The organism is Streptomyces sp. CB02261, assembly GCF_001905665.1.
Classification (GTDB): domain Bacteria; phylum Actinomycetota; class Actinomycetes; order Streptomycetales; family Streptomycetaceae; genus Streptomyces.
The window spans coordinates 115344-171855 of sequence record NZ_LIVX01000011.1; the positions used below are offsets into that span (position 1 = coordinate 115344).

General features: G+C 71.7%; 53 protein-coding genes and 5 tRNA genes (2 of these 58 only partly in view). 15 read left to right on the forward strand and 43 right to left on the reverse strand.

Annotation, left to right across the window (positions count from 1 at the left end; genetic code table 11):
* From trmD to AMK29_RS30240, 5 genes are all read right to left on the reverse strand, one after another.
* Positions 1-775, reverse strand: the 5' portion of a protein-coding gene (gene trmD, locus AMK29_RS30220) for a tRNA (guanosine(37)-N1)-methyltransferase TrmD (protein WP_073819027.1). Its footprint begins 47 nt before the window's first position; only the first 775 of its 822 coding nucleotides appear in the window; its start codon is at positions 773-775; the stop codon falls past the left edge of the window.
* Positions 772-1329 (reverse strand): ribosome maturation factor RimM, encoded by a 558-nt coding sequence (gene rimM, locus AMK29_RS30225; protein WP_073819029.1) that lies wholly within the window; start codon positions 1327-1329, stop codon positions 772-774. The genes trmD and rimM overlap by 4 nt, the downstream gene beginning before the upstream one ends.
* Before the next feature lie 118 nt (positions 1330-1447).
* On the reverse strand, positions 1448-1687 hold the full coding sequence (locus AMK29_RS30230; protein ID WP_005311361.1) for an RNA-binding protein: 240 nt from the start codon (positions 1685-1687) through the stop codon (positions 1448-1450).
* Between the two features lie 2 nt (positions 1688-1689).
* Positions 1690-2133 carry a 30S ribosomal protein S16 gene (gene rpsP, locus AMK29_RS30235; RefSeq protein WP_024755885.1) on the reverse strand — a complete coding sequence of 148 codons (444 nt, stop codon included), beginning with the start codon at positions 2131-2133 and terminating at the stop codon, positions 1690-1692.
* A 155-nt stretch (positions 2134-2288) separates the two neighbouring features.
* The gene (locus AMK29_RS30240; protein ID WP_030690647.1) at positions 2289-2882 is read right to left on the reverse strand and encodes a hypothetical protein; all 594 of its coding nucleotides are present in this window, start codon (positions 2880-2882) and stop codon (positions 2289-2291) included.
* A gap of 370 nt (positions 2883-3252) precedes the next feature.
* Between AMK29_RS30240 and AMK29_RS30245 the strand changes: the two genes are divergently transcribed.
* Positions 3253-3978: a class I SAM-dependent methyltransferase gene (locus AMK29_RS30245; RefSeq protein WP_073819031.1), complete on the forward strand. Its 726-nt coding sequence runs from the start codon at positions 3253-3255 to the stop codon at positions 3976-3978.
* A gap of 45 nt (positions 3979-4023) precedes the next feature.
* Here AMK29_RS30245 and ftsH read toward each other — a convergent pair whose 3' ends face one another.
* The 6 genes from ftsH to nsdA all read right to left on the reverse strand — a co-directional run bounded on the left by ftsH (position 4024) and on the right by nsdA (position 13744).
* Positions 4024-5943 carry an ATP-dependent zinc metalloprotease FtsH gene (gene ftsH / locus AMK29_RS30250; RefSeq protein ID WP_073819033.1) on the reverse strand — a complete coding sequence of 640 codons (1920 nt, stop codon included), beginning with the start codon at positions 5941-5943 and terminating at the stop codon, positions 4024-4026.
* Between the two features lie 138 nt (positions 5944-6081).
* Positions 6082-7635, reverse strand: coding sequence for a signal recognition particle protein (gene ffh, locus AMK29_RS30255; protein ID WP_073819035.1), 1554 nt, complete (start codon positions 7633-7635; stop codon positions 6082-6084).
* A 120-nt stretch (positions 7636-7755) separates the two neighbouring features.
* Positions 7756-10239, reverse strand: coding sequence for a [protein-PII] uridylyltransferase (locus tag AMK29_RS30260; protein ID WP_073819037.1), 2484 nt, complete (start codon positions 10237-10239; stop codon positions 7756-7758).
* Positions 10240-10259: 20 nt separating this feature from the next.
* Positions 10260-10598, reverse strand: a complete 339-nt coding sequence (locus AMK29_RS30265; protein WP_015036464.1) for a P-II family nitrogen regulator — start codon at positions 10596-10598, stop codon at positions 10260-10262.
* The gene (locus tag AMK29_RS30270) at positions 10595-11938 is read right to left on the reverse strand and encodes an ammonium transporter (RefSeq protein ID WP_073819039.1); all 1344 of its coding nucleotides are present in this window, start codon (positions 11936-11938) and stop codon (positions 10595-10597) included. Before AMK29_RS30270 ends, AMK29_RS30265 begins: the two co-directional genes overlap by 4 nt.
* Before the next feature lie 330 nt (positions 11939-12268).
* Entirely contained in the window at positions 12269-13744 is a 1476-nt protein-coding gene (gene nsdA, locus AMK29_RS30275) for a transcriptional repressor NsdA (RefSeq protein ID WP_073819041.1), read from the reverse strand.
* Positions 13745-14170: 426 nt separating this feature from the next.
* Here nsdA and AMK29_RS30280 point away from each other — a divergent pair, with 426 nt between their 5' ends.
* Complete coding sequence (locus AMK29_RS30280) at positions 14171-14824, forward strand: bifunctional DNA primase/polymerase (RefSeq protein WP_073819043.1); 654 nt, start codon at positions 14171-14173, stop codon at positions 14822-14824.
* 76 nt (positions 14825-14900) lie between these two features.
* Here the strand turns inward: AMK29_RS30280 and ftsY are convergent, their stop codons facing one another.
* The gene (gene ftsY / locus AMK29_RS30285) at positions 14901-16124 is read right to left on the reverse strand and encodes a signal recognition particle-docking protein FtsY (protein WP_073819046.1); all 1224 of its coding nucleotides are present in this window, start codon (positions 16122-16124) and stop codon (positions 14901-14903) included.
* Positions 16125-16208: 84 nt separating this feature from the next.
* Here ftsY and AMK29_RS30290 point away from each other — a divergent pair, with 84 nt between their 5' ends.
* Both AMK29_RS30290 and AMK29_RS30295 read left to right on the forward strand, forming a co-directional pair.
* Positions 16209-17666 (forward strand): cytosine permease, encoded by a 1458-nt coding sequence (locus AMK29_RS30290; RefSeq protein WP_073819047.1) that lies wholly within the window; start codon positions 16209-16211, stop codon positions 17664-17666.
* 58 nt (positions 17667-17724) lie between these two features.
* Positions 17725-18726, forward strand: a complete 1002-nt coding sequence (locus tag AMK29_RS30295) for an LLM class flavin-dependent oxidoreductase (RefSeq protein ID WP_073819050.1) — start codon at positions 17725-17727, stop codon at positions 18724-18726.
* Positions 18727-18744: 18 nt separating this feature from the next.
* Here the strand turns inward: AMK29_RS30295 and AMK29_RS30300 are convergent, their stop codons facing one another.
* From AMK29_RS30300 to AMK29_RS30315, 4 genes are all read right to left on the reverse strand, one after another.
* Positions 18745-20178 (reverse strand): sugar porter family MFS transporter, encoded by a 1434-nt coding sequence (locus AMK29_RS30300; RefSeq protein WP_073819052.1) that lies wholly within the window; start codon positions 20176-20178, stop codon positions 18745-18747.
* 179 nt (positions 20179-20357) lie between these two features.
* A complete protein-coding gene (gene smc / locus AMK29_RS30305) occupies positions 20358-23918 on the reverse strand; it encodes a chromosome segregation protein SMC (RefSeq protein WP_073819054.1) in 3561 nt (1186 codons plus the stop codon).
* Between the two features lie 209 nt (positions 23919-24127).
* Positions 24128-24346 (reverse strand): hypothetical protein, encoded by a 219-nt coding sequence (locus tag AMK29_RS30310; RefSeq protein WP_030206333.1) that lies wholly within the window; start codon positions 24344-24346, stop codon positions 24128-24130.
* Between the two features lie 391 nt (positions 24347-24737).
* A complete protein-coding gene (locus AMK29_RS30315) occupies positions 24738-25019 on the reverse strand; it encodes an acylphosphatase (RefSeq protein WP_073819056.1) in 282 nt (93 codons plus the stop codon).
* A 180-nt stretch (positions 25020-25199) separates the two neighbouring features.
* On the opposite strand from AMK29_RS30315, the gene AMK29_RS30320 reads away from it, so the two are divergent.
* Complete coding sequence (locus AMK29_RS30320; RefSeq protein ID WP_073819058.1) at positions 25200-26186, forward strand: CAP domain-containing protein; 987 nt, start codon at positions 25200-25202, stop codon at positions 26184-26186.
* A 98-nt stretch (positions 26187-26284) separates the two neighbouring features.
* Entirely contained in the window at positions 26285-26671 is a 387-nt protein-coding gene (locus AMK29_RS30325; protein ID WP_073819060.1) for a winged helix-turn-helix transcriptional regulator, read from the forward strand.
* A gap of 9 nt (positions 26672-26680) precedes the next feature.
* Here AMK29_RS30325 and mutM read toward each other — a convergent pair whose 3' ends face one another.
* From mutM to AMK29_RS30370, 9 genes are all read right to left on the reverse strand, one after another.
* Entirely contained in the window at positions 26681-27547 is an 867-nt protein-coding gene (mutM, locus tag AMK29_RS30330; protein ID WP_073819062.1) for a bifunctional DNA-formamidopyrimidine glycosylase/DNA-(apurinic or apyrimidinic site) lyase, read from the reverse strand.
* 115 nt (positions 27548-27662) lie between these two features.
* Positions 27663-28475, reverse strand: a complete 813-nt coding sequence (rnc, locus tag AMK29_RS30335; RefSeq protein WP_073819064.1) for a ribonuclease III — start codon at positions 28473-28475, stop codon at positions 27663-27665.
* Between the two features lie 20 nt (positions 28476-28495).
* Positions 28496-28669: a 50S ribosomal protein L32 gene (gene rpmF, locus AMK29_RS30340; protein ID WP_015036448.1), complete on the reverse strand. Its 174-nt coding sequence runs from the start codon at positions 28667-28669 to the stop codon at positions 28496-28498.
* 2 nt (positions 28670-28671) lie between these two features.
* On the reverse strand, positions 28672-29325 hold the full coding sequence (locus tag AMK29_RS30345; RefSeq protein ID WP_107422720.1) for a YceD family protein: 654 nt from the start codon (positions 29323-29325) through the stop codon (positions 28672-28674).
* A gap of 135 nt (positions 29326-29460) precedes the next feature.
* Complete coding sequence (locus AMK29_RS30350; protein ID WP_073819066.1) at positions 29461-30507, reverse strand: ATP synthase F0 subunit B; 1047 nt, start codon at positions 30505-30507, stop codon at positions 29461-29463.
* A gap of 110 nt (positions 30508-30617) precedes the next feature.
* Positions 30618-31097: a pantetheine-phosphate adenylyltransferase gene (coaD, locus tag AMK29_RS30355; protein ID WP_181399519.1), complete on the reverse strand. Its 480-nt coding sequence runs from the start codon at positions 31095-31097 to the stop codon at positions 30618-30620.
* Between the two features lie 26 nt (positions 31098-31123).
* The gene (rsmD, locus tag AMK29_RS30360) at positions 31124-31705 is read right to left on the reverse strand and encodes a 16S rRNA (guanine(966)-N(2))-methyltransferase RsmD (RefSeq protein WP_073819068.1); all 582 of its coding nucleotides are present in this window, start codon (positions 31703-31705) and stop codon (positions 31124-31126) included.
* Positions 31706-31773: 68 nt separating this feature from the next.
* Positions 31774-33966 carry an ATP-dependent DNA helicase RecG gene (recG, locus tag AMK29_RS30365; RefSeq protein ID WP_073819070.1) on the reverse strand — a complete coding sequence of 731 codons (2193 nt, stop codon included), beginning with the start codon at positions 33964-33966 and terminating at the stop codon, positions 31774-31776.
* Positions 33967-33994: 28 nt separating this feature from the next.
* Positions 33995-35611 (reverse strand): DAK2 domain-containing protein, encoded by a 1617-nt coding sequence (locus AMK29_RS30370; protein ID WP_073819071.1) that lies wholly within the window; start codon positions 35609-35611, stop codon positions 33995-33997.
* Positions 35612-35886: 275 nt separating this feature from the next.
* Between AMK29_RS30370 and rpmB the strand changes: the two genes are divergently transcribed.
* Positions 35887-36072, forward strand: coding sequence for a 50S ribosomal protein L28 (gene rpmB / locus AMK29_RS30375; RefSeq protein WP_003957616.1), 186 nt, complete (start codon positions 35887-35889; stop codon positions 36070-36072).
* A 141-nt stretch (positions 36073-36213) separates the two neighbouring features.
* Here the strand turns inward: rpmB and thiD are convergent, their stop codons facing one another.
* Positions 36214-37014: a bifunctional hydroxymethylpyrimidine kinase/phosphomethylpyrimidine kinase gene (gene thiD / locus AMK29_RS30380; protein WP_073819073.1), complete on the reverse strand. Its 801-nt coding sequence runs from the start codon at positions 37012-37014 to the stop codon at positions 36214-36216.
* On the reverse strand, positions 37011-37973 hold the full coding sequence (locus tag AMK29_RS30385) for a thiamine-phosphate kinase (protein WP_073819075.1): 963 nt from the start codon (positions 37971-37973) through the stop codon (positions 37011-37013). Before AMK29_RS30385 ends, thiD begins: the two co-directional genes overlap by 4 nt.
* Positions 37974-38206: 233 nt before the next feature.
* On the opposite strand from AMK29_RS30385, the gene AMK29_RS30390 reads away from it, so the two are divergent.
* Entirely contained in the window at positions 38207-38440 is a 234-nt protein-coding gene (locus AMK29_RS30390; RefSeq protein ID WP_073819077.1) for an Lrp/AsnC family transcriptional regulator, read from the forward strand.
* Positions 38441-38463: 23 nt separating this feature from the next.
* Positions 38464-38943: a DUF3515 domain-containing protein gene (locus AMK29_RS30395; protein ID WP_073819080.1), complete on the forward strand. Its 480-nt coding sequence runs from the start codon at positions 38464-38466 to the stop codon at positions 38941-38943.
* Positions 38944-38978: 35 nt separating this feature from the next.
* On the opposite strand, the gene AMK29_RS30400 is transcribed toward AMK29_RS30395, so the two are convergent.
* The 3 genes from AMK29_RS30400 to AMK29_RS30410 form a co-directional block, all read right to left on the reverse strand.
* Complete coding sequence (locus tag AMK29_RS30400) at positions 38979-40118, reverse strand: D-alanine--D-alanine ligase family protein (protein ID WP_073819082.1); 1140 nt, start codon at positions 40116-40118, stop codon at positions 38979-38981.
* A gap of 86 nt (positions 40119-40204) precedes the next feature.
* Complete coding sequence (locus tag AMK29_RS30405; protein WP_073819083.1) at positions 40205-41206, reverse strand: NAD(P)H-dependent glycerol-3-phosphate dehydrogenase; 1002 nt, start codon at positions 41204-41206, stop codon at positions 40205-40207.
* Positions 41203-41955, reverse strand: a complete 753-nt coding sequence (locus AMK29_RS30410; RefSeq protein WP_073819085.1) for a lysophospholipid acyltransferase family protein — start codon at positions 41953-41955, stop codon at positions 41203-41205. Before AMK29_RS30410 ends, AMK29_RS30405 begins: the two co-directional genes overlap by 4 nt.
* A gap of 127 nt (positions 41956-42082) precedes the next feature.
* Here AMK29_RS30410 and cofC point away from each other — a divergent pair, with 127 nt between their 5' ends.
* Both cofC and AMK29_RS36855 read left to right on the forward strand, forming a co-directional pair.
* Positions 42083-42766: a 2-phospho-L-lactate guanylyltransferase gene (gene cofC / locus AMK29_RS30415; protein WP_198942362.1), complete on the forward strand. Its 684-nt coding sequence runs from the start codon at positions 42083-42085 to the stop codon at positions 42764-42766.
* Positions 42767-42776: 10 nt separating this feature from the next.
* Entirely contained in the window at positions 42777-42986 is a 210-nt protein-coding gene (locus AMK29_RS36855) for a hypothetical protein (protein ID WP_198942363.1), read from the forward strand.
* A 72-nt stretch (positions 42987-43058) separates the two neighbouring features.
* Here AMK29_RS36855 and AMK29_RS30420 read toward each other — a convergent pair whose 3' ends face one another.
* The 4 genes from AMK29_RS30420 to leuC form a co-directional block, all read right to left on the reverse strand.
* Positions 43059-43766, reverse strand: a complete 708-nt coding sequence (locus AMK29_RS30420) for an HU family DNA-binding protein (protein ID WP_073819087.1) — start codon at positions 43764-43766, stop codon at positions 43059-43061.
* 143 nt (positions 43767-43909) lie between these two features.
* Entirely contained in the window at positions 43910-44137 is a 228-nt protein-coding gene (locus tag AMK29_RS30425) for a hypothetical protein (protein WP_030206244.1), read from the reverse strand.
* Positions 44138-44241: 104 nt separating this feature from the next.
* A complete protein-coding gene (leuD, locus tag AMK29_RS30430; protein WP_073819088.1) occupies positions 44242-44835 on the reverse strand; it encodes a 3-isopropylmalate dehydratase small subunit in 594 nt (197 codons plus the stop codon).
* A 6-nt stretch (positions 44836-44841) separates the two neighbouring features.
* Positions 44842-46266: a 3-isopropylmalate dehydratase large subunit gene (gene leuC / locus AMK29_RS30435; RefSeq protein ID WP_073819090.1), complete on the reverse strand. Its 1425-nt coding sequence runs from the start codon at positions 46264-46266 to the stop codon at positions 44842-44844.
* Between the two features lie 140 nt (positions 46267-46406).
* Here leuC and ndgR point away from each other — a divergent pair, with 140 nt between their 5' ends.
* Entirely contained in the window at positions 46407-47123 is a 717-nt protein-coding gene (gene ndgR, locus AMK29_RS30440; protein WP_015036427.1) for an IclR family transcriptional regulator NdgR, read from the forward strand.
* 125 nt (positions 47124-47248) lie between these two features.
* Here ndgR and AMK29_RS30445 read toward each other — a convergent pair.
* From AMK29_RS30445 to AMK29_RS30485, 9 genes are all read right to left on the reverse strand, one after another.
* Positions 47249-47321: transfer RNA gene (locus AMK29_RS30445), tRNA-Glu, on the reverse strand.
* A 39-nt stretch (positions 47322-47360) separates the two neighbouring features.
* A tRNA-Gln gene (locus AMK29_RS30450) sits at positions 47361-47432 on the reverse strand.
* Between the two features lie 14 nt (positions 47433-47446).
* Positions 47447-47519, reverse strand: a tRNA-Glu gene (locus AMK29_RS30455).
* A gap of 84 nt (positions 47520-47603) precedes the next feature.
* Positions 47604-47676: transfer RNA gene (locus tag AMK29_RS30460), tRNA-Glu, on the reverse strand.
* A gap of 41 nt (positions 47677-47717) precedes the next feature.
* A tRNA-Gln gene (locus AMK29_RS30465) sits at positions 47718-47789 on the reverse strand.
* 91 nt (positions 47790-47880) lie between these two features.
* A complete protein-coding gene (locus tag AMK29_RS30470) occupies positions 47881-48603 on the reverse strand; it encodes an HAD family hydrolase (protein WP_073819091.1) in 723 nt (240 codons plus the stop codon).
* Between the two features lie 26 nt (positions 48604-48629).
* A complete protein-coding gene (gene gltX / locus AMK29_RS30475; protein ID WP_073819093.1) occupies positions 48630-50105 on the reverse strand; it encodes a glutamate--tRNA ligase in 1476 nt (491 codons plus the stop codon).
* Positions 50098-50892, reverse strand: coding sequence for a fumarylacetoacetate hydrolase family protein (locus AMK29_RS30480; RefSeq protein WP_073819095.1), 795 nt, complete (start codon positions 50890-50892; stop codon positions 50098-50100). Before AMK29_RS30480 ends, gltX begins: the two co-directional genes overlap by 8 nt.
* Positions 50893-50973: 81 nt before the next feature.
* On the reverse strand, positions 50974-51177 hold the full coding sequence (locus tag AMK29_RS30485) for a hypothetical protein (RefSeq protein ID WP_073819096.1): 204 nt from the start codon (positions 51175-51177) through the stop codon (positions 50974-50976).
* 569 nt (positions 51178-51746) lie between these two features.
* On the opposite strand from AMK29_RS30485, the gene AMK29_RS30490 reads away from it, so the two are divergent.
* The 3 genes from AMK29_RS30490 to AMK29_RS30500 all read left to right on the forward strand — a co-directional run.
* Positions 51747-55616, forward strand: a complete 3870-nt coding sequence (locus AMK29_RS30490) for a sensor histidine kinase (RefSeq protein ID WP_073819098.1) — start codon at positions 51747-51749, stop codon at positions 55614-55616.
* A 9-nt stretch (positions 55617-55625) separates the two neighbouring features.
* Positions 55626-56039: a roadblock/LC7 domain-containing protein gene (locus AMK29_RS30495; RefSeq protein WP_030496942.1), complete on the forward strand. Its 414-nt coding sequence runs from the start codon at positions 55626-55628 to the stop codon at positions 56037-56039.
* A 159-nt stretch (positions 56040-56198) separates the two neighbouring features.
* A protein-coding gene (locus AMK29_RS30500) for a DUF742 domain-containing protein (RefSeq protein WP_024756254.1) crosses the window boundary here: on the forward strand, positions 56199-56512 show its 5' portion. 91 nt of this gene lie beyond the right edge of the window; the window shows 314 of its 405 coding nt (coding positions 1-314); its start codon is at positions 56199-56201; its stop codon lies beyond the right edge, outside the window.

Consider the following 56512-nt stretch of genomic DNA (forward strand, 5'->3'; position numbering starts at 1 on the left):
CGGGTGCCCAGCCCATCATCGAGAGGATCTCGCGGTCCTTCTTGTCGAAGGCGGCGGGGTCGCAGCGCTCGATGAGATCCGGCCGGTGGGCGGCGGTGCGCCGGAACGCCTCGTCGCGCCGCCAGCGGGCGATCTTGCCGTGGTGCCCGCTGAGCAGGACGTCGGGGATGCCCCGGCCGCGCCACTCCGGGGGCTTGGTGTAGACGGGGCCCTCCAGGAGGTTGGCCATGGCCCCGGGGGCGAAGGAGTCGTCCCGGTGGGACTCGGCGTTGCCGAGGACGCCGGGCAGGAGCCGGGCGACCGCCTCGGTGACGACGAGGACGGCGGCCTCGCCGCCGGCCAGGACGTAGTCGCCGATGGAGACCTCGTAGACCGGCATCCGGGTCGCGTACTCGTCCATGACCCGGCGGTCGATGCCCTCGTAGCGGGCGGGGGTGAAGATCAGCCAGGGCCGCTCGGAGAGCTCGACGGCGAGTTCCTGGGTGAAGGGCCGGCCGCTGGGGGTGGGGACGACGAGGACCGGGCCGTGGGCACCGCCCTCGTAACCGTCGGCGAGCGTCTGGTCGAGCGCGTCACCCCACGGGTCGGTCTTCATGACCATGCCGGGGCCGCCGCCGTAGGGGGTGTCGTCGACGGTGTTGTGCCGGTCGTAGGTCCACTCGCGCAGGTCGTGGACGTGGACGTCCAGCTGCCCCCGCGCGCGCGCCTTGCCGACCAGGGAGACGTTCAGCGGTTCGAGGTACTCGGGGAAGATCGTGACGACGTCGAGCCTCATGCGTCGTCACCCGCCTCGGCGTCCCGGGAGGAGACGATCTCGGCGCGGTCGTCGATCAGGCCGGGCGGCGGGTCGATGACGGCCCGCTGCTCCTCCAGGTCGATCTCGGTGACGATCTCCGAGACGAACGGGATCATCAGCTCGGTGCCGTCGGGACGCTCGACGATGAAGAGGTCCTGCGAGGGCAGGTGGGAGATCTCGGTGATCCGCCCGATCTCGGTGCCGTCGGCGAGGACGACGTCGAGGTCCATCAGCTGATGGTCGTAGTACTCGTCCTCCTCCTCGGGCATCTCGGTGGGGTCGACCTCGGCGATGAGGAGGGTGTTGCGCAGGGCCTCGGCGCCGGTGCGGTCACGGACGCCCTCGAAGCGCAGCAACAGCCGGCCGCTGTGCACCCGGCCGGTCTCGATGGTCAGCGGCCCGATCGCGGCCGGGTCGGTGAGCAGCACGGCACCGGGACCGAGCCTCAGCTCCGGCTCGTCCGTCCGCACCTCGACGGTGACCTCGCCCTTGATGCCGTGGGCGCGGCCGATCCGCGCGACTACCAACTGCACTGCTCCACACTCTCCTGTCACACAGCTCGTACGCCAGAGACGACGACGGGCCGGGGCGGGCTCGTAAGCCCTCCCCGGCCCGTGCCGGCACATCATTCAACCGATGTGGCCGACGTTCTCAGCGGACCTGGTCCACGTCGACGAGGTCGACTCGGATCCCACGGCCGCCGATGGCGCCCACGACGGTACGCAGCGCACGCGCGGTGCGGCCGTTGCGGCCGATCACCTTGCCGAGGTCGTCGGGGTGCACCCGGACCTCCAGCACGCGGCCACGGCGCAGGTTGCGCGAGGCGACCTGCACATCGTCGGGGTTGTCGACGATGCCCTTCACGAGGTGCTCGAGAGCCTCCTCGAGCATGCTCAGGCCTCGGTCGACTCGGTCGACGCGGCCTCGGCCTCGTCAGCCTTCTTGTCGGCCTTCTTGGCCTTGGGGGTGATGGCCTCACCCTTGTCGTCGCCGCCCTCGAGGGCCTTCGCGAACTCGTCGAACGAGGCGCGCTTGGCTTCCTTCGTCGCCGGGACGAGCAGGGCCTTCTCGGGGGCCGGGAGGCCCTTGGCCTTCTGCCAGTCGCCGGTGAGCTTCAGGATGGCGAGAACCGGCTCGGTCGGCTGCGCGCCGACGGACAGCCAGTACTGCGCACGCTCGGAGTCGACCTCGATACGCGACGGGTTGTACGTCGGGTGGTAGAGGCCGATCTCCTCGATCGCGCGACCGTCCCGACGGGTGCGGGAGTCGGCGACGACGATGCGGTAGTGGGGCTGACGGATCTTGCCGAGGCGCTTGAGCTTGATCTTGACTGCCACTGAAGTGGTGTCTCCTGGTCTTGACGTGGTTGGGCACTTTGAGATGCCACGTGGGGTTGCGGTACTCGGATGCCCGATGGACGCGTCAGCCGGAGGAGAGAGGGGTCCTGTGCGACTGTCGAGTACAGCTAGCCATTGTGCCACACGCCGCCGTGTCAGTTGGCGGCGCCCACTGTCTCCGGGATGCGGAAGGGCTTGCCGCAGCCGCCGCAGACGATCGGGGCCTGGGCGAGCACCGAGGGCACCACGCGCACGTTCCGCCCGCAGTCGCAGACGGCCTTGACGCGCACGCCGCCGCCCGAGGATCCGTGCCGGGCGGCGGGTCCGCGGAAGGAGCGTTTGGTGTCCGCCGCCGTGGCCACCGTGTGGGCCTTGAGGGCGCGCTGGAGCCGCTCGATGGTGGGCCGGTAGCGCCGCCTCGCCTCGGGGTTGAGCGTGACCAGGGAGAAGCCGCTGCTGGCGTGCGGCTCTTCGGGGTGGTCGAGGCCCATCTCCTCGGCGATCGCGAGGAATCTGCGGTTGTGATAGCGGCCGGCGCGGGAGGTGTCACGGACACCTCGGGCGGCGGCGATGCCGTGGACTGCCTCGTGGAGCAGCCGTTCGAAGGAGAGTTCGGCGCCGCAGGCGGACGAGGACTCTCCGATCAGGGACTCGGGCGCGGCAAGATCGGGCAGCTCGGGGTGGTGCCGCTGAATGTCGGCCCACGCCTGTGCCAGCTCTGCGGCGAGAACAGGTGGTGTCGTGCTCACGTCGGGTACAACGAGCCGGATCCCCTCCGGGTTCCATTACGGGGCATCCCAAATATTTTGCACGTACCCGTCAGTTGCCGTTGATGCGTCCTGACGAGGGCCAGTGCGCCGATCTGCGGAGAAGCCGCGCAGGGGGCGTCAAGCTGGTGCGTAGTAGCGCATACGCTCCGGCGCGTGGCCGTGGTCGCCCCCCGAGGGGCCGGAGCGGCCCGGGGAGGATCGCCAGGACACTACCGGGTGCCCGCGCACGGCGGCGCACCACCCCTCCCCCGGGTGAATCGGTGCGGCGCGAGCACTGGACGCGGCCCGGGATGCGCAGTTCCCTGATTACCGGGGGCTGTCGTCCGAGCACGGATTGGGGCACTTTTCCATGACACCTACGCTCGTCCCGCACCACCCCGCGCGTGACTGGGCCGAGATCCAGGAACGGATGCTGGTCCCGCTCTACGAGGCGGTCTACGAGCGCCTCGGCGTGGGCGCGGGTTCGCGGGTGCTGGGCCTCGGCTGCGGCTCCGGTCTGGCGCTCCTGATGGCCGCCGCGCGGGGCGCCCGGGTGGCCGGCGCGGACCGCGACCACGCGCGCGCGGAGCTCGCGAGGGAGCGGCTGCCGGAGGACGTCACGGTCACGGAGGAGCCCCCGGCGGGCGGTCCGTACGACGTCGTCACGGCCTTCCACGCCACCGACGGACTCCTCCCCGAACTGACGGCGCTCACCCGTTCGGCGCAACGGGGCGCGACCGTCGTGCTCGCCGGGTGGGGGCCGCCGGAGCGGTGCGCGACGGAGCCGGTCCTGCGGGTCGCGGCCCGCCTCGCGGACAGCCGGCCGGCGTTCCGGGCGGACCTCGACGCCCTCGTGGCCGCGGCCGGGCTGCGACCGGCCGGCTCGGGGCGGGTGGCCTGCCCCTTCGGGTACGCGAGCGAGGGCAGCGCGGTGCGCGGGCTGCTGTCGACCGGCGCGTTCGACCAGGCGGTCCTGGCGACGGATCCCTCGCAGGTGGCCAAGGAGATCGAGGAGGCCCTCGCCCCGTACGTGCGGGCGGACGGGACGGTGTGGATGCCGAACGTCTTCCGGTACGTGCTCGCGCGGGTGCCGTAGCGGCCGCCGGGGGCCGGGATCGGTCTCCCGGCCCCCCGCTCGGGGTCAGTCCTCCCGCACCCCGCGCGGGATGCCCGCGGCGCGGTAGGCCTCGGCCTCCTCCAGGGTCTCGTTCTCCAGGAGGGCGGCGGCCAGCGCGTCCAGCCGGCCGCGGTGCGCGCGGAGCTGGCGCAGGGCGCTCTCGTAGCACTCCTCGACGATCCGGCGCATCTCCGCGTCGACGGTGTCGAGGGTCGCGGGGGCCGCCGCGAGGCCGTACGCCTGCTGGGCGTCGCTCGGGATGGCGGTGAGACGGCCGACGAGCTCGCTCATGCCCCAGCGTCCCGCCATGCCGCGGGCGATGTTGGTGACCTGCTCCAGGTCGCTCTCGGCGCCGGTGGTGACGACGCCGAACACGACCTGTTCGGCGGCCATGCCGCCGAGTGCGCCGATGATCCGGCCGCGGAGGTAGTCCTCGGTGTAGGCGTACTTGTCGGAGTCGGGGGTGGAGAGGGTGACACCGAGGGCCCGGCCGCGCGGCACGATGGTGATCTTGCGGACCGGGTCGGCGCCGGGCTGGAGCATGCCGAGGAGGGCGTGTCCGCTCTCGTGGTACGCGGTCCGGCGCCGTTCGTCGGCGGGCATCACGAGCGGCCGTTCCGCGCCGAGCTGGACCTTCTCCAGGGCGTCGGACAGGTCGGAGCGGGTGACGGCCCGCTGGTCGCGCTTGACGGCGAGGAGGGCGGCCTCGTTGGCGAGGTTGGCGAGTTCGGCGCCGGTCATGCCGGGGGTCGTCCGGGCGACGTGCTCCAGGTCGACGTCCTCGGCGAGCGGGATCTCCCGGGTGTGGATCCTGAGGATGGCCTCGCGGCCGCCCCGGTCGGGCGGGTTGACGTGCACGATCCGGTCGAAGCGGCCCGGCCGGGTGAGGGCGGGGTCGAGGACGTCGGGGCGGTTGGTGGCGGCGAGGACGATGACCCCCTCGGAGCCGGTGAAGCCGTCCATCTCGGTGAGGATCTGGTTGAGGGTCTGTTCCCGTTCGTCGTGGCCGCCCATGCCGGAGCCGCCGCCCCGGGCCCGGCCGATGGTGTCGATCTCGTCGATGAAGACGATCGCGGGGGCGACCTTGCGGGCCTCGGCGAACAGTTCCCGTACCCGGGAGGCGCCGACGCCCACGATCATCTCGATGAAGCCGGACGCGGAGGCGGAGAAGAACGGCACCCCGGCCTCGCCCGCGACGGCGCGGGCGAGCAGGGTCTTGCCGGTGCCGGGCGGACCGGCGAGGAGGACGCCTCGGGGCATCTTGGCGCCCATCGCCCGGTAGGCCCCCGGGTTCTTGAGGAAGTCGACGACGTCGTTCAGCTCGCCCTCGACCTCGTCGATGCCGGCCACGTCGTCGAAGGTGGTGCGCTTCCCGCCCTCCAGCTCCACGGGCTTGGGCGGGGTCTTCCGGCCGAGCATCCCGCCGGCACCGCCCATGCCGCCGCTCATGCGGCGGGCGATGAACACCCACAGGCCGACGAGCAGCAGCATCGGGGCGAGGGAGATGAGGAGGTTGGCGAGGAAGCTGCGTTCCCGCACGACCGGCTCGGCGGTGACGGTGACGTTCTGCCTGGTCAGCTGCGCCCAGAGGTCGTCGTCGGCGAAGGCCGGCCGCTGGGTGGTGAACTTGGTGTAGTCGCCCTCGCCGTCGGGGACGGGCCGCTCGTCCTTCAGCTGCCCCTGGATCGCGTCGCCCTTGGCGTAGATCTTGGTGACGTTGCCGGCGGCGACCTGTTTGCTGAACTCGGTGTACGAGACGGTCGGCCCGTCGCCCTCGTTGAAGAACGACAGGACGAGGTTGGTGATCAGGTACACGATGAGCGCGGTGAGGATCAGCCCGCCCCAGCCGCCCGGCATCCTCCGCTTCGGCGCCGGGGGCGGCGGGGCCCCTTCCGAGCGCCAGGGCTGGTCGGTCCGGTCGCGCGGCGGTACGGGGTTGGCCACGTGGCTCTCCTCGGGGCGGCTGTCGCCCCAGTATCGAAGAGCGGGAGGAGCCCGGCACCGCGGGCGGCCCGGAGGGGTGAAGAGGGGCCCGGGACGGTTTCGTACCGTCCCGGGCCCCTGGTCACGCCGTGAGCGGCGTCAGCTCATGAACTTCTTGAACTCGTCCGGGAGCTCGAAGTCCTTGGGGGTCTGCCCCGCGGCCGGGAGGCCGAAGGCGCCGCCCGCCTGGGCCTGCTCGCGGCGCTCGGCCGCGGCCTGCTCCTCGGCCTTCCGCTTCATCGGGTTGCCGCTCTTGCGCTTGCCCTTGGCCTGCTTGATCTGCTTCTTCTGCCGGCCGGGGCCGCCACCCATGCCCGGCATGCCCGGCATACCGGGGAGACCGCCGCCCTGGGCCATCCGGGACATCATCTTGCGGGCCTCGAAGAAGCGCTCGACCAGGCCCTTGACCGCGCTGACCTCGACGCCCGAGCCCTTGGCGATACGGGCGCGGCGGGAGCCGTTGATGATGGTCGGGTCCTGGCGCTCGCCGGGGGTCATCGACTTGATGATGGCGGCCGTACGGTCGACGTCCCGCTCGTCGATGTTGGCGATCTGCTCCTTCATCTGGCCCATGCCCGGGAGCATCCCGAGGAGCTTCGAGATGGAGCCCATCTTGCGGACCTGCTCCATCTGCGCCAGGAAGTCGTCGAGCGTGAACTCCTGGCCCTTCTTCGACGCGAGCTTGGAGGCCATCTTGGCGGCCTCTTCCTCGTCGAAGGTCTGCTGGGCCTTCTCGATGAGGGAGAGCATGTCGCCCATGCCGAGGATGCGGGACGCCATGCGGTCCGGGTGGAACGCGTCGAACTCGTCCAGCTTCTCGCCGTTGGAGGCGAACATGATCTGCTTGCCGGTGACGTGCGCGATCGAGAGCGCGGCACCACCGCGGGCGTCGCCGTCGAGCTTGGAGAGCACGACGCCGTCGAAGCCGACGCCGTCACGGAAGGCCTCGGCGGTGTTGACCGCGTCCTGACCGATCATGGCGTCGACGACGAAGAGGACCTCGTCGGGGCTGACGGCGTCGCGGATGTCCGCGGCCTGCTGCATCAGCTCCTGGTCGATGCCGAGGCGGCCGGCGGTGTCGACGATCACGACGTCGTACATCTTGGTCCGCGCGTGCTCGATCGAGTCCTTCGCGACCTGGACCGGGTCTCCGACGCCGTTGCCCGGCTGCGGGCCGTAGAAGGCCACGCCCGCGCGCTCGGCGACGACACCGAGCTGGGTGACCGCGTTGGGGCGCTGGAGGTCGCAGGCGACGAGCAGCGGGGAGTGACCCTGGCCCTTGAGCCAGAGGCCGAGCTTTCCGGCGAGGGTGGTCTTACCGGCACCCTGGAGACCGGCGAGCATGATCACGGTGGGCGCGGTCTTGGCGAACCGCAGGCGCCGGGTCTCGCCACCGAGGATGGAGACGAGCTCCTCGTTGACGATCTTGATGACCTGCTGGGCCGGGTTCAGGGCCTGGGAGACCTCGGCGCCGGTGGCGCGCTCCTTGACCTGCTTGATGAAGGACCGGACGACCGGCAGGGCGACATCCGCTTCGAGCAGCGCGATACGGATCTCGCGGGCGGTGGCGTCGATGTCCGCCTCGGACAGACGGCCCTTGCCGCGGAGGTTCTTGAAGGTCGCTGCAAGGCGGTCGGAGAGGGTATCGAACACGGCGGTCGCGGATCCTCAGGTGTCGGGGGCGGTCGGATTGCCCTCCAGGGTATCGGGCCGCTCGAAGTGTGTGCCCCCGCCCGCCGGATCCGGCGCGCGGGGGCGGGTCGGGGCGGGGTGTCAGCGAAGGGCCGACTCCAGGGTCCGGGCCAGGTCGATCGCCTCTTCGTCGGGGAGGAGGGAGCCGTCGGGGCGGGTCACGTACAGGGTGTCGACGGCGTTGGCGCCGAGCGTGGAGACATGGGCGCTCCGGACCCGTACCGCCGCACCCTCCAGGGCGCGGCCGATGCGGTGGAGGAGACCGGGCGCGTCCTGGGCCCGGACCTCGATGACGGTGGCGAGGCGGGAATCGGCGGCGGCGACGGTGACGCGGGGCGGCGGGGCGGTGAGGCCGCGCCGGCGCGGGTAGGCGGCCTCGCGTTCGGCGAGGCGGGCGGGGATGTCGAGCGAGCCGTCGAGGGCGCGGACGAGGTCGGCGCGGAGCCGGTGGGCCTGCGGGAGCGAGCCGTACTCGGCGGCGACGCGCCAGTCGAGGACGAGGACGGAGCCGGCGCCGAGCTCGGTGGGCAGTTCGATGGCCCGCAGGTCGGCGGCGCGGACGGTCAGCCGGTGGAGGGCGAGGACGCCGGCGACGGCGGGCAGGACGCCGGGCTGGTCGGGCAGGGCGATGACGAGTTCGACGCCGACGGGCTCGGGCTCCTCCGGATCGGCGTGCTCCGCCGCGGGCTCCTCCCCCGCCCGGCTGGTGTGCAGGGCGAGGACGGGTTCGCCGGTGCGCAGGGCCTCGACGGCGAGGCGCTCCTGTTCGGCGCTGGGGGCCGCGGCCTCGGGGTCGGGCGGGGTCTGGCCCGCGAGGACGCCCGCGACCCGCTTGACCAGGTCGGAGACGAGGGAGGCGCGCCACGACGACCAGGCGGCGGGCCCGGTGGCGAGCGCGTCGGCCTCGGTGAGGGCGTGCAGCAGCTCCAGCGTGCCGACGGTGCCGACGGCGGCGGCCACGGAGCGGACGGTGGCGGGGTCGTCGAGGTCGCGCCGGGTGGCGGTCTCGACGAGGAGCAGGTGGTGGCGGACGGCGGTGGCGACGATGCCCACGTCGGCGCGGTCGAAGCCGATGCGGGTGGCGAGGTCGCGGGCGATCGTCTCCCCGGCGACGGAGTGGTCGCCCGGCCAGCCCTTGCCGATGTCGTGGAGGAGTGCGGCGACGAGGAGCAGGTCGGGGCGGCCGACGCGGCGGGTGAGCGAGGAGGCCCGGACGGCGGTCTCGACGAGGTGGCGGTCGACGGTCCAGGTGTGGACGGGGTTGCGCTGGGGCCGGCAGCGGACGCGTTCCCAGTCGGGGAGCAGCCGGGTGATCAGCCCTTCGGCCTCCAGGGCCTCCCAGACGGGCACGGTCGCCTCGCCGGCGCCGAGCAGGGTGACGAGCTCCTCGCGGGCCTCGGCGGGCCAGGGCACGGGCAGGGGCTTGGCGGTGGCGGCGAGGTGGCGTAGGGCGTGCAGGGAGATCGGCAGGGCGGACTGGGCGGCCGCCGCGGCGGCGCGCAGCGGCAGCACGGGGTCGCGTTCGGGCCGTGCGGTGCGGGCGAGGACGACCTCGCCGTCCATCTCGACGACGCCTTCGGCGAGCGGGGTGCGCTCGACGGGGGGTTTGCCGGCGCCGGCGCGGCCGCTCCCCGCGCGGCCGGTGAGCAGGGCCCGCAGCCGGGGGCGGGTGGAGCGGGCCTTCAGGACGCGGTTGACCTCGCGCCAGGTGACGTCGGTGGCGTACGAGATCGTCCGGGCGGCCTCGTACACCTCGCGGAGCAGGGTGTCGGCGTCGAGGAGGCCGAGTTCGGCGGCGACGGCGTCCTGTTCCTGGAGGGCGAGCCGGTCGGTGGCGCGGCCGGTGGTGAGGTGGAGGGCGTCGCGCACGTCGAGGAGGCGGCGGCGGGCGGCGTCGAGGCCCTCGCGGGGCGCGTCGGCGAGCCAGGAGGCGGCGACGGCGCGGAGGACCTGGGCGTCGCGGAGTCCGCCCCTGGCCTCCTTGAGGTCGGGTTCGAGGAGGAACTGCAGCTCGCCCATGCGTTCGGCGCGATCACGGCAGAGCGCGTCGAGTTCCGGGAGGCGCTGGGGGGCCTGGTTGCGCCAGTCCGCGAGGATCGTGGTGCGCAGGGCGGCGACGAGGCCGTGGTCTCCGGCGAGGGGCCGGGCGTCGAGGAGGCCGAGGTGGACCTTGAGGTCCTCGGCCGCGGTGGCGCGGGCCTCGGCGGGGGTGCGGACGGAGTGGTCGAGGGCGAGCCCGAGGTCCCAGACCGGATACCAGATCCGGTCGGCGAGAGCGGCGATCGCGGCCTTGTCGGCGCTGCCGTCGTGGAGCAGGAGGAGGTCGAGGTCGCTGCGGGGGGAGAGCTCGGCGCGGCCGTAGCCTCCGACGGCGACGAGGGCGACCCCCCGGGGCGGGCCGGCGGCCGTGAAGAGCCCGGACAGCCAGTCGTCGGTGAGCCGGGCGAGGGCGGCACGGCGCGGCGGCCCGGACCGCTCCTTCTCATGGAGGAGGAGCAGCCGGGCCGCCGCGTAACCGCCGGGTCCCGAATCTTCGGTCTTCTCGCTGACTTCGAGGCTCGTCACCCGGCGGCTCCTTCGTGTGCTTACAGTGCGTCCGGACCGCGCTCGCCGGTGCGGACCCTGACGGCGGTCTCGACCGGCACGCTCCACACCTTGCCGTCACCGATCTTGCCGGTTCGGGCGGCCTTCACGACGACGTCGATGAGCTGTTCGGCGTCCTCGTCCTCGACCAGGACCTCGATGCGGATCTTGGGGACCAGGTCGACGGTGTACTCGGCGCCCCGGTAGACCTCGGTGTGGCCGCGCTGGCGGCCGTAGCCGCTCGCCTCGGTGACGGTGAGGCCGTGGACGCCGAACGCCTGCAGGGCCTCCTTGATCTCGTCGAGCCGGTGCGGCTTCACGACCGCGGTGATGAGCTTCATGCGTCCACCTTCTTGTTCTCCGTGACAACCGGGGCGGGGGCGGTGGAGCGCGAGGACGCGCCGCCGCCGGCTCCGCTGAAGTCGTACGCGGTCTCGGCGTGCTCGACCTGGTCGATGCCGGAGACCTCGTCGTCCTCGCTGACCCGCATCCCCATCGTCTTGTCGATGATCAGGGCGAGGATCGCGGAGGCGATCAGAGAGTAGGCGAGGACCGCGAAGACACCGACGGCCTGCTTGCCGAGCTGGTCGAGGCCGCCGCCGTAGAAGAGGCCCTTGGCGTCGGACTGGACGCCGCCGGTGGCGAAGAAGCCGACGAGGAGCGAGCCGATGACACCGCCGACGAGGTGGACGCCGATGACGTCGAGGGAGTCGTCGTAGCCGAACTTGTACTTCAGGCCGACGGCCATGGCGCAGACGATGCCGGCGATGGCGCCGACGGCGATCGCGCCGAGCGGGCTGACGGAACCGCCGGCCGGGGTGATGGCGACGAGACCGGCGACCGCGCCGGAGGCGGCGCCGAGGGTGGTGAAGGAGCCGTGGCGGACCTTCTCGTACCCGAGCCAGGCGAGCATGGCGGCGGCGGTGGCGGCCTGGGTGTTGACGAACATCACGGCGCCGACGCCGTCGTCGTTGCCGAGCCAGGAGCCGGCGTTGAAGCCGAACCAGCCGAACCAGAGGAGACCGGCGCCCAGCATGACCAGCGGGAGGCTGTGCGGGCGCATCGGGTCCTTCTTGAAGCCGACCCGCTTGCCGATGACGAGGATCACGCCGAGCGCGGCGGCACCGGCGTTGATGTGGACCGCCGTACCACCGGCGAAGTCGATGACACCCATCTCAAAGAGCCAGCCGCCCGCGCCCCAGACCCAGTGGGCCACGGGGAAGTAGACGACGGTGACCCAGAGGGTGATGAAGAGGGCCCAGGCGGTGAACTTGACGCGGTCCGCGAGGGCGCCGCTGATCAGGGCCGGGGTGAGGATGGCGAACATCAGCTGGAAGACGGCGAAGACGTACACCGGGATGGTGTAGCCGTCCCACAGTTCGGTGACGCCGATGCCGCTGAGGCCGACGTACTCGGAGGACCAGCCGACGATCGAGCCGATGTCGGTGCCGAAGGCGAGGCTGAAGCCGAAGAGCACCCACAGGATCGTGACGATCCCCAGGCTGATGAAGCTCATCATCAGCATGTTGAGGGTGGACTTGACGCGGACCATGCCTCCGTAGAAGAAGGCGAGTGCCGGGGTCATCAGCATGACCAGGGCGGAGCAGATGAGCATGAACCCGGTGTTGGCGGCGGACAGCTCGGGGGCGTCTGCTGCCAGGGTCGTGATGGCTGGTGCCATCGGCGTCTCCTCGTCGTCGGTACGGCCGTGCGGGGCGGGGCCGGAGAGAGCGGCCGGCCGTGAGGTTGGCCGGTTATGGGCCAGAGATTCGCGCAGCGCGGTTTCCGCCGATGCCGCTCGATGTTTCGGAGCGGTGACGAAGGGGTGGGGCGTGTTACGTGACCGTGAACGGCCGGATCACGACGAGGTGACGCCCGTACGCTGCGGGCGACGCGAGAACCGGCCGCGTCGGCGTCCGTGTGACCGTGCGGCGGGGGAGCCGAGTCGGGCAGTACGGGACGTCCGGCGCGGCCGGGGTCGAGGGGGCTCGCGAGGGGGCCGGGACGGCGGTCAGACCGCTTCGGCGGCCTCCGGCAGCAGCTGGGTGAGCCGGTCGGTGAGCTGGACGACCTCGGCGACGTCGCTGTAGTTGCGGGCGGCGTGGTCGACGGTCTTGCGGAGCCGGGTGTTCACCCGCTCGGAGCGGATGCTGCGGGCGACGTGGAGGGCCTTCTCCGCCAGGACGACGGACTGCTCGGGCTCACGCTTGAGGAGGTGCACGGTGGCCATGCCGATGAGGTTGAGCGCGTACGACCGCTGGTGGTCGGGGTCCTTCCCGAAGAGCTCGACGGCCCGCTCCATGACGGGCTCGGCGAGCGAGGCGTACGTCGGGGAGCGCCCGGCGACGTAGGCGAGGTCGCGGTAGGAGTGGGAGTTCTCGCCGTTGAGCTCGGCCTCGGAGAAGAAGCCGATCCAGTCGGGCTCGGGCTCGCCGTCGAGGCCCACGTCCGCGAAGGTGTCCTCGGCCATCCGGACGGCCCGCTTGCACTTGGAGGGCTGGCCCATGTTGGCGTACGCGCGGGCCTCCATCGCATACAGCATGGCCTGGGTGCGCGCGGTGGCGCAGTCTCGACTGCCGTACTGGGCCAGGTGGATGAGTTCGAGGGCGTCGTCGGGCCGGCCGAGGTGGATCATCTGACGGCTCATCGAGGACAGGATGTACGAGCCGAGGGGCTTGTCGCCGGCTTCCTTGGCGGCGTGCAGGGCGAGCACGAAGTACTTCTGGGCGGTGGGCTGGAGGCCCACGTCGTAGCTCATCCAGCCGGCGAGTTCGGCGAGTTCGGCGGCGCAGGTGAAGAGGCGCTTGGCGGTGGCGGCGGGCTGGTGCTCCTGGAGGAGGTCGGTGACCTCGTGGAGTTGGCCGACGACGGCCTTGCGGCGCAGTCCGCCGCCGCACTGGGCGTCCCACTTGCGGAACATGGCGGTGGTGGACTCCAGGAGGTCGAGTTCGACCTCGGAGAGCCGGTTGGGGCGGTGGGGGTCGGCGGGGCCGCCGGGTCGCTCGACGTCACCCCCGGGCGTGGGGACGAGCCAGCGCTGCATCGGTTCGATGAGGGCGGGTCCCGCGGCGAGGGACAGGGAGGAGCCGAGGAAGCCCCGGCGGGCGAGCATGAGGTCGCTGCGGGAGAACTCGCTGAGCAGGGCGACGGTCTGCGGACCGGCCCAGGGCAGGTCGACCCCGGAGACGGAGGGCGACTGGTGCGCGGTGCGCAGGCCCAGGTCCTCGACGGCGACGACGGAGCCGAAGCGCTCGGAGAACAGCTCGGAGAGGATGCGCGGGATGGGCTCGCGCGGCTGCTCGCCGTCGAGCCAGCGGCGCACCCGCGAGGTGTCGGTGGAGATGTGGTGCGCGCCCATCTGGCGCGCCCTGCGGTTCACCTGCCGCGCGAGTTCGCCCTTGGACCAGCCGCTGCGCACGAACCACGAGCCCAGCTGCTCGTTCGGGCGCTTGCCGGCAGTCGTACCGTCTGCGCCGTTGCCGCCCACTGGAACGCCCCCATCCACCTGATCACCTGTCCTGCGAACCCCTATCAGGATGCCGTGTCTTGCGGCACCCGTCCGGCGTTCGCGCTCCTTCGAACTGGAAACCGGGTTGCCTCCGGCATACCCGCGTGCGCATGCGGTCCCGTGTTTCGAGTACCGAAAGTAATCCTACGATCACCGCTCCACGAGGGCGATTCAAGAAACGCCACCATTCGCCACCCCTTCGAATGAACTCGCCGCCGGTGGAACGCGATTCACTTGACATGCGACGAACCGGAGTCGGCGGACGGATGCGCGGAGAGGCGCGCGCACCGGCCCGCACCACCCCTCGCACGACCGCGCGCCAACCCGCGCCGACGGTCCGTGACGAAAGGTGACGACGGTGCTCCGGGTCGTAACCACCGGCGCGCTCGACCCGTTGGAGGGGACATGGGTTTCACGATCGGCGGCATTCGTGAGATGCGGTCCGGCGCACGTCGCCGCGTACGCGCCACGGAGTGCACAGCGGTGGCCGAGTACACGGGGCTGTGGGGCTGGGACGTGGTCCCCGGCGCGCGGGCCGTCTCCGGCCAGTGCTCCTGCGGAGATCCGGCGTGCCCGGCCCCGGGCGCGCATCCCCTCTCCTTCGCGGCGCCCGTTCCGGCGGGTGCCGGGCTCGACGACGCGACCAAGGCGTGGTCGGAGTTCCCGGGCGCGGCCATGCTGCTGCCGGTGGGCAAGGCCTTCGACGTGATCGAGGTCGCGGAGGCGGCGGGCCGACGGGCGCTGGTGCGGCTGGAGCGCATGGGACTGCCGCTGGGCCCGGTGTGCGCGACGCCGACCGGACGGGCGCACTTCTTCGTGGCGCCGGGCGCCGCGGCGGCGCTGCCGCAGCTGCTCTACCGGATGGGCTGGGACGACGCCGACCTGGACCTGCGCGGTCTGGGTCCCGGCAGCCACATCACCGCTCCCCCGTCGGACCTGGGCGGGCTCGGCCCGGTGCGCTGGCTGCGGCCCCCGACGCTGGACACGGCGGGCGCGCCGCCGCAGGCGCGGCTGCTGCTCGGCACCCTGGCGTACATCTGCCACCGCACGCACCTCTAGGGCGTCTCCCCGCGCACGCGTGAGGGCCCCCGCCTCTCCTCGGCGGGGGCCCTCACGCGTGCGCGTGGACCGCGGGTCAGTCGCCGATCAGGGCGTCGACGAAGGCGCCCGGCTCGAAGGGGGCCAGGTCGTCCGGGCCCTCGCCCAGGCCGACCAGCTTGACCGGGACGCCCAGCTCGCGCTGGACCGCGACGACGATGCCGCCCTTGGCGGTGCCGTCGAGCTTGGTGAGCACGATGCCGGTGATGTCGACGACCTCGGCGAAGACGCGGGCCTGGATCAGACCGTTCTGGCCGGTGGTGGCGTCGAGGACGAGGAGGATCTCGTCGAGCGGGCCGTGCTTCTCGACGACGCGCTTGACCTTGCCGAGCTCGTCCATGAGGCCGGTCTTGGTGTGGAGCCGGCCTGCGGTGTCGATGAGGACGACGTCGGCGCCCTCCGCGATGCCCTCCTTGACGGCGTCGAAGGCGATCGACGCCGGGTCGCCGCCCTCCGGGCCGCGGATGGTCCGGGCGCCGACGCGCTCGCCCCAGGTCTGGAGCTGGTCGGCGGCGGCGGCGCGGAAGGTGTCCGCGGCACCGAGGACGACGGACTTGCCGTCGGCGACGAGGACGCGGGCCAGCTTGCCGGTGGTGGTGGTCTTGCCGGTGCCGTTCACACCGACGACCATGACGACGCCCGGGACGTCCGCCGGGCTCTCGGTCCTCACCGTCCGGTCGAGGTCGGGGCCGAGGAGGGCGATGAGCTCCTCGCGGAGCAGGGCGCGCAGCTCCTCCGGGGTGCGGGTGCCGAGCACCCTGACCCGCTCGCGCAGCCGCTCGACGAGTTCCTGGGTGGGGGCGACGCCGACGTCGGCGGTGAGGAGGGTGTCCTCGATCTCCTCCCAGGTGTCCTCGTCGAGGTGCTCGCGGGACAGGAGCGTGAGCAGCCCCTTGCCGAGCGAGTTCTGGGAGCGGGCGAGCCGGGCCCTGAGCCGTACGAGACGGCCCGCGGTGGGCTCCGGGATCTCGATCTCGGGGGCCGGCGGCTCGGCGACGACGGGGTCCTCGACGGCGACCGGCGTCCCGACGGCCTCCTCGGCGGGGAGCGGGACCTCCTCGACCGTGCGGCGTGGTTCCTCCCGCGGCGTCTCCGCCTCCTCGCCGACGTGCGGTTCGGCGGGCGGAGCGGTGATGGTCGGCGTGGTGGACGGCGGCTCGGCCGGCGGCAGCTGCTTCTTCTTGCGGCCGCTGATCACGAGCCCGCTCGTCACGGCGACCGCGACGACCAGAGCGATGACTACAGCAAGGATGAGTTCCATAACCCCCTCAGTATCGGCCACGAAGGGGCCGGGGACGGAGCACGTACGCTGGGTGGGTCCCCCCCATCTGTACGGAGTACCCCCATGCCCCACGACGCCTCCGAAGCCGCAGGCGCGACGCACGACGGCGCCATGGAGACCCGCGGTCTCGAGCCCGTCCCCGACGCCGAGCGGACCGGCCGGGTCCGCGAGCTCTTCCCGACCTGGGTCGCCGCGAACATCAGTGTGCTGTTGCTCACGATGGGCGCCGGCCTGATCGTCTTCAACGGCCTCAACTTCTGGCAGGTCCTGGCCGTGGCGGTCGCCGCGCCGGTCCTGTCGTACGGGATCGTCGGCCTGATCTCGATCGCGGGGAAGCGGGGCGGGGCGCCGGGCATGGCGCTGTCGCGGGCCGTGTTCGGCCAGCGCGGAAACCTCTTCCCGGGGGCGCTGATCTGGGTGGCCCGCTGGGGCTGGGAGACGATCAACGCGGTGACCGGCGCCTACGCGGTCCTCACCGTGCTCGACCTGCTCTTCGGCGTGAAGTCGAACACGCTCCTCATCGTGGTGACGCTGCTGCTCTTCGTCACCTGCACCTTTCTGGTCTCCGGCCTCGGGATCACCGCGCTGCGCGTGTGCAGCACGTGGTCCACGTACCTCTTCGGTGCCTTCTCCGTGCTCGTCCTGGTCTACCTGGTGGCGAACACGGACTGGTCGGCCGTCTTCGACAAGCCGGCCGGTTCGACGGCGATGATGGTCGCGGGCATCGGCACGATCGCGGCCGGCGGCATCAGCTGGGTCCCGTCCGGCCCCGACTTCACCCGCTATCTGCCCCGTACGGCCTCCTCGAAGGCCATGGTCGGCTCGACGGTCGGCGGTGCGGGGATCGTCGTCCTGCCGATGGTGCTGATGGGTGCGGTGATGGCGGTGTCCACCCCGGACCTGGCCTCGGCCCAGGACCCGGTCTCCTTCATCGGTGAGCTGCTGCCGATGTGGATCTCCGTGCCGTACCTGGTGATCGCCCTGCTCGGGATGCTGCTGATCAACTCGATGTCGATGTACTCGGCCGGGTTCACGGCGCAGACCCTGGGCATCAGGGTGTCGCGGGCGGCGGCGGTCAGCGTGAACGCGGTGATCAGCCTGGTCTTCGGCTTCCTGCTGATGGTGGTGGCGACCAGCTTCATCGGCTCGTTCATCTCGTTCCTGACGCTGCTCGCGGTGGCGTTCTCGGCCTGGATCGGGGTCTTCGGCGTGGACATGCTGCGGCGTCGCTCGTACGACGCGGCGGCCCTCATGGACACCTCCAGGACCAGCGCCTACTGGTACCGGGGCGGTTTCGCCTGGCAGGCGATGACGGCGTGGGCGGTGGCCCTGCTCGTGGGTCTGCTGTTCACGAAGGTCGACTGGTTCGCCGGACCGCTCGCCTCCTCCTGGATCGGCGAGAACGGTCTGGGCTGGGCCGCGACGATCGTGGTGGCCGGTGTGCTGTACGCCGTACTGCCCCGCACGCCCGCCCGGGTTCCGGCGCGGGACGCCGAGGTACGCGAGACCGTTTCCATCTGACGTCGCGTCAGCTACCGTCCCCCTTCGCCGGCATCCCACCCGCGGAGGGGGACTTCCCATGCCCTTCACAGTCGTACGGTTCAACCTCGTCGATCCCCGCGCGACCCCGGAGTCCCTCTCGGAGCGGTACCGGGCCGCCCTCGCCATGGCCGCGTACGCCGACGCCCACGGGATCGACACCGTCCAGACCGAGGAGCACCACGGGGTCGAGAACAACTGGCTGCCCTCCCCCTTCACCTTCGCCGGCGCGGTCTTCGGCGCCACGGAGACGATCGCGGTCACCGTCTCGGCGATCATCGGCCCCCTGCACGACCCGCTGCGGCTCGCCGAGGACATCGCGGTCCTGGACCTGCTGAGCGGAGGCCGTCTGGTGACGGTGGCGGGGATCGGCTACCGGCCGGAGGAGTACGAGGAGCGCGGAGTCGACTGGGGGCGGCGGGGCAGGCTCCAGGACCTGCTTCTGGAGACCCTGCTGACGGCCTGGACCGGCGAGCCCTTCACGTATCAGGGCCGTACGGTACGGGTCACCCCGCGGCCCTTCACCCGGCCGCACCCGCTGCTCCTCGTGGGCGGTTCGTCGCGGGCGGCGGCGCGGCGGGCGGCCCGGCTCGGGCTGCCCTTCTTCCCGAGCGCGCACCTGCCGGAGCTGGAGGCGTACTACCGGGAGCGGTGCGCCGAGTACGGCACGGAGGGGTGGACGATGATGCCGGCCGAAGAGACCCCGCTGCTGCATCTGTCGGAGGACCCGGACCGGACCTGGGCGGAGCACGGGGAGCACTTCCTGCACGAGGCGCGGACGTACGCCTCCTGGCAGTCGAAGGACATCCGCTCGGCGGTGCGGTCGGCGGCGACGACGGAGGCGGAGCTGCGCGCGGAGGGGGTGTACCGGGTCGTCACGCCGGACGAGTGCCTGGCGCTCGGCCTGGAGACCCTGGTGCTGCACCCGCTGTGCGGCGGGATGCCGGTGGAGGAGGGCCGGCGGAGTCTGCGGCTGTTCTGCGACGGCGTACTGCCCCGGCTCGGGGCACAGGGCCTCGGGCCGGGGCAGTTCCGTGGGTGAGGAGAGGGGCAGCGGGGGTTAGCCCATCTCCTCCAACGCCTTGCCCTTGGTCTCCTTGACGTACCTGAGCACGAAGGGGATCGAGAGCACGGCGAAGACCGTGTAGATGATGTAGGTGCCGGACAGGTTCCAGTCCGCGAGGGACGGGAAGCTGGCGGTGATGGCCCAGTTGGCGATCCACTGGGCGGAGGCGGCGACGCCGAGGGCGGCGGCGCGGATCCTGTTGGGGAACATCTCGCCGAGGAAGACCCAGACCACCACGCCCCACGAGAGGGCGAAGAAGAGCACGAAGACATGGGCGGCGACGAGTGCCACGACGCCCTGGGTCTCGGGGAGCTTGCCGTCGACGAGGTCGGCGGAGAAGGCCCAGGCCTCGAAGGCGAGGGCGATCGCCATGCCGATGGAGCCGACGAGGGCGAGCGGCTTGCGGCCGACCCGGTCGACCAGGACCATCGCGATCACCGTGCCGATGATGTTGATGATCGACGTGGTGAACGAGTAGAAGAACGAGCTCGACGGGTCGATGCCGACGGACTGCCAGAGCGTCGCCGAGTAGTAGAAGGCGACGTTGATGCCGACGAGCTGCTGGAAGACGGAGAGCCCGATGCCGACCCAGACGATGGGCAGCAGCTTGAAGCGGGCCCCGGTGGCGAGGAGGTCCTTGAAGGTGGACTTGTGCTCGCTGCGCATGGCGCGGTCGATCTCGGCGACGCGGCGGTCGAGGTCGACGCCGTGGCCCTCGACCTCGGCGAGCACCTCCTTGGCCCGGTCGGTCTTCCCGACGGAGATGAGGAAGCGCGGGGACTCCGGGATGGCGAAGGAGAGCATGCCGTAGAGGACGGCGGGGACGACCATCACGCCGAGCATCCACTGCCAGGCCTCGAGGCCGCCGATCTCACCGCGCTGGTCGCCGTCGGCGAGCTGGAGGATGCCGTAGTTGACCAGCTGGGAGATGGCGATGCCGATGACGATCGCGGCCTGCTGGAAGGAGCCGAGGCGGCCGCGGTACGCGGCGGGGGCGACCTCGGCGATGTAGGCGGGGCCGATCACGGAGGCCATGCCGATGGCGAAGCCGCCGATGATCCGCCAGAGGGCCAGGTCCCAGAGGGCGAACGGGAGGGCGGAGCCCACGGCGCTGACGGCGAACAGCACGGCGGAGATCTGCATGCAGCGGATGCGGCCGATGCGGTCGGCGATCCGGCCGGCGGTGGCGGCGCCGATGGCACAGCCGATCAGGGCGACGGCGATGACCTGGGCGAGGGTGCCGGAGCCGATGTCGTAACGGTCCCGGATCGCCTCGACGGCGCCGTTGATGACGGAGCTGTCGTAGCCGAAGAGGAAGCCGCCCATGGCGGCGGAGGCGGTGATGAAGATGACGTGGCCGAGGTGGTCCGGGTGGGCTGTTCGGCCATCGGAAGGCGGCGGCGTGGGCGCCTGCGCGGTGTTGGTCACATGGACTCCTCGGTGGGGGAAAGCCCTTCCAGTGGCGCACAACATCACGCCGCCCACCACGTGAAGGTAAAAGCAACGTTGCAGAGACTATGCCTTCAAGTTTCGAAGTCAATACCCGATGTCGTGTGACTTAAGAAGCAAGACACGCCCTCATGGCTTCAACACTTGAACGAACAGGCTCAGCGCAGCCGCTGGCTGATGACCTTGGATACCCCGTCGCCCTGCATGGAAACGCCATAGAGCGCGTCCGCGACCTCCATCGTCCGCTTCTGGTGCGTGATCACGATCAGCTGCGAGGACTCCTGGAGTTCCCGCATGATCCGGATCAACCGCTGGAGGTTGGTGTCGTCGAGCGCCGCCTCGACCTCGTCCATCACGTAGAACGGGCTCGGCCTCGCCTTGAAGATCGACACGAGCAGCGCCACGGCCGTGAGGGACCGTTCCCCGCCCGAGAGCAGCGAGAGCCGCTTGACCTTCTTGCCGGGCGGGCGGGCCTCCACCTCGACACCCGTGGTGAGCATGTTGTCGGGATCGGTGAGGATCAGCCGGCCCTCACCACCCGGGAAGAGCCGCGAGAAGACGCCCTCGAACTCCCGGGCCGTGTCCCGGTACGCCTCGGTGAAGACCTGCTCGACCCGCAGGTCGACCTCCTTCACGACCTGAAGCAGGTCGGTCCTGGTCTTCTTCAGGTCCTCCAGCTGCTCCGAGAGGAAGTTGTGGCGCTCCTCCAGGGCCGCGAACTCCTCGAGGGCCAGCGGATTGACCTTGCCGAGCTGGTGGTACGCGCGTTCGGCGGCCTTGAGCCGCTTCTCCTGCTCCGAACGGATGAAGGGACGCGGCGGAGCGTCGCCCGCGCCCTCCTCCGCCACCTCCTCCGATGCCTCGCCGGGCGGCGCGGGCACGGGCTGGTCCGGGCCGTACTCGGCGACCAGGGCGACCGCCTCCACGCCGAACTCGTCCAGGGCCTTCGCCTCCAGCTGCTCGATCCGCAGCCGCTTCTCGGCACCCAGCACCTCGCCCCGGTGGACGGAGTCGGTCAGCTTGTCCAGCTCCGCCTTGAGGTCCCGGCCCCGGGTCCGGGCCGCCGTCAGGCCCTCCTCGCGGTCGGCGCGGGCGGCCTGGGCCGCCACCCGCTCCCGCTCGGCGCGGACCAGGGAGACCTCGACATGGGCCAGGAGGCTCCGGGCGCCGGCGGCGACCGCGCCCGCGACCCGCTCCTCGTGGCGCAGCCGGGCCCGCCGCTGCTCGGCACGCGCGCGTGCCTCCCGTTCGGCGCGGGCGGCCCGGTCGAGCGAGTCGGCCCGTCCGGCGAGCGCCTTGACCCGCTCCTCGTGGGTACGGACCTGGAGCCGCGCCTCCATCTCGGTCTGGCGCGCGTTGGAGCCGTCGATCGCGAGCCGGTCGCGGGTGGCGGTGTCGGGGTCCTCGTCGCCGCCGTCCCCGAGGTCGGCGGCCTCCTGGGCCACGAGGAGCCGTTCGGCGAGCTCCTCCGCGTCGGCGGTGGCCTTCTCCAGGGCCTCCTGGGCGCGGGCGGCCGCGGCGGCGGTCCGCTCGGCCTCCCCCGCCGCCCCCCTGGCCTGACCGGCGAGCCGCCCGAGCGCCTCGGCGACGGCCGACTTCTCGCGCTCGGCGCTACGGCGGCGGGCGTCGAGTTCCTCGACGAGCGCGGCGGCGGTACGGCGACGCTCCTCGGCCTCCCGCCGGGCCGTCTCCGACTCCGCGCACCGCACGGCCAGTTCGTCGAGCTCGGCGGCGGCCTCGGCCACCGAGGCCTGCACTTCGAGGAGGCTCGGGGCGCCCGCGGAGCCTCCTCGCGCGAAGTGCGCCCCGAGCAGGTCGCCCTCGGCGGTGACGGCGGTCAGGGCGGGCCGGGTCCTGACCAGCTCGGCGGCCTCGTCGAGGTCCGCGACGACCACGATGCCGGCGAGCACACGGCGTACGGCCGCGACGAGTTCGGCGGGTCCGCGCACGAGGTCGGCGGCGTACGGATGTCCCTCGCCCACCGCGACGCGGGGTTCCGGTTCCGGGGCACCGGTCAGGAGCAGGGAGGCGCGGCCCGCGTCCTGCTTGCGCAGCAGTCGGAGGGCTTCGGCGGCGGCGGCGGGGCCGGTGGCGGCGACCGCGTCGGCGGCGGCCCCGAGGGCGGCGGCGACGGGGACCTCGTACCCGGGGGTGATGGTGAGGAGTTCGGCCGCCGGGCCGAGGAGTCCGCTGAGTCCCGAGGAGAGCAGCGCGCCCGTGCCGTCCTTGCGGCGCAGCCCGAGGGCGAGGGTGTCGTGCCGGGCGAGGGTCGCGGCGCGGAGGCGTTCGGCGGTGCCGGCGGCCTCGCGGGCCGCGCTCAGGGCGGCCTCGGCCTCGGCGAGTTCGCGCCGGGCGGCCTCGTGGCGCTCCGCCTGCTCGGTGTCGGCCGCGTCGAGTCCCTCGACCTCCTCCTGGAGGCGCTCGTACTCCTCCTGGGCGGTGGCCGCCCGCTCCCCCGCCTCGTCGCGGGCGGCGGCGAGGCGGTCGATCTCGGCCTGGGCGGAGGCGGCGCGCGAGCGGGCCGCGTTGACCTGGCCGTGGAGGCGGGCGAGGCCCTCGCGCCGGTCGGCGAGGGCGCGGGCGAGGTCCTTGAGGCGGCGCTCCTCGGCCGCCAGCGCCTGTTCGAGCTCGGCGCGGTGGGCGACGGTGTCCTCGAGGGCGCGCTCGGCCGCCTCCAGGGCGGCTTCCAGCTCCGCCTCCTGCTCGCGGACGCGGGCCGCCTCCCGCTCCAGGTCCTCCGGGTCGCGGCCGCGGCGCTCGTCGGCGGGTGCGGCGGCGGCGCTCTTCACGCGCGCGTCGGCGAGGGAGACGGTGCCGCGGACGCGCTCGGCGAGCTGGGAGAGGGCGTACCAGTTCTGCTGGGCGCGTTCCAGGCGCGGTACGAGGGCGCGGGCCTCCGCCTCCAGTGCGGCCTCGCGGGCGAGCGCGGCGCGCAGCTCGGTCTCGGTGGCCTCCTTGCGGGCGAGGAGGGCGGCTTCGTCGGCGACCTCGGCCGTGAGGGCCTGCTGGAGGCGGACGAGGTCGTCGGCGAGGAGGCGCAGCCGGGCGTCACGCAGGTCGGCCTGGATGACGACGGCGCGGCGGGCGACGGCGGCCTGCCGGCCGAGGGGCTTGAGCTGGCGGCGGAGTTCGTCGGTGAGGTCCTGCACGCGCGCGAGGTTGGCCTGCATCGCGTCGAGCTTCCGCAGCGCCTTCTCCTTGCGCTTGCGGTGCTTGAGGACGCCGGCGGCCTCCTCGATGAAGGCGCGGCGGCCCATCGGGTCGGCGTGCAGGACGGAGTCGAGCTGGCCCTGGCCGACGATGACGTGCATCTCGCGTCCGATGCCGGAGTCGGAGAGCAGGTCCTGGAAGTCGAGCAGCCGGCAGGTGTCGCCGTTGATCTGGTACTCGCTGCTGCCGCCGCGGAACATGATCCGGGTGAGGGTGACCTCGGCGTAGTCGATGGGCAGGGCGCCGTCGGAGTTGTCGATGGTGAGGGAGACCTCGGCGCGGCCGAGCGGCGGGCGCCCGGTCGTGCCGGCGAAGATGACGTCCTCCATCTTGCCGCCGCGCAGCGACTTGGCGCCCTGTTCGCCCATGACCCAGGAGAGGGCGTCCACGACGTTGGACTTGCCCGATCCGTTGGGGCCCACGACGCAGGTGATTCCCGGCTCGAACCGCAGGGTGGTGGCCGAGGCGAACGACTTGAAGCCTCGGAGGGTCAGGGCCTTGAGATGCACCCCGGGGACTCTACCGGGGCCCGTGCGTTTCACCCGCGAAGGTGCAGGGCAGATCCTCGGTGGAGAGGGGTGGGACGCGGGGGAAACGACGGGTGAAAGAAAGAAGGGACGCCGAAGCGTCCCTTGCAGATCCAGCTGTGCCGAGCTGGATGGTCCAGTCGGCTGTGCCGGCGTGAGTGTTTCCCACCTGGCCCCGCGGGGCTGGGTTGTCAGGTGAGCGCAGGCTCCGCCTGGGGTACGTCGAGGTCGATGCTGTTCAGCAGCGACTCTCCCTGGTGATGAGCGGCGGCCGCGGCGAGCGAGTCGTTCTCGGACTGGATCCGTACCAGCTCGGATTCGAGGTCCTGGACGCGCTGCTGAAGCCGTCGCATCTCGGCGAGGAGTCGCGGGTCGGAGCCGCCGACGTAACCGAGAAGCGCCTTTGCCATGATGGATGGTCCTCCACAATGAGTGACCGACCGAAGCGGTTGGGTCGTGAGGGATTTCGCACCCGCGGTGCTCGGCAGTACTGCTAGTGGTGCCGGTTCCACTGCCGAACAGCTAAGGTGCGCGGGGCTTCCAGAGTCTCACCAAAAAGTTTGACGGTCAACACGATCACGCCCCGTTCGAAGGGGCGACCGAGGAGTCCAGGGCCGCCCAGGGGGCGGCAGGGCCTCGCAGACTCGGTGCCTCAGGGCGTCGCGATCATCCTTACCGGGCAGCCTTCCACGACGGACGCTCCTTGGCAACCACCAGGGGCTTTCCCCGCCACACGCCTGTTACCGCCCGTCCGCCGGACGCCCCTCTCGGTCACCGTCCGGGGTCACGGAGCGGAGTTCCTCAGCGGATGGCGAAGCCGTCGTAACCGCCGCGCGGGGTGGCCCAGATCTCAGTGACGCCGTCCACACGCCCGGGTGTGTCGGCGGAGTGGAGCCAGGCGAGCAGACGGTGGCAATTCTCACGTGCCCCTTCGGCCACGATCTGCACACGGCCGTCGTCGAGGTTCAGGGCGAAGCCCACCAGGCCGCCGATCTCCAAAGCGTTTGCCCTGGTGAACCAGCGGAAGCCCACTCCCTGTACCCGGCCGCGTACCCAGGCGGTCATCCGCACATCGTCGTTCATGCCTGCACGCTAGCGGGCGGATTGCCAGATGAGCACGTCGCCCCCGTCCCGCATGGGCTACAGTCCCGACCGAACACGCCTCACCCGTTCGGGCGCGCGCTGTTCGACTGCCGGTCCGCAACGGTACCGACAGCAAAGATCAGCAAATGCCAGCAGAACCAGCAGAGGAAGGCAGAGCAGATGGGACGCCACCGTCGCGCCGGAGCCGCACCCGCCGCAGAAGAGTACGCGGCCGGTTCGGACCGCCTGCACCGGGGTGCCCGCCGCAAGCGGCGCGGCACGCCCGTGCGCACCGGTCTGCTCGGAGCCTCCGCCGCCGTCGCGCTCGGCGCGGTCGCCGTCGCCACCGGCCTGGTTCCGGGCGGGGACACGTTCACGGTCGGCAGCGCCGGCACGACCGAGCGGCCGAGCCAGTCCCGGCAGGCCCCGGAGCTGACCACGCAGGGCGGGGCCACCCAGACCCCGGCCGGTGAATCGGCGTCCGCGGGAAGCGGCACCGGGACCCGTACGGGATCGAGCGCGGGCGAGGGCAGCGGCAGGAAGACGCCCACGCCCTCGGCGACCCCGTCCACGAAGCCGACCCCCAAGGCGACGCCGAAGCCGACACCGACCAAGGCGAGGACGACCCCGCCGAAGCCGAAGCCCACCAGGACCACACCGCCGGCGAAAACCACGCCGCCGGCGCCGAGGGTCACGACCGCGCCCACCACGAAGGCCCCCGCGCCGAAGCCGGACCCGACCACCGAGACCCCGGTCGAGAAGACCTCGGCCCCCTCCACCGCCGACCGCGCCGTGGCCGCCGAGGCCGAGGTGCTCCGCCTGGTCAACGCCGAGCGCACCAAGGTGGGCTGCTCCGCGGTGAACGCGAGCGCGCAGCTGGCGGCACTGGCCGGCGCGTTCAGCTCCGACATGGCGGCCCGCGGCTTCTTCGACCACACGGACCCGGACGGGAACACCCCGTGGGCGCGCGCCGAGAAGGCGGGCGTCACCGGCCTGGGCGGCGAGAACATCGCCCGCGGCCAGGCGGACGCGGCAGCCGTGATGGAGTCCTGGATGAACAGCGACGGTCACCGCGCCAACATCCTGAACTGCGACTTCACGACCCTCGGCGTCGGCGTCCACTTCGGTGACGGCGGCCCCTGGTGGACCCAGAACTTCGGCTACTGAGCTCCCGCCGCCCGAGCGGTCGCTGACTTTCCGACAGCGCGATCCGGCCGACAGCGCGTTCCTGGAAGGGGGCGCTGTGCGGGAGTACCGTGGAGGGCATGACGGACGACCTCGCCTATGACGTGTTCGCGCGGGCCTGTCCCTCGCGCGGGACGCTGGAGCATGTGACGGGCCGCTGGGGCAGCCTGACGCTGGGGGCGCTGTACGACGGGACGTTCCGGTTCAACGAGCTGCGGCGCCGGATCGACGGCGTGAGCGAGAAGATGCTGTCGCAGACCCTGCACGCCCTGGAGCGGGACGGGCTGGTCCACCGTGAAGCCCAGCCGGTCAACCCGCCGCGGGTCGACTACCGGCTCACCCCGCTCGGCCGCGAGGTCGCGGAGCGCCTGATCGGCCTGATCGCACTGGTCGAGGGGCGGATGCCCCAGGTCGAGGCGGCCCGGGAGCGGTACGACGCGGAGCGCGCGACCCCGGCCACCGCCTGAACCGCGCCTTCAGGCCGACGGTGTCACACGCGGCGGGCGCTGGCAGCGCGGGCAGAAGTAGCTGGAGCGGTTCATCCACGCCCGCCGCCGCATCGGCGTACCGCAGCGCCGGCAGGGCTCGTCCTCCCGCCCGTAGGCGTCGAGGGAGCGGTCGAAGTAGCCGGACTCGCCGTTGACGTTCACGTACAGGCTGTCGAAGCTGGTGCCTCCGACCGCGAGCGCCTCGTTCATCACGTCCCTGACATGACCGAGGAGCTCCGCCGAGCGCGGCCGCGTCAGGGTGCCGGCCGGCCGGTCGTAGTGCAGCCGGGACCGCCAGAGCGCCTCGTCGGCGTAGATGTTGCCGACGCCGCTGATCAGCGACTGGTCGAGGAGAGCCCGCTTGACGGTCGTCCGCCGCAGGCGCAGGGCGCTGTGGAACGAGACGTCGTCGAACTCCGGGTCCAGCGGATCGCGGGCGATGTGCGCGATGACGTCCGGGAGTCCGTCGGGGGTCTGCTCGTGGAGCGAGAGCCCGCCGAAGGTGCGCTGGTCGACGAAGCGGAGCTCGGTGCCGGCGGCGTCGTCGAAGCGGATCCGGATCCGCAGGTGCTTCTCGTCGAGGGCCTTCTCCGGCTGGACGAGCAGCTGGCCGCTCATGCCGAGGTGGCCGAGGACGGAGGTCCCGGTGCCGGCAAGCGGCAGCCAGAGGTACTTGCCGCGCCGCCGCGCCGCCTCGATCCGCTGCCCCTGCAGCCGGGCCGCGAAGTCGGCGCCGCCCGCCGGATGACGCCGCACGGCCCTCGGGTGGAGCACCTCGACCTCGGTCACGGTCCGCCCGGCGACCCAGCGCTCCAGACCGCGCCGTACGACCTCGACCTCGGGCAGCTCGGGCACGGCGACTCCTCCGGACGTCTTCGACAGCGCCTCAACCCTACCGGCCGTCCCGCACCGGAAAAGACGAGGACCCCGCCCTGGGGCGGGGTCCTCGGGAAGCGGTGGGCGCGGGCCGTCAGGCCGACGCCCGGTGGGCGGTCGGAGAGGGGTCGGCGACCTCTCCCGTTCCCGCTTCGGCCGCGGCCTTCGCCGCCGCCGCGCGTTCGTCCGCGGCCGCGCGGATCGCGCGCCACGCGGACTCCGCCGCCTGCTGTTCCGCTTCCTTCTTGCTGCGGCCGGTGCCGGTGCCGTACGAGACACCACCGACGCGGGCGGCAGCAGTGAAGATCTTCTCGTGGTCGGGGCCCTCTTCGGAGACGAGGTACTCCGGCACGCCCAGACCCTCGGCCGCGGTGAGTTCCTGGAGACTGGTCTTCCAGTCCAGGCCCGCACCGAGGTTCGAGGACTTCTCGATCAGCGGGTCGAAGAGCCGGTGCACCAGCTCGGACGCCGCGTCGAGGCCCTGGTCGAGATAGACCGCGCCGATCACCGCTTCAAGGGTGTCGGCGAGGATGGACGCCTTGTCCCGGCCGCCCGTGCCCTCTTCGCCCCGGCCGAGCCGGATGAAGAGGCCGAGTTCGAGTTCGCGTCCCACGTCCGCCAGCGCACGCGAGTTCACCACCGCGGCCCGCAGTTTGGCCAGCTGGCCTTCCGGCAGGTCGGGGTGGGTCCGGTACAGCGTGTCCGTGACCACCAGGCCGAGCACGGAGTCCCCGAGGAACTCCAGCCGCTCGTTGGTGGGCAGACCGCCGTTCTCGTACGCGTACGAACGGTGGGTCAGCGCACGCACCAGAAGGGCGGACTCGAGCTTGTAGCCGAGCCGCCCTTCCAGAAGCGTGTGGGACGAGGCATGGTCCGTCTTGTCGTCCGTCTTGCGGGACTCAGACATTGCGCCTCTCACCAGCCCAATCAGACCGAGAGGACCTGGCGCTTGTTGTAGGTGCCGCAGCTCGGGCACGCGATGTGCTGCAGCTTCGGCTCCTGGCAACGCTCACACGAAACCAGGGTGGGGACCGCAGCCTTCCACTGCGACCGGCGGTGGCGCGTGTTGCTGCGCGACATCTTCCGCTTCGGAACAGCCACGGCTACTTCTCCTGCTTCTCGGCGGCGCTTCGGACGTCCCCGTCAGAGGCTTTGCCGCTCATGTTGTCCTTCTCATCGGTTCCCAGCGAACCGGCGAGTCCCTGCAGTGCCGCCCAACGGATGTCGGCGACGTCGTGGTGGTGGTCCGGGTTCTCGTTCAGGTTGGTTCCGCACTGGGAACACAGGCCTGCACAGTCCTCCCGGCACACCGGCTGCATCGGCAGTGCGAGCACCACCGCATCACGCAGCACGGGTTCGAGGTCGAACATGCCGTCCTCGAGGGGGATCATGTCCTCGTCTTCCTCGGCCTCGTCGTCCGCGGCCGCCCTGGAGCGGCCCCGGTCGTCGGAGTCGGGGTACGAGAACATCTCCTGGAAGTCCACGTCGAGCTCCAGCTCGACGGGCTCCAGACACCTTACGCACTCCCCCTCGGCCGATGCACGGGCGGTGCCTGTGACGAGCACCCCTTCCATGACCGACTCAAGACGGAGATCGATGTCCACCGGAGAGCCCTGGGGCACTCCGATCACTCCTTCGACGCCCAGGTCCCTGGGGGCCTCGACCGAACGCGAGATCCGCTGGAGGGCACCAGGACGCCGCCCCAGCTCGTGTGTGTCGAACACGAGGGGGTTGCGGTGGTCGAGGCGCGTGCTCAGGGCTCTTCCTGCTTTCGGGTCGTCATCGTGAGGAGGCTGCCGGAACGTGGGCAGCAAGGATCGCGGAGATACGCGCGACCGAAGAGCCAGGATACTGGACGCTTCGCCCAGGGCCCAATCCGGGCCCCGGTGCCCCTAGTGCCCCTGTTCGTACCGGCGCAGCTGCTCCAGGTCGATCATGCTCGTGTCGAAGAAGCTGGTCTCGTCGAGCGCGGCGGTCTGCTGCTGCGGCTGGACGGGCTGCTGGTACGCGTAGGGGTCCTGCTGCTGGTAGCCGTACGGGTCGGCCTGGGGCTGCTGCTGGTACGCGGCGTAGGGGTCGGGCTGCTGCTGCTGCGCCTGCTGGTAGGCGGCGTACGGGTCGGCCTGCTGCGGGACCTGCTGGTACGCCGCGTACGGGTCGGCCTGGGGCTGCTGGGGCTGCTGCTGAGCCGGGATCTGGACCGGCTCGGGGTCGGACAGCTCCGCTAGCCCGGCCAGGTAGTCGGCGTCGCTGGTGTGCACGGCGCCGCCGAGGCCGTCCTGGGCGGCCATGTGCTCGCCCAGGGCGTCGGAGGCGATCCGCCCGTGCAGCTTCTGCCGGCCCCGCCCCACGGCCTCCAGGGTCTTGCTCAGCACGGCCTCGAAGGCGCCGAGCTTGGCGTCGACGTACGCGTCGGCCCGGTGGATCAGGGTCTGGGGGTCGGAGCTGTGCTCCGGGGCGTCCGGGTCGGCGTACCCGTCCTGGTCGAGGCCGGGTCCGCGGCCGAGGAGCTTCTCGCGGCCCCGGTCGACGGAGCCGATGGTCTTGTTGAGGACGACCTCGAAGTTGGCGAGCTTGGAGTCGACGTAGTCGTCGGCCTCCGCGCGGACCTCCTCCGCCTCACGGCGGGCCTCGGAGAGGATCCGGTCGGCCTCCTCCTGCGACTCCCGGGCGACCTGGGTGTGGGAGACGATCGAGCCGCGCTCGGCGTGGGCGGCCTCGATGATCCGCTCGGCCTCCTGGCGGGCCTGCTCGACCAGCTGCTCGCGGCCGCCGATCAGCTCCTGGGCCTGGGCGAGGGAGCCCGGCAGGGCCTCCCGCACCTCTTCGAGCAGGGCGAGCAGCTCGGCCCGGTTGACCACGCAGGACGCCGACATGGGCATGGAGCGGGCGCCCCGCACCGTCGCGACGATCTCGTCGAGCTTCTTCTGTACGTCCACCGGGTGCTCGCCACTCTCTACAGCTGGATGGAGACGGACGGGACGACTGTAAGGGCAGTCGGCGCCCGTCCGACACCAGGTGACGGAGCGTCAGCGGAGGTGGCCGCGCGTCACTTCCGCGCCAGGCGCTCGGTCAGCCGGGGAAGGACCGTCGGCGGGACCAGGTGGGAGACGTCGCCGCCCCAGGCCGCGACCTCCTTGACCAGCGAGGAGGAGAGGAAGCTGTAGGTGGGGTTGGTGGGGACGAAGAGGGTCTCCACGCCCGTGAGGCCGTTGTTCATCTGGGCCATCTGCAGCTCGTAGTCGAAGTCGCTGACCGCGCGCAGGCCCTTGACGATGGCGGGGATGTCGCGCTGCTTGCAGAAGTCGACGAGCAGTCCGTGGAAGGACTCCACCTCGACGTTGCCGAAGTCGGCGGTCACCTCGCGGATCAGCTCGATCCGCTCGTCGACGGTGAACAGGCCCTTCTTCGACTGGTTGATCATCACCGCGACATGTACGACGTCGTACAGCTTGGAGGCGCGGGCGATGATGTCGAGGTGTCCGTTGGTGATGGGGTCGAATGACCCCGGACAGACGGCGCGGCGCAACTTGGGTCCCTCGCTCTCCGGTCCGGTCATCGTGCGTCTTCGCACGTAGAGGCGGCGCGACCGTACCAAAACGTTCCCTCGCCGTAACGACGGGCCCGCAGTGGTTCAAAACCGGCCGGCCAGCCGAATTCCCCGCCTCTGGTGCTGCGCTCCACGGTGACGAGGACGTCGTCCGCGAGCCACCCCCCGGAGCGGAGTGTGAGGAGTATCTCGCGAAGATCGTCGTCGCCGACGGCGTACGGCGGATCGAGGAAGACCAGGTCGTACGGGTCGGACGGCGCCGGTCCCGTCACGATCTGCTCCGCTTTGCCGGTACGGAGTTCGGCGCCGGGCAGCCCGATCGACCGGACGTTGTCCCGGATCGTCTTCGCGGCGCGCGGGTCCGCCTCGACGAGGAGGGCGTGGGCGGCGCCACGGGAGAGCGCTTCGAGGCCGACGGCGCCGGAGCCCGCGTACAGGTCGGCGACGCGCGCCCCGGCCAGGCCGTGGAACGCCTCCCAGGTGGAGAAGAGGCCCTCACGCGCGCGGTCGGAGGTGGGGCGGGTGCCGTTGCCGGGCGGCACGGCCAGGCGGCGCCCGCCCGCGGTGCCGGCGATCACGCGGGTCATCGGTGTCCTCGTCCTGCGTCGTCCAGTGCGTCCGTCTCAGGATATGACCGCCGTCCACACCGTGTCGGTCAGCCCTTCTCCAGGTACTCCTCCCGGTCCTTGTCGAGCAGGGCGTCGAGCGCGGTGCGCAGCCCCGGGTGGGCGGTGAGGTCCGGGTCGGCGAGGACGAGGGCGGTGGCCTCCTCGCGGGCGGCGGCGATGACCTCCTCGTCGTCGATGACGGTGAGCACCCGCAGGGAGGAGCGGACGCCGGACTGGGCCTGGCCGAGGACGTCGCCCTCGCGTCGCTGTTCGAGGTCGATGCGGGAGAGCTCGAAGCCGTCGAGGGTGGCGGCGACGGCGCCGAGGCGCTGCCGGGCGGGTGTCGCCTCGGGCATCTCGCTGACGAGGAGGCAGAGGCCGGGGGCGGAGCCGCGGCCGACGCGGCCGCGGAGCTGGTGGAGCTGGGAGACGCCGAAGCGGTCCGCGTCCATGATCACCATGGCGGTGGCGTTGGGGACGTTGACGCCGACCTCGATGACGGTGGTGGCGACGAGGACGTCGAGCTCGCCCGCGGCGAAGCGGCGCATCACGTCGTCCTTGTCGTCGGGGTGCATCCTGCCGTGCAGGACGGCGATCCGGAGGCCGGCGAGGGGCCCGGTGCCGAGCTTCTCGGCGACGTCGAGGACGGCGAGCGGCGGGCGCTTCTCGGCCTCGTCCTCGGCGGACGCCTTGGACTTCTTCTTCTGGTCCTCCTCGTCCCCGATGCGCGGGCAGACCACGTACGCCTGGTGGCCCTTGCCGACCTCCTCGCGGACCCGCTCCCAGGCGCGCGTGAGGAAGTGCGGCTTGTCGGCGGCGGGGACGACATGGCTGGCGATCGGGGAGCGTCCGGCGGGCAGCTGGTCGAGGACGGAGGTCTCCAGGTCGCCGAAGACCGTCATGGCGACCGTGCGCGGGATGGGCGTGGCGGTCATCACCAGGAGGTGCGGAGGCTGCTTGCCCTTGCCCCTGAGCGCGTCGCGCTGCTCGACGCCGAAGCGGTGCTGCTCGTCGACGACGACCAGGCCCAGGTCGTGGAACTGGACCTTGTCCTCGATCAGCGCGTGCGTGCCGATGACGAGGCCCGCCTCCCCGGTGACCAGGTCGAGGAGGGCCTGCCGGCGGGCGGCGGCGCCCATGGAGCCGGTGAGCAGGACGACCTTGGTGGCCCGCTCGGCGCCGCCGAGCATCCCTCCCTCGGCGAGCTCGCCCATCATCTCGGTGACCGAGCGGTGGTGCTGCTGGGCGAGGACCTCGGTGGGGGCGAGCATGGCGGCCTGGCCCCCGGAGTCGACGACGGCGAGCATGGCGCGCAGGGCGACCATGGTCTTGCCGCTGCCCACCTCGCCCTGGAGCAGGCGGTGCATCGGGTGCTCGGTGGCGAGGTCGTCGAAGATCTCCTTGGAGACCTTCTTCTGGCCGTCGGTGAGGGTGAAGGGGAGCTTGGCGTCGAAGGCGACGAGGATGCCGTCGGGGGCCGGACGCCGGGCGACGGCGGGCAGTTGGGTGTCGGCGTGCCGGCGGCGGGCGAGGGCGACCTGGAGGACGAAGGCCTCGTCCCACTTGAGTCGCTCGCGGGCGGTGGCGATGTCGGCCTTGGTACGGGGCCGGTGGATCAGCCGCAGGGCCTCGGGGAGTTCGGCCAGGCCGCGGCCTTCGCGGAGGGCGTCCGGGAGCGGGTCGACGGCGTCGACGGCACTCGGCAGGACGGCGTCGACGGCCTTGGCGAGCTTCCAGGACTCCAGCTTGGTGGTGGCCGGGTAGATCGGGATGAGGGCACCGGCCCAGGTGTCCACCGCCTCCTCGCTGTCGCCGCGGAGGAGTTCGTACGACGGGTGGGCGAGCTGGAGGCGCCGGTTGAAGAGCGAGACCTTGCCGGCGAACATCGCGCGGGTGCCGGGCAGCAGGTCCTTGTGCGGCTTGTGCACGCCCTTGCCGAAGAAGACCAGCTGGAGGCGGCCGCTGCCGTCGGTGATGGTCACCTCGAGGCGCTGGCCGCGCCCCTTGGAGCCGTTGAAGGTGAGCACACGGGCGTCGGCGACCTGCGCGACCACCGTGACGTGCTCGTCGAGCGGCAGGTCGGACAGCGTGGTCAGCTCCCCGCGCTCGGCGTACCGGCGGGGGTAGTGATGGAGCAGGTCACCGACCGTGTGCAGGTCGAGTGCCTCGGCCATGACCTTGGCGGTGGCGGGGCCGAGGGACTTCTTGAGTGGTTCGTCGAGCGCGGGCACGCGTTCCATTGCACACCACGGGACCGACAGTCGGGTGTCACTCCACCCCGATGAGCAGCGGCGGGGCCCCCGCGCCCGCGTGGTACGTGGTGGTGTCGACGGCCAGGTAGCCGCTCCTGACGTGCCGTTCCAGGTCGGGGGCGAGTCCGGGCGGGGCGTCGTCGGCGACGACGAGGGTGACGAGTTCGCCGCCGGCCGACAGCATCCGGTCGAGGACCGTGCGGGCCGTCTCGGTGAGGTCCTCGCCGATGACGGCGACGTCGCCCTCGATGAGGCCGAGGACGTCGCCGGCCTGGCAGACGCCGACGGAGGTGAAGGACTGGCGCTCGGCCACGGCGAGTTCGGCGTAGCGGGTGGCTCCGGCGGCGGCCGTCATGGCGACGACGTCCTCGTCGAAGCGCCGGTCGGGTTCGTGGACGGCGAGGGCGGCGATGCCCTGGACGGCGGCCCGGGTCGGGATGAGGGCGACGCGGATGCCCTCGGCCCTGGCGCGTTCGGCGGCGGCGACGGCGGTCTGCCTCAGGTCGCCGTCGTTGGGCAGGAGGACGACCTCGCGCGCGTGGGCCCGCCGGATCGCGTCGAGGAGTTCGTCGCCCGCGGGCGGTTCGCCCGGCCTGCTCCGGACCGTGGTGGCGCCGGCCTCGGCGCAGAGCCCGGCGAGGCCCTCGCCGGGGACGACGGCGACGACGGCGCGCTGGGCGCGCTCGCCGCGTCCGGTGGTGGCGGCCGCGTCGGCGGCGAAGTGGGTGATCCGGATGCGGTGCGGCCGGCCGGCCTCGACGCCGGCCTCGACGGCGGCGCCCGCGTCGTCGACGTGCACGTGGACGTTCCACAGTCCGTCGCCGCCCACGACGACCAGGGACTCCCCCAGGGCGTCGAGCCGGGCCCGCAGCAGCTCCACGGCGGCCTCCCCGGCCTCCAGGAGGTAGATCACCTCGTAGGCGGGTCCGCCCTCGGCGGGGCACTCCTCGCGGGGGGCGTACGGGACCGCCGCCGTGTCGGCGGGGGCCGGGGCCTGGCCGGTCACGGTCTCCAGGAGGGCGCCGAGGACCGTCACCAGGCCCCGTCCGCCCGCGTCGACGACTCCGGCGCGTTCGAGGACGTCGAGCTGCCCCGAGGTGGCGGCGAGGGCCGTCCTGGCCCCGTCGTGGGCGTTCCTGGCCACCTCCACGAGCCCGCCGCCGGCCGCGCAGGCCTCGGCCGCGGCCCCCGCCACCGTCAGGATGGTGCCCTCCACGGGGTGGGCGACGGCCCGTCGCGCCGCGGTCGCGGCCTCGGCGAGGGCGCGGGCGAGGTGATCACCGTCACAGCCGTCGGCGAGCACCCCGGCCATGCCGCGGAGGAGCTGGGAGAGGATCGTGCCGGAGTTCCCGCGGGCGCCGAGGAGGGCGCCGTGCGCCATGGCCCGGACGGTCTCGGCGGTGTCGGGCGCGGCGGCGGTGGCGGCGAAGACGGCCTCGACAGCCTGGTGGGCGGCGTCCGCCGTCAGGTACAGATTGGTGCCGGTGTCCCCGTCGGCCACGGGGTAGACGTTGATCGCGTCGATCTCCTCGCGCTCCCGGCCGAGCGCGTCCAGCGTCCGCGCCGACCAGGACCTGACCGCTTCCGCGTCGAGCTCGACGAGCTCCTCGAAGGGCTGAAGGGCTCGCGACAACGGGGGTCCTCCTTCGGCGGTGAGCTCACCGCAGGGTAGACCCGGGGAGACCCTCCCCCAAGCTCTCGGCTTCGCTCGAGCAGGGGGGACCCCCAGTGACCAGGGCCCGGGACGGGGTCCGTGCGGATCGTGGTAGTTTCGTTCCACCGAGGCAGGCGTTGTATGCTGCTTCGGTTGCCCGGTTCACACCGGGCCGTCCCCCGGCAAGCCACTTCAGACTCCTGATTCCGGTGCGCCGGAATTCACTGTAAATCCTGAAGCTTTTGGAGTGACCCGTGGCTGCCAACTGCGACGTCTGCGGCAAGGGGCCGGGCTTCGGCAACAACATTTCGCACTCGCACCGCCGTACGTCCCGTCGCTGGAACCCGAACATCCAGCGCGTGCGTGCCGTGGTCGGTCGGACGCCGAAGCGGCTCAACGTCTGCACCTCGTGCATCAAGGCCGGCAAGGTCTCGCGCTAATTGCGACGTTCTGTCGTAGCGCAGCCCCTGCGGTTGCCTTGAAAGGCCGGTTCACCTCGGTGAACCGGCCTTTTGCCATGCCCGGACACGGACGGCCCGGACACGGACGGGGTCCCGGATGCCCAGGGGCCTCCGGCGCTCTCAGGGCCTGAACCGCCAGCCGTGGTCGACCGGGCCGATGCCCGAGCCCAGGGCGAACCCGGCGCCTATGGCCCCGGTCACGTACTCCTTGGCCTGCCGCACCGCCTCCGGCACCGTGAGCCCCTTCGCCAGCCCGGACGCGACCGCGGAGGCGAGCGTGCAGCCCGTCCCGTGGGTGTGCCGGTTGTCGTGGCGCGGGGCGCGCAGCCAGTGCTCGTCGGAGCCGTCCGTCAGCAGGTCCACGGCCTCGTCGCCGGTGGGCAGGTGCCCGCCCTTGATCAGGACCCATTCCGGCCCGTACGACAGGATCGCCTCGGCGGCGGTCCGCATGTCGCTCTCGTGGACGACGTGCACGCCCGTGAGCTGCGCCACCTCGTCCAGGTTGGGCGTGGCGACGGTGGCGCGGGGCAGCAGCCGCTGTCGTACGGAGTCGAGCGCGCTCTCGGCGAGCAGCGGGTCCCCGTGCTTGGAGACGCCGACCGGGTCGACGACCACGGGGGCGGCGGTGTCGGCGAGCAGCTCGGCGACGGTCTCCACGAGCGCCGCCGTGGCCAGCATGCCGGTCTTCACCGCCTGGACGCCGATGTCGTCGACGACGGCCCGGTACTGGGCGCGGACCGCCTCGGCCGGCAGCTCCCAGACGCCCTGGACGCCCCGCGAGTTCTGGGCGGTGACGGCGGTGAGCACGCTCATGCCGTGGACGCCGAGCGCGAGCATGGTCTTCAGGTCGGCCTGGATGCCGGCGCCGCCGCCGGAGTCGGACCCGGCGACGGTCAGGACGAGCGGGGGCCGGGAGGTCACTCGGTCTCCCCGAAGTGGTCCCAGCCGCCCACGCTGTGCCAGGGGGCGCCGTCCACGGTGACCTGCGGCAGCGCGGAGGGGTTGAGGACCTCCCCGATGACCTTCCAGCGGGCGGGGAGCTTCACGTCCGGCGGGAAGGTGGCCACGATGGCGTGGTCCTCTCCCCCGGTGAGCACCCATTGCATGGGGTCGACGCCGACGGCCTGGCCGATGTCGTTCATCTGGGTGGGGATGTCGATGAGGCCGGAGCGCAGGTCGATGCGGACCTTGCTGGCCTCCGCGATGTGGCCGAGGTCGGCGATGAGGCCGTCGCTCACGTCGCACATGGCGGTGGCGCCGAGCCCGGCGGCTGCGGGGCCCGCGTGGTACGGCGGTTCGGGCCGGCGGTGGGCCTCGACGAAGGCGCGCGGCGAGCGGAAGCCCCGGGAGAGGACCGCGTAGCCGGCGGCGGACCAGCCGAGCCAGCCGGTGTAGGCGACGACGTCGCCGGGCTGGGCGCCGCCCCGGGTGACCGGGTCGTGGTTGCGGAGGTCGCCGAGGGCGGTGATGGAGACCATGATCGTGTCGCCGCGGACCACGTCGCCTCCGACCACCGCCGCGCCCGCGACCTGACATTCGTCGCGGAGGCCGTCCATGAGTTCGGTGGGCCAGGTGACGGGGAGTTCGGCGGGGACGACGAGGCCGAGGAGGAGCGCGGTGGGGACCGCGCCCATGGCGGCGATGTCGGCGAGGTTCTGCGCGGCGGCCTTGCGGCCGACGTCGTACGCCGTCGACCAGTCGCGGCGGAAGTGACGTCCTTCGAGGAGGATGTCCGTGCTGGCCACCACGCGCCGGTCGGGCGCGGAGACGACCGCGGCGTCGTCGCCGGGCCCGATCCGTACCGCCGGGGTGGAGGTGAGCCGGGACGTGAGCTCTCTGATGAGCCCGAACTCGCCCAGTTCTCCGACTGTGCCCTTCACCGCGCCTCACCTCGTGTCTTCGTGCCGGCCGGCGGGCGGGGGCGCGTGGTCGCGCGCCGCGGGTCGCGGGCCGTCACCGTGCTGGGTACCGTCAAGTAGACCGTCAACTTCTGTCCTGCGTACGCCACCCCGGCAGTGCCCCGGGACACGCGGGTCTCCCCGCGGCCCGCGGCGACGCGGTACCGTGGCGTCCCTTTCTCCCACAAGATCCTCGTGGTCGCCCTGGAGGTTCCGTGGTTCAGGCGTACATCCTCATCCAGACCGAGGTGGGCAAGGCGTCGATCGTCGCCGACACCATCTCCAAGATCCCGGGGGTGCTCCAGGCCGAGGACGTGACCGGCCCGTACGACGTGATCGTGCGCGCGCAGGCGGACACGGTCGACGAGCTCGGCCGCATGGTGGTCGCCAAGGTCCAGCAAGTGGACGGCATCACGCGCACCCTCACCTGCCCGGTCGTTCATCTGTAGCCCCCGTCTACGCTTGGCCGGTGATGTCTTCGCACCGGCCCTTCGGCCTGTCCGCCGCCGTGACGGCCGCCGTTCTGCTGCTGGCCGCCGCCGGCTGTTCCTCGACGGACGCCGCGGCGTCCGTCGAGGTCCCCCGTCCCCCGGCGGCGGAGGCCGCCTTCTGCCAGGCCCTGGCGAAGGAGCTTCCCGACACCGTGGCGGGGTTGGAACGGAGTGACCCGGAGCCCGGCTCCGAGCTGACCGCCGGCTGGGGTGACGGTGCGATCGTACTGCGCTGCGGGGTGCCCCGGCCCGAAAAGATGAGCGATCCCAAGGCGCAGGGCATCGACGCGAACGGCGTGAACTGGATGCTGGAGCGACCGGAGGGCGGCGGGCCCCGTCTCACCTCGACGTATCGGAAGGCGTATGTCGAGGTGACCCTCGACGAGCGGTTCGCGCACGACGTGACGCCGCTGGCCGATCTCGCCGATTCCGTACGGAAGACCGTGCCGCCGAGCCTCTGAGGGGCCGGGGCACGGTCTTTCCGGGTCGGCTCCGGTCAGCGCAGGCCCGTGGAGCGGTTCAGCGCGGCCTGGATGAGCCGGTCGACGAGCTCCGAGTAGCCGACGCCGCTCTCCTGCCACATGCGCGGGTACATGGAGATGGGCGTGAAGCCCGGCATGGTGTTGATCTCGTTGATCACGAAGTCGCCGTCCTCGGTGAGGAAGAAGTCGGCGCGGACCAGGCCCTCGCAGGAGACTGCCTCGTAGGCGGCGACGGCGAGGCGCTGGACCTCGGCGGTGGCCTCGTCCCCGATCGGGGCGGGCACGATGCCGGAGGCCGAGTCGATGTACTTGGCCTCGAAGTCGTAGAAGTCGTGGTCGGTGACCGGCGGGATCTCGGCCGGCACGCTGGCGCGGGGGCCGTCCTCGAACTCCAGGACGCCGCACTCGATCTCGCGGCCGCGCAGCAGCGACTCGACGAGGATCTTGGGGTCGTGGCGGCGGGCCTCCTCGATGGCCTCGTCCAGGCCCGAGAGGTCGTCGACCTTGGTGATGCCCATGGACGAACCGCCGCGGGCCGGCTTCACGAAGAGCGGCCAGCCGTGCTCGGCGGCGAACTCGACGATCTTCTTGCGGGCGGCGGCCGGGTTCTGCTCCCACTCGCGCGGCCGGATGACCTCGTACGGGCCGACCGGCAGTCCGAAGGAGACGAAGACCCGCTTCATGTACTCCTTGTCCTGGCCGACGGCGGAGGCGAGGACGCCCGCGCCGACGTAGGGGACGCCGGAGAGCTCCAGGAGGCCCTGGAGGGTGCCGTCCTCGCCGTACGGGCCGTGGAGCATCGGGAAGACCACGTCGACCTCGCCCAGGGCCCTGGGGACGGAGCCGGGCTCGCTGAGGACGACCTCGCGGTTGGCGGGGTCGACGGAGAGGACGACGCCGCCCTCCGCGGACTCGGCCAGGTCGGCGACGTTGGGGAGGGCGCGGTCGGCGATGGCCATGCGCTCGGGGGCGTCGGCGGTGAGCGCCCAGCGCCCGTCCGTCGTGATGCCGATGGGCAGCACGTCGTACTTGTCCCGGTCGATGGCGCTCAGGACGGCGCCCGCCGTGACGACGGAGATGGCGTGCTCGGAGCTGCGTCCGCCGAAGACGACGGCCACGCGCGGCTTGCGGGGGCTCTGGGTGTTCTCGCTCATATCGCGATGAGCGTACCTTGCGACTCCCGAACGGCCGTGCGCCCCGCTGCGTGCCGGGCGCGTACGGCTCAGTGCGGGGGGCCCGCTCAGCGGCGCTCGGGCTTCGCGCTGCGTGACATCAGCTCCTTGAGGGCGACGATCGGCGGCTTGCCCTCGTGGACGATCGAGACGACGGTCTCGGTGATGGGCATGTCGACGCCGTGGCGGCGGCCCAGATCCAGCACCGACTCGCAGGACTTGACGCCCTCGGCGGTCTGCTTGGTGGCCGCGATCGTCTCCTGGAGGGTCATGCCGCGGCCGAGGTTGGTGCCGAAGGTGTTGTTCCGGGAGAGCGGTGAGGAGCAGGTGGCGACGAGGTCGCCGAGGCCCGCGAGGCCGGAGAAGGTGAGCGGGTCGGCTCCCATGGCGAGGCCGAGCCGGGTGGTCTCGGCGAGGCCGCGGGTGATCAGCGTGGCCTTGGAGTTGTCGCCGAGGCCCATGCCGTTGGCGATGCCGACGGCGAGCCCGATGACGTTCTTGACGGCGCCGCCGAGTTCGCAGCCCACCACGTCGGTGTTGGTGTACGGGCGGAAGTACGGCGTCAGGCAGGCGGTCTGGAGCCGCTGGGCGACCGTCTCGTCGACGCAGGCGACGACGGCTGCGGCGGGCTGCCGGGCGGCGATCTCCTTGGCGAGGTTGGGGCCGGTGAGGACGGCCACGCGCTCGGCGGGCACGTCGGCGACCTCGGTGATCACCTCGCTCATGCGCTTGGCGGTGCCGAGTTCGACGCCCTTCATGAGGGAGACGTACACCGTGTCGGGCGCGAGCAGCGGAGTCCAGGCGGCGAGGTTGCCGCGGAGGGTCTGCGAGGGCACCGCGAGGACGGTGAAGTCGGCGTCGTGGGCGGCCTCGGCCGGGTCGGCGGTGGCCGTGACCCCGGCGGGGAGTTCGACCCCGGGCAGGTAGTCGGGGTTGGTCCGGGTGGCGTTGATCTCCTTGGCGAGTTCGGCGCGGCGGCCCCAGAGGCTCACCTCGCACCCCGCGTCGGCGAGCACCATCGCGAAGGCGGTGCCCCAGGATCCGTTGCCGAAGACAGCTGCCCTGGTCACTTGGTGCCCCCCTCTGCCGCCTTGCGCCGCTGCTGGAGCCGGGCCTTGCGGTGGTCGTACGGTTCGGCGGGCGCCTGCTCGCCGCGGATCTGCTCCAGGAGGGCGGTGACGGCGGCCATGATGACCTCGGTCGCCTCGCGGAGCACCTCGGGCGTCGGCTCCAGACCGTGGAAACGCGAGAGGTCGACGGGCGGACCCGCCTGCACGGTCAGCGTCTTGCGGGGGAACAGCCGGAGCTTGTTCTCCTTGGCGTACGGCGGCATCGCCAGGTTGGCGCCCCACTGGGCCACCGGGATGACGGGGGCCTCGGTGAGCAGCGCGACGCGCGCGGCACCGGTCTTGCCCGCCATGGGCCACATGTCGGGGTCCCGGGTCAGGGTGCCCTCGGGGTAGAAGGCGACGCACTCGCCGCGCTCGATGGCGTCGACGGCGGCGCGGAACGCGTCGAGCGCGTTGGTCGTCTCGCGGTAGACGGGGATCTGGCCGGTGCCGCGCAGCATCATGCCGACGAAGGGGGCCTTGAAGAGGGCCGCCTTGGCGAGGAGGCGGGGGACGCGGCCGGTGTTGTACTGGTAATGCGCGTACGACAGCGGGTCCAGGTAGGAGTTGTGGTTGACCGCGGTGATGAATCCGCCGTCGGCCGGAATGTGCTCCATACCGCGCCAGTCCCGCTTGAACAGAACCACCAGGGGGGGCTTGGCGATGACCGCCGCGAGGCGGTACCAGAAGCCGATTCTGCGGCGGGGCACTCGGACACCTTTCTCCGGGACTGGCTGGCAGGGGGTCAAGTGTCGCCCCATGCTCCTGGTCTGTCGAGTGACACCGTACGCCCCGGGCCCTCCGGGAGAGCGCGTGGGCGGGACAGAATGGTCCCCGATGAAACCGACGCACCCGAGGCACGCGAGGCGCCCGATACGCACGGACGCGGACGACGACTGGTCGCTGGTCGTGCCGCTGAAGCCGCTCGCCGTGGCGAAGAGCAGACTGGCCGCCGCGGCCGGGGCCCTGCTGCGCCCCCGGCTCGCGCTGGCGTTCGCGGAGGACACGGTGGGGGCGGTGCTGAACTGCGCGCGGGTACGGGATGTGGTGGTCGTCACGGACGATCCCGCGGCCGCCTCGGTCCTCGCCGCGCTGGGGGCGCGCATCGTTCCGGACGCCCCGGCGGCCGGGCTCAACGCGGCGCTGGCCCACGGGGTCGGCGCCGTGCGGGCCCGACGGCCCCGTGCGCGCGTGGCGGCGCTCAACGCGGACCTGCCGGCGCTGCGGCCTGAGGAGCTGGGCCGGGTGCTCGACACGGCCCGGAAATTTCCGCGGGCATTTCTCGCGGATGCCGCCGAAATAGGTACGACATTCCTCTCGGCGGCTCCGGGGGTGGAATTGGAACCGGCATTCGGAGGCCCGTCGAGGCTCCGGCATTTGTCATCGGGGGCGGTGGAAATCACGCTCAGCGGGGTCGATTCCGTACGCCGGGACGTGGACACCGGTGAGGATCTCGTGGCGGCCGGGGCGCTGGGGCTCGGCCCGCGGACGGCCGCCCGGTGGCTGTCGGCGGCCGGATAGGCTGCGGTCCATGCAGGCGACCGCGTTCACGTACGACCCCGAGACCCGCAGCGGCAGTGTGCTGCTCGACGACGGCACCCCCGTGGAGTTCGGGACGGAGGCCTTCGAGGCCGGCGGGCTGCGGCTGCTGCGGCCGGGGCAGCGGGTGCGGATCGAGGTGGAGCCCGGCACGTCGGGGGCCGACGCCCGGATCACCCTGGTGACGCTGCAGACCTTCTAGGGGGTGCCACGGACGCGCCGCGGGCCGGGCTCCCTGGGGGGAGCCCGGCCCGGCGGGTGTCTACCGCTCGTCCTACTTCTTGGCGGCGGTCTTCTTGGCGGTCGTCTTGCGCGCCGTCGTCTTCTTGGCGGGCGCCTTCGTCGCCGTGGCCTTCTTCGCGGCCGGCGCGGTCTTCTTGGCCGTGGCCTTGGTCGCCTTCTTGGCGGCGGCGGCCGTGGTGGCCTTCTTGGCGGCGCCGTTCGCGGTCTTCTTCGCCGCGGTCGTGGTCGCCTTCTTGGCGGGGGTCGCCTTCTTGGCGGCCGCCGTGGTGGTCTTCTTCGCGGGGGTCGCCTTCGTGGCGGCGGCCGTGGTGGTCTTCTTCGCCGGGGTCGCCCTCTTCGCGGCGGCCTTCTTGGCGGTGGTCGCCCTCTTCGCGGCGGCCTTCTTCACCGTCGCGGAGGCACCACCGGTGAGGCTGCCCTTCGGGGCCTTCTTGACGGAGACCTCGCCGCCCTTGGGAAGCTTCTTCGAGCCGCTGACCAGGTCCTTGAAGCCCTGACCGGCACGGAAGCGCGGGACCGAGGTCTTCTTGACCCGCACCCGCTCACCCGTCTGCGGGTTGCGGGCGTAGCGGGCCGGGCGGTCGACCTTCTCGAACGAGCCGAAACCCGTCACAGAGACCCGGTCACCGGCGACCACGGCACGCACGATGGCGTCGAGCACGTGGTCGACGGCTTCGGCGGCCTGCTGGCGACCGCCCATCTTGTCGGCAATCGCTTCTACGAGCTGCGCCTTGTTCACGTCTTCCCCTTCGGAGACATTGCCAGAACGAAAGTGTTCAAGCTTTTTCGCACGTTAGGCATGTATATACCGCAAATCAAACACGAAACGGTCTAATCACCCTAGTGCCGCAACGCGGAAGATCCGCTGCGGAGTTCTTGGTGTCAGTCGTCCTCTGGGAATCGGCCCTCGTCGAGGTCCTTCATCAACCGGTCCAGACGCGCTGCCGCGTCCTTGAGATCGTGCTTCGCCGCGGCCGTCACGACCAGCAGCTTCCGGGACAGCGCCATCCTTACGCCCTCCGGGACTTGCAGTGAGCGCACTCTTGTGTGCGCTTCCTTCAATCGGGCGGCGACTGCCTCGTAGAGCTCGAGTTGGCTGTCGCGTTCCATGCACCGATTGTGCCATCTAGGGCGAGTTGTCGCCCGACAGGGTCTCAACAAGCGACTGCGCCCCCCACCGGGAGGTGGGGGGCGCAGTCGTGGAAAAGCGCTGCTCAGGCCGTAATTGTACGGGGCTTGTGAGCCGGTCGCGCCGCCTCGTAGGCCGCGATGTCGCCTTCGTTCTGAAGGGTGAGGCTGATGTCGTCGAGGCCGTTCAGGAGCCGCCAGCGGGCGTTCTCGTCGAGCTCGAAGTCGGCGTCGATCCCGGCGGCCAGGACCTTGCGCCGCTCCAGGTCGACGGTGACCTCGGCGGTCGGGTCGGCCTCGGTCAGCTCCCAGAGCGCGTCCACCGTCTCCTGCGGCAGGACCACGGTCAGCAGGCCGTTCTTCAGCGAGTTGCCGCGGAAGATGTCGGCGAAGCGGGAGGAGATGACCGTCTGGAAGCCGTAGTTCTGGAGCGCCCAGACGGCGTGCTCACGGGAGGAGCCGGTGCCGAAGTCGGGGCCGGCGACCAGGACCGAGGCACCCTGCCGCTCGGGGCGGTTGAGGATGAACTCGGAGTCCTTGCGCCAGGCCTCGAAGAGGCCGTCCTCGAAGCCGTCGCGGGTGACCTTCTTCAGCCAGTGCGCCGGGATGATCTGGTCGGTGTCGACGTTGCTGCGGCGCAGCGGGACGGCCCGGCCGGTGTGCGTGGTGAAAGCTTCCATGGTTCCTCAGACCCCCGCGGTGGTGGCGACGTCGGACAGATCGGCCGGGGAGGCCAGATGGCCCAGGACGGCGGTGGCGGCGGCGACCTGGGGCGAGACCAGGTGGGTCCGGCCGCCCTTGCCCTGCCGGCCCTCGAAGTTGCGGTTGGAGGTGGACGCGGAGCGCTCACCGGGCGCCAGTTGGTCGGGGTTCATGCCCAGGCACATCGAGCAGCCCGCGTGCCGCCATTCGGCGCCGGCCTCCTTGAAGACCTTGTCCAGGCCCTCCTCGACGGCCTGCAGGGCGACCCGGACCGAGCCGGGGACGACCAGCATGCGGACCCCGTCGGCGACCTTGCGGCCCTCCAGCAGACCGGCCGCGTTGCGCAGGTCCTCGATACGGCCGTTGGTGCAGGAGCCTACGAAGACGGTGTCGACCTTGATGTCGCGCAGCGGCTGCCCGGCGGTCAACCCCATGTACTCCAGGGCCTTTTCGGCGGCGAGGCGCTCCGAGGCGTCTTCGTACGAAGCGGGGTCGGGGACGTTCGCCGAAAGCGGCGCGCCCTGGCCCGGGTTGGTACCCCAGGTGACGAACGGGGCCAGCGAGGCGGCGTCGATGACGACCTCGGCGTCGAAGACCGCGTCCTCGTCGGACCTCAGGGTGCTCCAGTACGCGACGGCGGCGTCCCAGTCCTCGCCCTCGGGGGCGTGGTCACGGCCCTTGAGGTAGGCGAAGGTGGTCTCGTCGGGGGCGATCATGCCCGCGCGGGCGCCGGCCTCGATCGACATGTTGCAGATGGTCATCCGGGCCTCCATCGAGAGCTTCTCGATGGCGGAGCCGCGGTACTCCAGGATGTAGCCCTGACCGCCGCCGGTGCCGATCTTGGCGATGATCGCCAGGATCAGGTCCTTGGCCGTGACGTCCTCGGGCAGCTCGCCGTCGACGGTGATGGCCATCGTCTTCGGGCGGGCCAGCGGCAGCGTCTGGGTGGCGAGCACGTGCTCGACCTGGCTGGTGCCGATGCCGAACGCGAGAGCGCCGAAGGCGCCGTGCGTGGAGGTGTGCGAGTCGCCGCAGACCACGGTGGTGCCGGGCTGGGTCAGGCCCAGCTGCGGTCCCACGACGTGGACGACGCCCTGCTCGACGTCGCCCAGCGGGTGCAGCCGGACGCCGAACTCGGCACAGTTCTTGCGGAGGGTCTCCAGCTGGGCCCGGGAGACCGGGTCCGCGATGGGCTTGTCGATGTCGAGGGTCGGGGTGTTGTGGTCCTCGGTGGCGATGGTGAGGTCGAGGCGCCGCACCTGCCGGCCGTTCTGGCGGAGGCCGTCGAAGGCCTGCGGGCTGGTCACCTCGTGCAGCAGGTGCAGATCGATGAAGAGAAGGTCGGGCTCGCCCTCGGCGCGCCGGACGACATGGTCGTCCCAGACCTTCTCCGCGAGTGTCCTACCCATCGCTTTCCCTCCGGCCGACGTCTTCGCCGGCACAACTAGAGACCCGTTTCGCGGGCCGTTGTGCGGCCGCCTCACCAGAGTGACAAGTTCCGCAGGAAATTGAACTTGCGTTTCACAGAGTGAGACGTGAATATCGTTGCATGGACAACTCTAGCGGCGTAGGCGTTCTCGACAAGGCAGCCCTTGTCCTGAGCGCCCTGGAGTCCGGTCCGGCCACCCTCGCAGGACTGGTCGCGGCGACGGGACTCGCACGACCCACGGCACATCGTCTCGCCGTGGCACTGGAACACCACCGGATGGTGGCCCGTGACATGCAGGGCCGGTTCATCCTCGGACCGCGGCTGGCGGAGCTCGCCGCCGCGGCCGGCGAGGACCGCCTGCTCGCGACCGCGGGCCCGGTTCTGACGCATCTGCGCGATGTGACCGGCGAGAGCGCCCAGCTCTACCGCCGCCAGGGCGACATGCGCATCTGCGTGGCGGCCGCCGAGCGTCTCTCGGGCCTGCGGGACACCGTCCCGGTCGGCTCGACGCTGACGATGAAGGCGGGCTCCTCGGCGCAGATCCTGATGGCCTGGGAGGAGCCCGAGCGGCTGCACCGCGGGCTCCAGGGCGCCCGCTTCACGGCGACGGCCCTGTCGGGCGTACGGCGCCGCGGCTGGGCCCAGTCGATCGGCGAGCGGGAGCCCGGCGTCGCGTCCGTCTCCGCGCCCGTACGCGGCCCGTCGAACCGTGTCGTGGCCGCCGTGTCGGTCTCCGGGCCGATCGAGCGTCTGACGCGCCACCCGGGCCGTATGCACGCCCAGGCGGTCATCGACGCGGCCGCCCGTCTCTCCGAGGCCCTCCGCCGCACCGGCTGACGCTCTCCCTCTGTTCCGTACGTCCCGGCCCACCGCTTCAACGCCGCAGCGGTGGGCCGGAGTTGTGCGTACGGTGCCGAACAGCGAAGAAGCCCTCCCCCGAAGGGAAGGGCTTCTTCATCGCGTACCCCCGACCGGATTCGAACCGGCGCTACCGCCTTGAGAGGGCGGCGTGCTAGGCCGCTACACAACGGGGGCCCTGCGGATCAGATCCGCGGTGCAGATGAGCTCTGCGAGCTGGCCTACCTGGACTCGAACCAAGAATGACGGTACCAGAAACCGTAGTGTTGCCAATTACACCATAGGCCATGGTGGTTACACCGTACCCCCGACCGGATTCGAACCGGCGCTACCGCCTTGAGAGGGCGGCGTGCTAGGCCGCTACACAACGGGGGCCCTAGCGATCCCACCCGGCCGGAGCCGGGTGATGTCACCGTAGATCCACCGGGAGCTACCCAAGTGATCTACAGGATGGATCTGTACCCCCGACCGGATTCGAACCGGCGCTACCGCCTTGAGAGGGCGGCGTGCTAGGCCGCTACACAACGGGGGCTTTGTGGATGCCATCCACGATTGCAGATAAAGCTCTGCGAGCTGGCCTACCTGGACTCGAACCAAGACTAACGGAACCAGAAACCGTCGTGCTGCCAATTACACCATAGGCCACCGGGGCAATGTCCCCACCAGGGGGATCTTGCTCGGCTTGCGCTTTCGGGTTCTTGCCTTTCGGCTTGTTCCCCTCGGCGCAGGAAGAACATTACCCGAAGGTGGACGGTGCTCCAAAACGGGTATGCGCCCCGAGCAGGTCCGGGAGCTGGCGGAGGTCCGTGATCCGGTTCAGCTCGGGGCGGCCGCCGGTGCCGGCCCGGTCCAGCCAGATGCCCCGCAGCCCCGCCTCCACCGCGCCGCGCGCGTCGATGTCGGGCTGGTCCCCCACGTACGCCACCTGCTCCGGACGCAGGTCCAGGGCGGTGCAGGCGGCGTGGAAGGCCTCGGGGGCCGGTTTGGCCACGCCGAGCTCGGCCGCGCACAGGACGGCCTCGAACCGGTCCCGTACGCCCAGGACCCGCAGCTTGCGGTCCTGGTTGTGGAGGCTGCTGTTGGACAGGATCCCGTGACGGTAGTCATCGGCCAGGAGGTCCAGGACGGGCACGGCGTCGGGGAAGAGCTCCCAGGCCGCCTCGTAGTGGGAGACGTACCGCTCGAACCAGGCGTCGGCCTCGGCGGCCGTGAGCGCGGGCGCCGTCAGGAAGTCCCTGACCCGCTCCCTGCGCTGCTCCTGGAAGTCGACGCCGCCGGCCTCGAAGCGGCGCCAGTGGACCGCGGTCAGCTCCCGCCAACGACGAAGGGCCTGGTCGACGGAGTCGAATCCGTCCACCAGGCCCTCGGCCGTCAGGTGCGCGCTCATGCCGATGTGGTCGGCGCGGGCGTAGTCGAAGATCGTGTCGTCGACGTCCCACAGGATCGCGCGGATGGTCATGGATCGACCGTACCGCGCGGCAGGGGTCAGCCGGCGAGCTTCGCCAGAGCCGCGTCGATGCGGCTCAGGGTCTTCTCCTTGCCCAGGATCTCCAGGGACTCGAAGAGGGGCAGGCCGACCGTGCGGCCGGTGACCGCGACGCGGACCGGGGCCTGGGCCTTGCCGAGCTTGAGGCCGTGGGCCTCGCCGGCGACCAGGACCGCGTTCTTGAGGGACTCGGGGTCGCTCCAGTCGGCGTCCACGAGCTTCTCGCGGGCCGTGGTGAGCAGCGCGGCCGGCTCGCCCTTCATCGCCTTGTCCCACGAGGGCTGGTCGAAGACCGGCTCCGGGAGGAAGAGGAAGTCGACGTTGGCCGTGATGTCCGAGAGGACGGTGATGCGGGTCTGGGCGTGCGGCGCGATGGCCTCCCAGGCGGCGCGGTCGAAGTCCTCGGGCGCCCAGTCGGCGTGCGGGGCCTGGAGCCAGGGCTCGCAGGCCTCGGTGAAGGCCTTCACGTCCAGCATGCGGATGTGGTCGGCGTTGATCGACTCGGCCTTCTTGAGGTCGAAGCGCGCCGGGTTGGCGTTGACGTCGGCGATGTCGAACTTCGCCACCATCTCGGGGATGGTGAAGATGTCCTGGTCGGCCGAGAAGGACCAGCCGAGGAGCGAGAGGTAGTTCAGCAGGCCCTCGGGGAGGAAGCCGCGCTCCCGGTAGAGGTTGAGGGAGGCCTGCGGGTCGCGCTTGGAGAGCTTCTTGTTGCCCTCGCCCATGACGTACGGCAGGTGGCCGAAGGCGGGGATCTCCTTGGCGACGCCCAGCTCGATCAGCGCCTTGTAGAGCGCGATCTGGCGCGGGGTGGAGGAGAGCAGGTCCTCGCCGCGCAGGACGTGGGTGATCTCCATCAGGGCGTCGTCGACCGGGTTCACCAGGGTGTACAGCGGGGCGCCGTTGGCCCGGAGGATGCCGTAGTCCGGCACGTTGTCCGGGGTGAAGGTGAGCTCGCCGCGGACCAGGTCGGTGAAGGTGATCGGCTCGTCGGGCATCTTGAAGCGGACGATCGACTCGCGCCCCTCGGCGCGGTAGCGCTCGATGCGCTCGTCGCTCAGTTTGCGGCAGGTGCCGTCGTAGCCCGAGGGCTTGCCGGCCAGACGGGCGGCGTCACGGCGGGCCTCCAGCTCCACGGCGGTGCAGAAGCAGTGGTACGCGTACCCGCCGGCGAGCAGCTTGTCGGCGACGTCCTTGTAGATGTCCATCCGCTGCGACTGGCGGTACGGCGCGTGGGGGCCGCCCTTCTCCGGACCCTCGTCCCAGTCGAGGCCCAGCCAGCGCAGCGAGTCGAGCAGCTGCTCGTACGACTCCTCCGAGTCGCGCGCGGCGTCGGTGTCCTCGATGCGGAAGACCATGGTGCCCTCGTTGTGCCGGGCGAAGGCCCAGTTGAAGAGAGCGGTGCGGACCAGGCCCACGTGGGGGTTGCCGGTCGGCGAGGGACAGAAACGGACGCGGATGTTCGCGTTAGCCACGCTTGATCACCCTATTGGTGAGAGTGCCGATGCCTTCGATGGTGACGGCGACCTCGTCGCCGACGTTGAGGGGGCCGACCCCGGCGGGAGTGCCGGTGAGGATGACGTCGCCGGGGAGCAGCGTCATGGCCTCGGTGATGTGGACGACCAGGTCCTCGATGGAGCGGATCATGTCGCTCGTCCGACCCAGCTGGCGCTGCTCGCCGTTGACCGTGGCCTGGACGGTCAGGTCGCTCGCGGTGGCGATGCTCATGCCCGTCTCCACCCAGGGGCCGAGGGGGCACGAGGTGTCGAAGCCCTTGGCGCGGGCCCACTGCTTCTCGCGCTGCTGGGCGTCGCGGGCGGTGACGTCGTTGGCGCAGGTGAAGCCGAAGACGACGTCCTTCACGCGCTCGCGGGGCACCTCGCGGCACATGCGGCCGATGACCACGGCCAGTTCGGCCTCGTGGTGCAGCTCGCTGGAGAAGGAGGGGTACTCGATGGCGTCGCCGGGGCCGATCACGGAGGTGGTGGGCTTGAAGAAGGCGACGGGGACGTCGGGGACCTCGTTGCCGAGTTCGGCGGCGTGCTCCGCGTAGTTGCGGCCGATGGCCACGACCTTGTTGGGGAGCACGGGCGGCAGGAGCCGTACCTTGCTCAGCGGGACCTTGGTGCCGCTGAGCTCGAAGTCGGTGTACGGAATGCCCTTGATGATGTCGAGGACGAGACCGCCGGACTCGACGGTTCCCTCGCCCTCGACGGCGCCGAAGGCCACATTGCCGTCGATGGAGAATCTGGCGATGCGCACGAGTGCTGTCGCCCCTCACTTGCTGCTGGCTGGAGTCTGACGCTCCAGGCTAACGCGGCGCGGGGCTGCCGACCTGCGAAATCAGCGGGACGCGGCGGCGTACGGCTCGGGCTGGTAGGGGGCCGGGGGCTGCATGAGGATGGTGCGGCGGGGGTTGGCCGTCCTGGTGGGCAGCTCGGCCGCGTACTCCGGCCGGGCGCCCCGGTCGAGCTCTGCGGCGTCCGTGAGGTGGACGAGGGTGGAACGGCGGGGGTTGGCCGTGGTGCCGGGCGTCGTCGTCTTCATCGCGGTGATCTGACCTTGTTCCGGAACGGGCGCCGCATGCGGGCGCGTGAGGGTGTAAAGCGTCAGGCTAAACATGCGATTCCCTTCGAATGCATGGCTAAGACATCGATTCTCGTGTGAGTTTGCTCACCACCGCTCTCACATTCCGGGCATTACGGACCGTCGTCTGTCGCCACGGAAAGGGACATTCCGCCACTGAATGCTCTATTCCGCTCCTGATCATGTCGACTGGGACACAGGGGCATGCGCAGCCATTGGAGGGGAAAAGTCCTAATCCTCCGCGATCATCTTCTACATGCGGTGACACTCCGCGCACGGGTTGTCATGACCCTCCCGGCGCGACACGCGGCCCTTGTTGGAGATCCGGCACTGTGCTGGAATTCCACGCACCGCCGCGGGTTTCAAGCCGGCACGCAGGGGGCGCAACGCAGCGCCGGCCGAGTGGCGGGAAAGGGGGAACTGCGCCGGTCACCGACGACCACATGGGGTGCTCCACACACCCCGAACGACGCCGACACCGTCCTCTCCGTTCATCCGGAAGGACGCCTGGTCCAGAGGTTGCGACGCTAGTGCAGGGACGTTTCAAGAGGGATGGCTCGGGGTCTCCCCAGGCCCGCAAGGGCCGAGCGGACACTCCGGCGGAGCAGGAACCGCGTGCCGGGACCGACCGCGGTCCCTCGGCCCCGCACACCCCGAACCAGGGTCAGGGACCGTCCGGCGACGGCGGTGACGGCGGCAGGCGCACGAGCGCCGCGGCCGCCTCCGCCGAGCCGTCCGACGCACCCCCCAAGGCCAGGGCCGAGAACGAGGTCGGCCCCCGAATAGCCCTGCGCAACTGGCGCATCTCCACGCGCCTGGTCGCCCTGCTGACCCTCCCCGTGGTCGCCGCGACCACCCTGGGCGGCATCCGCATCAGCGAGTCGCTCCAGGACATGGAGCAGCTCGACCACATGCAGCTGCTGACCAAGCTGACCCGCGAGGCGACCGACCTCGCGCAGGCCCTGCAGGCCGAGCGCGACCTGTCCGCGGGCCCCCTGGTCAACGGCCGCCCGGTCAGCGACTACCAGGTCGCCAACCCGCGCCGGAAGACCGACCTCGAGTACAAGGCCTTCCTGGAGGCCACCGAGGACATCCCGGCCACCGAGGGCGACGAGGCGCTGCGCAGCATCCGCCAGAACGTCAGCCAGATCGCCTCGCAGGTCATCCAGCTGAACACGATCCGGGGCAACGCCTACGAGAAGGGCGTCTCCCACTCGGTGACGGTCGAGGCGTACAGCCGTCTCATCCGCTCGCTGCTCAGCCTCTCCCAGGACATGGCGCAGGCGACCAGCAACCCCGAGATGATCAAGCGGACCCGGGCGCTCGCCGCGTTCTCGTCCGCCAAGGAGTACGCCTCCATCCAGCAGGCGATCATCGCGGCGGCGCTGCCCGCGAACGACCGGACCTCCGGCAAGATCCAGCAGGGTGACCGCCTCTACGGTGAGGCCGCGCTCAACTCCGAGGGTGTCGAGCTCAAGTCCTTCCAGGCGATCTACGAGTCGACCGGTGGTGACGCCACCGAGCGGACGGCGTCCCTGAACACCGGCAACCCGTCGATCACCGCCGCCGAGAAGTACGCCGAGCGCGTCCTCAACATGGACGACGCCATGCAGAGCGGCGCCAGGCGCGGTCACCTGAACTTCACCGACGAGTACGGCACCAAGATCGCCGCCATGAACCGCATCGAGCGCGGTCTGCTCGGCGACATGGAGACCATGGCCCGTGAGCTGCGGCAGGAGTCGCAGCGCGAGGCCATCATCAACGGTGCGCTGATCCTCCTCGTCCTCGGCGTCTCGCTCATCGGCGCCTTCGTCGTGGCCCGGTCCATGATCCGCTCGCTGCGCCGCCTCCAGGACACCGCCACCAAGGTCGCCCAGGACCGGCTGCCCGAACTGGTCAAGCAGCTCTCCGAGTCCGACCCGCAGGACGTCGACACCTCCGTCGAGTCCGTCGGTGTGCACTCCCGCGACGAGATCGGCCAGGTGGCCGCGGCCTTCGACGACGTGCACCGCGAGGCCGTCCGCCTCGCCGCCGAGCAGGCCCTCCTCCGGGGCAACGTCAACGCGATGTTCACCAACCTGTCGCGCCGCTCCCAGGGCCTCATCCAGCGCCAGCTCTCGCTCATCTCCGAGCTGGAGTCCCGCGAGGCCGACCCGGACCAGCTGTCCTCGCTCTTCAAGCTCGACCACCTCGCGACGCGTATGCGCCGTAACGGTGAGAACCTCCTCGTCCTCGCCGGCGAGGAGCCGGGCCGCCGCTGGACCCGCCCGGTCCCGCTGGTCGACGTCCTGCGTGCCGCCGCCTCCGAGGTGGAGCAGTACGAGCGCATCGAACTGGCGGCGGTCCCGGCGACCGAGGTCGCCGGCCGGGTCGTCAACGACCTCGTGCACCTCCTCGCCGAGCTGCTCGAGAACGCCACCTCGTTCTCCTCCCCGCAGACCAAGGTCCGGGTCACCGGCCACGCGCTGCCCGACGGCCGCGTGCTGGTCGAGATCCACGACACCGGCATCGGCCTCTCCCCGGAGGACCTCGCCGCGATCAACGAGCGGCTCGCCTCGCCGCCCACCGTGGACGTCTCCGTCTCCCGCCGCATGGGTCTCTTCGTGGTCGGCCGCCTGTCCCTGCGACACGGCATCCGCATCCAGCTGCGTCCCTCCGACTCGGGCGGCACCACCGCGCTCGTCATGCTCCCGGTCGACGTCGCCCAGGGCGGCAAGAAGCCCATGCCGAAGCCGGGTGCCGGTGGCCAGGGCGCGATGCCGCAGGGTGCCTCCGCTCCGGGCGGCCGGCTTCCCGGCGGCCCCGGCGCGGCCGGTGGCCCCGGCGGCGGACGTCCGGGGCAGGGCGGCGGACCGTCGGCGAACGGCGGCCTGCTCGGCGCCGGAGCCCCGCGCGGTCAGGTCGGCGCGGGCGGTCCCCGGGCCGCGCTGCCCGCCCGTGACGGCGCTCCGCTCGCGGGTGGCCCGCAGGGCGCGCCCCAGACCCGTGCCCCGCAGCCGCAGAACGCCCAGCTGGACCAGACCGGCCGGCTGCCGCAGGTCCCCCCGGCCCCGCAGGCGCCCCAGGCCCCGCAGAGCCAGGACCCGCTGCGCCCCGGCGGCGGTCTCATCGGCGGCGCCGCGAGCGCCATCCCCTCCCGTACCGACGTGTGGGGCAACAACAGCGGCCCGCAGGCCGGTCCCGGCGCCCCGCAGGCCGGTCGGCCGGGCGGGTACGAGGCCCAGCGCGCCGAGCTGCCGAACGGCAACGCCCAGCAGCAGCGCCCGCAGGCCGCGAGCTGGGGCAACGACCCGGCGCAGCAGCAGCCGGTGCGCCGCCCGCAGCAGGAGATGTCCCCGCTGGACGCCCCGCGCGGTCACGAGGAGCCGGAGACGACGGGCCTCTTCGGGGCCCCGGCGGCTCCCCAGGGCCCCGGTTCCACGGGCCAGTTCCCCCGGCCCGACTTCGGTGCCCCGCAGCAGCAGCCGCAGGGCCGCCCCCAGCAGGCCCCGCAGGCGTACCAGGGCGGTGCCCAGGACCCGGCGTCGACGGCGCAGTTCCCGCGCCCGGACTTCGACGCCCCGCAGGGCCCCGGCTCCACGGGCCAGTTCCCCCGCCCGGACTTCGGTGCCCCGCAGGGCCCCGGTTCCACCGGTCAGTTCGCGCGTCCCGACTTCGGCGCGCCGCAGCAGCCGCAGGGCCGGTCGGCTCCGCAGCAGTACCAGGGCGGCCAGCAGCAGCAGTTCGGCCAGCAGCCCTTCGTACCGCAGGCGCAGCAGCAGGCTCCGCAGGCGCCCGCCCCCCGTCAGCGTGACGGCGGTGACTTCGGTGCCCGGCGTCCGGGCTCCGAGCCGGTCCAGCAGCAGCCGCAGCCGCGTCAGCCGCAGCTCGGGCAGCCGCGCCGTCCGGAGGCGCTGCCGCCGGCGAGCGGCGCGGGCGACGGCCGGACGCCGCTGTACGACACGCTGGAGACCAACTGGCACCAGCAGGGGCAGGGCTCCGGCGCCGGTCGCGTGCCGGACGCGGCGCAGACGGCGCAGACGCCCGTCGTGCCGCAGCCGTCCGCCCCGGCGCCCCGGCAGGCCGGTGACCCGGCCGCCGACGCCAACCGGCAGAACGGCGGGGCCGCCTGGCGGACCTCGCCCAACGACGAGCTGGTGCGCCAGGCGGAGCGGGTGCGCAAGCCCGCGGCCGGCGGCGTCACCACCTCCGGCCTTCCGCGGCGCGTGCCGAAGGCCAACCTCGTGCCCGGGACCGCGCAGGAGCAGGCCCACACGGCCGGCCCTCAGGTCTCGCGCGCACCCGACGACGTCCGCGGCCGGCTGACCAATCTGCGCCGCGGCATCCAGCAGGGCCGACAAGCGGGCAACTCGACCACGGGTAGCATCCACCTCGGTCCGAACCATCAGCAGGAGCGCTAGTTGAACGCGATGAGCCAGGCGGCGCAGAACCTGAACTGGTTGATCACCAACTTCGTGGACAACACCCCCGGGGTGTCGCACACGGTGGTGGTCTCCGCCGACGGACTCCTGCTCGCCATGTCCGAAGGTTTCCCCCGTGACCGCGCCGACCAGCTGGCGGCGGTCGCGTCCGGACTGACCTCGCTGACCGCGGGCGCGTCCCGGATCTTCGAGGGGGGCCCCGTCGCACAGACGGTCGTGGAGATGGAGCGCGGATTCCTCTTCCTCATGTCCGTCTCCGACGGTTCCTCACTGGCCGTGCTCGCGCACCCCGAGTGCGACATCGGCCTCGTGGGTTACGAGATGGCGCTGCTCGTCGACCGGGCCGGCAGCGTCCTCACCCCGGACCTCCGCGCGGAGCTCCAGGGCAGCCTGCTCCACTAGCCGGTCCCCCACCCCGGACAACCTCACCGCACGACCGACCGACAGGGCGGTACGCCCCTCCGTACCGCCCTGGGCACCGTTCACCGTCCGGCCGCCCCACCCGGCCCCCCACCGGCCCCATCAGACGGCAGATGCTTTGCTGTCACGCCCGGAGGATTCATGACCCCGCCCCCCGCCTCTCACGATCCGTACGGCGCCTCAGTCGACGAGTACGGATACGAGGGCGACCAGCCGCTGGTGCGTCCGTACGCGATGACCGGCGGCCGGACCCGGCCGCGCTACCAGCTCGCCATCGAGGCACTGGTCAGCACGACGGCCGACCCGGCACATCTCGCCACCCTGCTCCCGGAGCACCAGCGGATCTGCCACCTGTGCCGCGAGGTGAAGTCGGTGGCGGAGGTGTCGGCGCTGCTGTCGATGCCGCTCGGTGTCGCCCGCATCCTCGTGGCCGACCTGGCGGAGGCCGGCATGGT

Bases quoted from the DNA above. Each gene is read 5' to 3' on its own strand.
- AMK29_RS30230 (WP_005311361.1), bottom strand. From the start codon at position 1,687: ATGCTCGAGGAGGCTCTCGAGCACCTCGTGAAGGGCATCGTCGACAAC.
- AMK29_RS30245 (WP_073819031.1), top strand. From the start codon at position 3,253: ATGACACCTACGCTCGTCCCGCACCACCCCGCGCGTGACTGGGCCGAG.
- AMK29_RS30265 (WP_015036464.1), bottom strand. From the start codon at position 10,598: ATGAAGCTCATCACCGCGGTCGTGAAGCCGCACCGGCTCGACGAGATC.
- AMK29_RS30270 (WP_073819039.1), bottom strand. From the start codon at position 11,938: ATGGCACCAGCCATCACGACCCTGGCAGCAGACGCCCCCGAGCTGTCC.
- AMK29_RS30280 (WP_073819043.1), top strand. From the start codon at position 14,171: ATGGGTTTCACGATCGGCGGCATTCGTGAGATGCGGTCCGGCGCACGT.
- ftsY (WP_073819046.1), bottom strand. From the start codon at position 16,124: ATGGAACTCATCCTTGCTGTAGTCATCGCTCTGGTCGTCGCGGTCGCC.
- AMK29_RS30290 (WP_073819047.1), top strand. From the start codon at position 16,209: ATGCCCCACGACGCCTCCGAAGCCGCAGGCGCGACGCACGACGGCGCC.
- AMK29_RS30295 (WP_073819050.1), top strand. From the start codon at position 17,725: ATGCCCTTCACAGTCGTACGGTTCAACCTCGTCGATCCCCGCGCGACC.
- AMK29_RS30310 (WP_030206333.1), bottom strand. From the start codon at position 24,346: ATGGCAAAGGCGCTTCTCGGTTACGTCGGCGGCTCCGACCCGCGACTC.
- AMK29_RS30315 (WP_073819056.1), bottom strand. From the start codon at position 25,019: ATGAACGACGATGTGCGGATGACCGCCTGGGTACGCGGCCGGGTACAG.
- AMK29_RS30320 (WP_073819058.1), top strand. From the start codon at position 25,200: ATGGGACGCCACCGTCGCGCCGGAGCCGCACCCGCCGCAGAAGAGTAC.
- AMK29_RS30325 (WP_073819060.1), top strand. From the start codon at position 26,285: ATGACGGACGACCTCGCCTATGACGTGTTCGCGCGGGCCTGTCCCTCG.
- rnc (WP_073819064.1), bottom strand. From the start codon at position 28,475: ATGTCTGAGTCCCGCAAGACGGACGACAAGACGGACCATGCCTCGTCC.
- rsmD (WP_073819068.1), bottom strand. From the start codon at position 31,705: ATGACCCGCGTGATCGCCGGCACCGCGGGCGGGCGCCGCCTGGCCGTG.
- recG (WP_073819070.1), bottom strand. From the start codon at position 33,966: ATGGAACGCGTGCCCGCGCTCGACGAACCACTCAAGAAGTCCCTCGGC.
- AMK29_RS30395 (WP_073819080.1), top strand. From the start codon at position 38,464: ATGTCTTCGCACCGGCCCTTCGGCCTGTCCGCCGCCGTGACGGCCGCC.
- AMK29_RS30400 (WP_073819082.1), bottom strand. From the start codon at position 40,118: ATGAGCGAGAACACCCAGAGCCCCCGCAAGCCGCGCGTGGCCGTCGTC.
- cofC (WP_198942362.1), top strand. From the start codon at position 42,083: ATGAAACCGACGCACCCGAGGCACGCGAGGCGCCCGATACGCACGGAC.
- AMK29_RS36855 (WP_198942363.1), top strand. From the start codon at position 42,777: ATGCAGGCGACCGCGTTCACGTACGACCCCGAGACCCGCAGCGGCAGT.
- AMK29_RS30425 (WP_030206244.1), bottom strand. From the start codon at position 44,137: ATGGAACGCGACAGCCAACTCGAGCTCTACGAGGCAGTCGCCGCCCGA.
- leuD (WP_073819088.1), bottom strand. From the start codon at position 44,835: ATGGAAGCTTTCACCACGCACACCGGCCGGGCCGTCCCGCTGCGCCGC.
- leuC (WP_073819090.1), bottom strand. From the start codon at position 46,266: ATGGGTAGGACACTCGCGGAGAAGGTCTGGGACGACCATGTCGTCCGG.
- ndgR (WP_015036427.1), top strand. From the start codon at position 46,407: ATGGACAACTCTAGCGGCGTAGGCGTTCTCGACAAGGCAGCCCTTGTC.
- AMK29_RS30470 (WP_073819091.1), bottom strand. From the start codon at position 48,603: ATGACCATCCGCGCGATCCTGTGGGACGTCGACGACACGATCTTCGAC.
- AMK29_RS30485 (WP_073819096.1), bottom strand. From the start codon at position 51,177: ATGAAGACGACGACGCCCGGCACCACGGCCAACCCCCGCCGTTCCACC.
- AMK29_RS30495 (WP_030496942.1), top strand. From the start codon at position 55,626: ATGAGCCAGGCGGCGCAGAACCTGAACTGGTTGATCACCAACTTCGTG.